We start from the raw sequence: 57,671 nt of genomic DNA on the forward strand, positions 1-57,671 counted from the left end.
CCCCGCGTCTCCCGGACGCCCCGCGCTCGTCGATCGCCCCGCGTCTCCCGGACGCCCCGCGCTCGTCGATCGCCCCGCGTCTCCCGGACGCCCCGTCCTCGCCGATCGCCCCGCACCCGCCGAACAGCCCTCGCCGATCGCCCCGCGCCCACCCGACACCCCCGACTGACGCCCGCCCCACCCCCCTCCCACCCCCGCCATCACCCCCCACCCGGCAGCCGGCGGGCCGGGCGCGGGCAAACCCATGCGCGGGCACCCGTGCTCGCGCCATAGGATTGGGCCCAAACCACACACACTCACCCCAGAGGATCGCTGCATGCCTGGCATCACGCGCGAGGAGGTCGCCCACCTCGCCCGGCTGGCGCGTCTGGAGCTGAAGCCCGAAGAGCTTGACCACTTCGCGGGCCAGCTCGACGACATCATCGGCGCGGTCGCCCGCGTCAGCGAGGTCGCCGACCAAGACGTACCGCCGACCTCCCACCCGCTGCCGCTGACGAATGTCATGCGCGCGGACGAGGTCCGTCCCTCGCTCACCCCCGAGCAGGCGCTGTCCAGCGCCCCTGCCCAGGAGCAGCAGCGTTTCAAGGTGCCGCAGATCCTGGGGGAGGAGTAGCCCGTCATGACGGACAAGAACAGCATCATCCGGCTCACCGCCGCCCAGACCGCGGAGAAGATCGCCTCCGGCGAACTGACCGCCGTCGAGGTCACCGAGGCCCATCTCGCCCGTATCGAGGCCGTGGACGAGAAGGTGCACGCCTTCCTGCACGTCGACCGCGAGGGCGCGCTCGCGCAGGCCCGTGCCGTCGACGAGAAGCGGGAGCGGGGTGAGAAGCTCGGCCCGCTCGCCGGCGTGCCGCTCGCACTCAAGGACATCTTCACCACCAAGGGCGTGCCCACCACCGTAGGGTCCAAGATCCTCGAAGGCTGGATCCCGCCGTACGACGCCACGCTCACCAGGAAGCTGAAGGAAGCCGACGTCGTCATCCTCGGCAAGACCAACATGGACGAGTTCGCCATGGGGTCCAGCACCGAGAACAGCGCCTACGGCCCCACCGGCAACCCCTGGGACCTCACCCGTATCCCGGGCGGCTCCGGCGGCGGGTCGAGCGCCGCGCTCGCCTCCTTCCAGGCCCCGCTCGCCATCGGCACGGACACCGGCGGTTCCATCCGCCAGCCCGCGTCCGTGACCGGCACGGTCGGCGTCAAGCCGACCTACGGCGGTGTCTCCCGCTACGGCATGGTCGCCTTCTCCAGCTCCCTCGACCAGGGCGGCCCCTGCGCCCGTACGGTCCTGGACGCCGCCCTTCTGCACGAGGTCATCGGCGGCCACGACCCGCTCGACTCGACCTCCATCGACGTCCCGGTCCCGCCGGTCGTCGAGGCCGCGCGCAACGGCAGCGTGGCGGGCATGCGCGTCGGTGTCGTCAAGCAGTTCCGCGGCGAGGGCTACCAGGCCGGTGTCGTACAGCGCTTCGACGAGGCCGTCGCCGTCCTCAAGGAGCTGGGCGCCGAGATCGTCGAGCTGGACTGCCCGTCCTTCGACCTGGCGCTGGCCGCCTACTACCTGATCGCCCCGAGCGAGTGCTCCAGCAACCTCGCCCGCTTCGACGGTCTGCGCTACGGCCTGCGCGTCGGCGACGACGGCACGCACTCCGCCGAGGAGGTCACCTCCCTTACCCGTGAGGCGGGCTTCGGTCCCGAGGTCAAGCGCCGCATCATGCTCGGCACGTACGCCCTCAGCTCCGGCTACTACGACGCGTACTACGGCTCCGCCCAGAAGGTCCGCACGCTCATCACCCGCGACTTCGAGAAGTCGTTCGAGCAGGTGGATGTGATCGTCTCGCCGACGACCCCCACCACTGCCTTCCCGATCGGCGAGCGCGCCGACGACCCGATGGCGATGTACCTGGCGGACCTGTGCACCATCCCGGTCAACCTGGCCGGCAACGCCGCCATGTCGCTGCCCTGCGGTCTCGCTCCGGAGGACAACCTTCCGGTCGGACTCCAGATCATCGCCCCGGCGCTGAAGGACGACCGCCTCTACAAGGTCGGCGCCGCCGTCGAGGCCGCCTTCGTGGAAAAGTGGGGGCACCCGCTTCTCGAGGAGGCTCCGTCGCTGTGAGTAAGGCACTGTCCAAGGCCAAGGGCTTCAAGAAGTCCAAGTCCGGTATGTACCTGTCCATGGCCACCACCGCGTTCGGCGCGATCGGTGTCGCGAAGCAGGCCAAGAAGGCCCGCCTCGAGAACGACACGCTGCGCCTGATCGACGCGGCCGTGTCCGCCGCCGCCATCGTCACCGGCCTCGCGATCCTCTACCGCGAGCTGAAGCGGCTGGGCGACGACGACGTCCTGCTGGGCTGAGAGGGAAGTTTCACCGTGACCACCACGACCGACCTGGTGTCGTACGAGGACGCGCTGGCGTCGTACGACCCCGTCATGGGCCTTGAGGTCCATGTCGAACTCGGCACCAAGACCAAGATGTTCTGCGGCTGCTCCACGGCGCTCGGCGCCGAGCCGAACTCGCAGACCTGCCCCACCTGCCTCGGCCTGCCCGGCGCGCTCCCCGTCGTCAACGCGATCGGCGTGGAGTCCGCGATCCGGATCGGTCTCGCGTTGAACTGCGAGATCGCCGAGTGGTGCCGCTTCGCCCGGAAGAACTACTTCTATCCGGACATGCCGAAGAACTTCCAGACCTCCCAGTACGACGAGCCCATCGCCTTCAACGGCTACCTCGACGTGCAGCTGGAGGACGGCGAGACCTTCCGTGTGGAGATCGAGCGCGCCCACATGGAGGAGGACACCGGCAAGTCGATGCACGTCGGCGGGGCCACCGGCCGCATCCACGGCGCCGACCACTCCCTCCTGGACTACAACCGCGCCGGCATCCCGCTGATCGAGATCGTCACCAAGCCGATCGTCGGCGCGGGCGAGCGTGCGCCGGAGGTGGCGAAGGCGTACGTCCGCGAGCTGCGCGAGCTGATCCGGGCGCTCGGCGTCTCCGAGGCCCGGATGGAGATGGGCCAGATGCGCTGTGACGTGAACCTGTCCCTGATGCCGAAGGGGTCCGAGAAGTTCGGCACCCGCTCGGAGACGAAGAACGTCAACTCGCTGCGCTCCGTCGAGCGCGCGGCCCGCTACGAGGTCCAGCGCCACGCCGCCGTGCTCGACAGCGGCGCCAAGGTGGTCCAGGAGACCCGCCACTTCCACGAGGACACCGGCTCGACGACCTCGGGCCGCATCAAGGAGGAGGCGGAGGACTACCGGTACTTCCCCGAGCCGGACCTGGTGCCCGTCGCGCCCTCGCGCGAGTGGGTCGAGGAGCTGCGCGCGACGCTGCCGGAGCTGCCCCTCGTGCGCCGCACCCGGCTGCTTCAGGAGTGGGGGATCTCCGCCACCGACATGCAGGCGATCCTCAACGCGGGCGCCCTGGACCTGATCGTCGCCACCATCGAGGCGGGCGCCGACGCGGCCTCCGCCCGCAAGTGGTGGATGGGCGAGCTCGCCCGTCACGCGAACGAGTCAGGCAAGGCCCTGGACGATCTGTCGATCACGCCGGAGCAGGTCGCCCGGGTCACCGAGCTGGTCACCGCCGGCGACCTGAACGACAAGCTGGCCCGCCAGGTCATCGAGGGCGTTCTCGCGGGCGAGGGCACCCCGGACGAGGTCGTCGAGAAGCGCGGTCTGAAGGTCGTCTCCGACGAGGGCGCGCTGACCGCGGCCGTCGAGGAGGCCATCGCCGGCAACCCCGGTGTCGCGGACAAGATCCGCGGCGGCAAGGTGGCCGCGGCCGGCGCCCTGGTCGGGGCCGTCATGAAGGCCACCCGCGGCCAGGCCGACGCCGCCCGCGTCAAGGAGCTGATCCTTCAGACGCTCGGCGTCAGCGAGGGCTGAGCAGCGGCGCGAAAGCAACTGGAGGGGCGGTATATCGAAGCGATATACCGCCCCTTTTGTTTATTTAAATAAATCTTATTCGAGCGGCAGAGTCGCGGGAATGTCTGTGAATTGGCTCCCAATCTTGTGACTAACCCCACGAAAGCGGCAAACGATCTTTTCTGGCTGCGACAGTGTTGGGCATTGCTCATGCGTTCTTTGCGGGTTGTTCAGCTCCACATGCGGCTGTTCCCGATCAAAGACCGACGAAATCATCTTCAGGGAGCACGTTCGTGGCAGCCCTTGCCCGCTGGTGTGTACGCCACCGCCTCGTCACCGTTCTGCTTTGGCTCATCGCCTTCGCCGGTGTCACGGTCGGCGCCACCGTCGCGGGCTCTGCGTACTCGAACCACTACGACGCTCCCGGCACCGAGGCCGGCCGCGCCACCCAGATGCTCCAGCACGGCTTCCCCGGCCTCGGCGGCGACAGCGACAGCGTCGTATGGCGCAGCACCGGCCCCGGCGGAGTGCGCTCCGCCGACGTCGAGCAGACGATGACCCGCACCCTGGACCGGATCTCGACCCTGCCCGGCATCGCCTCCGTCACCAACCCCTACGAGGGCAGCCACAGCGCCCAGATCAGCGGGGACGGCCGTACCGCGTACGCCACGATCACCTTCGACGAGCCGAGCGAGAACATCGGCAAGGGCCAGGCCAAGGCCGTCGTCGACACCGCCAAGTCCGCCGAGAACACCGGCCTCAAGGTGGAACTGGGCGGCAGCGCCGTCGCACTCAGCCAGCCGAAGAGCGGGCATGTCGCCGAGGCCGTCGGCGTCGGTGTGGCCGCCGTGGTCCTCTTCCTCGCCTTCGGCTCGCTCGCCGCCTCCCTGCTGCCCATCGCCACCGCGCTGATCGGTGTCGGCACCGCCTACTCGGGCATCGGCCTGCTCGGCCACGCCATGACCGTCGCCGACTTCGCGCCGATGCTCGGCCTGCTGATCGGGCTCGGCGTCGGCATCGACTACGCGCTGTTCATCGTCACCCGGCACCGCAAGATGCTGAAGCGCGGCACCCCGGTGGAGGAGGCCGCCGTGGGCGCCGTCTCCACCACCGGACGGGCTGTCGTGTTCGCGGGCGCCACCGTGTGCATCGCGCTGCTCGGCATGCTGATCCTGCGGCTCAGCTTCCTCAACGGTGTCGCGTTCGCCGCGTGTCTGACCGTCCTGCTCACCGTCGCGGCTTCCGTGACCCTGCTGCCCGCCCTGCTGTCCTTCATCGGACCGCGCGCCCTGAGCAGGCGCGAGCGGCGCAGGCTGTACGAGCACGGGCCCGAACCGGAGGTGCCGACCGGGCTGGCCGCCCGCTGGTCCGCGTTTGTCGAGCGCCACCCCAAGAAGCTCGGCGCGCTCGCGCTGGCCGTGATGGCCCTGCTCGCGCTGCCCACGCTCTCCCTCCACCTCGGCACCTCCGACCAGGGCAACGACGCGAAGTCGTCGACCACCCGGCAGGCGTACGACATGCTCGCCGACGGCTTCGGACCGGGCGTCAACGGCCCGCTCACCCTGGTCACCCATGTCGGCGGCGCCGAGGACAAGCTGGCGCTCGACAACCTCGACGGCACCCTCGCGGCCACCAAGGGCGTCGCCTCGGTGACCCCGGTGACGTACAACAGCGGCGGCGACACCGGCTATCTCACCGTCGTGCCGCAGTCCTCCCCGCAGTCCCAGCAGACCAGCGACCTGGTGCACCGGCTGCGCGCGGAGGTGCTGCCGCGCGCCGAGCAGGGCACCACGCTGGATCTGTCCGTGGGCGGTGTGACGGCGGCCTACGACGATTTCGCGGGAGTGATCGTCGGCAAGCTGCCGCTGTTCGTGAGCGTGGTGATCGGCCTGGGCTGTGTGCTGCTGCTGCTCGCCTTCCGGTCCTTCGGCATTCCGCTGAAGGCCGCCGCGATGAACCTCGCCGCCGTCGCCTCCGCTTTCGGCGTGGTCGTCGCGATCTTCCAGTGGGGCTGGGGCAGTGAGCTGCTGGGCCTCGGCCGGGCCGGCCCGATCGAGCCCTTCCTCCCTGTGATCATGGTGTCGGTGCTCTTCGGCCTCTCCATGGACTACCAGGTGTTCCTGGTCAGCCGGATGTACGAGGAGTGGCTGGAGACCCGCGACAACCGACGCGCCGTACGCGTCGGTCTCGCCGAGACCAGCCGGGTGATCAACTCGGCGGCCGTCATCATGATCTCCGTCTTCCTCGCCTTCGTCGCCGCCGGTGACCGGGTGATCGCCATGTTCGGCATCGGACTGGCAGCGGCCGTCGCCCTCGACGCGTTCGTCCTGCGCACCCTTCTCGTCCCCGCCCTGATGCATCTGCTCGGCGGCGCCAACTGGTGGATGCCGTGCTGGCTGAACCGACGGCTGCCGCGCATCTGCATCGAGCCGCCGCACTGCCGTGCGACGATGCCGGGGCAGCGCATCGACGCGGACGCGCTGATGGACGAACTGGTGAAGGAGCGGCAGCCGGATGTACGCGATATCCCTGGGTGACGACGGGGCCGAACTGCGACCGCTGGAGCCGTGGCACGCCGAGGAGTTCCTGGCGCATCTGGACCGCGGGCGCGAGTTCGTCAACCAGTACATCCCGTTCGGGGCGAACGCCACGGACGCCGCGTCCGCCCGGGCCCTCCTGCAGTCGTACGCCGACAAGCGCGCCGCCGACAGCGGCAGCCTGCACGGGCTGTGGCTGGACGGGAAGCTGGTCGGGGGGCTGCTGTTCCGTGTCTTCGACGCGGCCGGCGGCACCTGTGAGGCCGGCTGCTGGCTGGAGCCCGCCGCCACCGGACGGGGGCTCGTCACCCGTGGCATGCGGGTGCTCATCGATTGGGCGATTGACGCACGGGGGATCCACCGTGTGGAGTGGTGCGCGTCGTCCGCCAACACAGCGAGCGTCAAGGTGGCGCGGCGACTGGGCATGAGCAGGGACGGCGTACTGCGCGAGAACTATCTGTATCGCGGTGTGCGCCAGGACACCGAGGTGTGGTCGGTGCTCGCGTCCGAGTGGCGGGCGGCACGGGCCCGCGACGATCATTAAGAGACCTCTCAGACAGCGTCCGTACGGTGCGAGGCATGGGAACGAAGACAGCTGACGAGGCCGGGGCCGAGACCGGCGCCCAGGCGACCAACGACGAGCAGAACGTGCAGGCCATCGAGGGCGAGGAGGCGGCCGGGAAGGCCCGGGAGGAGGACCTGCCCGAGGAGACGGCGTCCGAGGAGACGGCGCCCGAGGGGCCGTCCGGGGTCGGTCAGGGAGCGGGCGCGGTCGTCGCGGCCGGGCTCGGCATCGTCTCTCTCACCGGCAGCTGGGTCTCCACGGTGGCCTCCGCGCGGGAGACCCTGGTGGGCCAGTTGCAGACCTCGTCGCAGGCGAGCGTCTCCAAGCAGATCAAGGAGGTGTACGGCGACGCCTGGCATGCCACCGCGCTGTGGGGCGGCCTGTTCGCGCTGGCCGCGCTGATCGTCGGCGTCGTCGTGCTGGCCCGCCCGGCGTTCGGGGCGCCCGGGAAGCCGCAGGCTCCGTGGGTCAAGTCGGTCGCCTGGGGCGGTGTCGCCCTGGGGATCATCGGGCTGTTCCTGGCCGTCCTCAAGTACACCGACGTCCTGCTCGGACTGCCGTCCGCGAGCTGAGCCGGCGCGACCTGTGCCAGGGGCCCTGGACCTTCCACCGCATCCACGCGGTCGGAAGCCCCGGGGCCCCTTCGCATGTCCGGGACCCCGCCCGGCCGTGAGGGAGGAGGCCGCGGCGCCGGGCGAGGACGCGGGCTCCCGTCTCCTCGGCGGCGGTCTCCTCGCCCAGGGGGTCGCGCCCAGACGGAGCCAAGGGTCATCCTGGACCGCGGGCCGAGCATCCGCCCCGGAGCGCCGGGCACCAGGAGGCACTGTGTTCAACCTGTTCGAGGAACTGTTCGCACCGGGCCGCAAGCACACCCATGACGAGAACCGGCGCCTGGAACTGACCCGGCTGGACGTGACGGACGGCGACCCGGGAAGGGGCCCGATCGACCTGGCGTCGGGCAAGGTGGTCATACGCGTCCCGGAGCCGGCCCCCGCGGACGATCCGGAGGTCCGTCCGGACTGAACGGGGCGCGCCCCCTACTTCACCTCCACCTCCAGAATCCGGTCGTCGGTCTTCGAGGGCTTGCCGCGGCCGTCCGTGTTGCTCGTCGTCAGCCACAGTCGGTTGCCGTCGGCCGCGACCACGGTCCGCAGGCGGCCGTAGGCGGCGGTCAGGAACGCCTGCGGAGGTGCCGACGCCTCGGTTCCGCGAAGCGGCACCCGCCACAGCCGCTGCCCGCGCAGGCCCGCCATCCACAGCGAGCCCTCGGCGTAGGCGAGGCCGCTGGGGGAGGCCATGTCCGTGTGCCACTGGGCGAGCGGGCTGTGGAATCGGGGGTCGGCCGACTTTCCTTCGGTGATCGGCCAGCCGCCGTTGTCGCCCGGTCTGATCGCGTTCACCTCGTCCCAGGTGTCCTGGCCGAACTCCGAGGCGAACAGTCGCTGCTTGTCGTCCCAGGCCAGGCCCTGGACATTGCGGTGGCCCAGGGAGTAGACCGCCGAGTTCCCGAGGGGATTGCCGGGTGCGGGCTCGCCGTCCGGCGTCATGCGCAGGATCTTGCCGCCCAGGGAGGTCCGGTCCTGTGCCAGACCCCGGTCGCCGGATTCGCCCGTCCCCGCGTACAGCATGCCGTCCGGGCCGAACGCGATCCTGCCGCCGTTGTGGATCATGCCCTTCGGGATGCCCTTGAAGACCGTGTCCGGCGCGCCCAGCTGCTCACCGGCCGGCTTGTGCGCGTCGTACAGCATGCGCACGATGCGGTTGTCGGAGTCGGTCGTCAGATAGGCGTAGACCAGATGGTCCGAGGCGTAGCCCGGGGAGAGGGTGATGCCCAGCAGGCCGCCCTCGCCGGCGGCCGAGACCCCCGGCACCGTGCCCAGCTCGGTCTTCTTGCCGGTCTTCTCGTCGATCCGCGTGACCGTCCCGTCGTCCCGGGAGGAGACCAGCAGCGCGCCGCCGGGCAGCGGGGCCAGGCCCCAGGGGGTCTTGAGGTGGTCGGTGACCGTCCGCACCACACGGACCGATCCCTTTGCCGGCGGTGCGTGCTCGCCCGCCTGCCCGGGGGCCGACGCCCCCGGTGCCGTACCGCTCGACGAGGGGGTACGGCCGGACCTGATCCCGGAGCCGGCGGAGCAACCCGCCGCCAGCAGAAGCGCGGCCACGGCCGACACGGCCGTCACAGCTCGACGTCGCACGATCCAGGTCCCTTCGACGCGGGGATTCTTCCCTACCTACGTGGCGCGACCCCTCGGTGTTCCGCCGGCGAGGGAGAATCCACCGATCGGGTCAGACCCACGAGTGCCGCCGGCCGTTTCCACCGCCCGGCCGCTCAGTCCCACGACCTCTGCGCCGCCGGCAGGTCCGCGAGCTCCGCCAGATCCTGCGGGGTCAGCCGCAGAGCTGCCGCGCCCGCGTTCTCCGCGACCCAGCGCTCCCGTTTCGCGCCCGGCACCGGGACCACGAGCCGGCCCTGCGCCAGCACCCAGGCCAGGGCCACCTGGGCGGGCGTGACCTCCTCGCCGTGGCGGCGCGCCACCCGGCGCAGACCGGCCACGATCGGCTGGTTGGCCGCCATCACCTCGGCGGTGAAGCGAGGGTGACGGGCCCTCAGGTCGTCCGGCTCGAAGCCCTCGCCCGGGGTCAGCGTGCCGGTCAGGAAGCCGTTGCCGAGCGGCATCGCCGCGAGAAAGCCGACCCCGCGCGACGCGCACCAGGGCACCAGCGCGTCCAGGGCCTCCGCCGACCACACCGACAGCTCGGCCTCGACCGCGCTCACCGGGAACACCTGCTGCACCCGCTCCAGCTGCCGGATCGTGGCGTCGTGCAGCCGCGCGCCGGTCCGACGTCCGCCCCGCACCCCCACCGCGCACAGCCCGAGCGCCCGTACCTTCCCCGCCCGCACCAGCTCCGCCATGGCGCCCCAGGTCTCCTCGATCGGTATCTCGGGGTCCGAGCGGTGCAGTTGGTACAGGTCGATGACGTCCGTCTGCAGCCGCCGCAACGAGGCGTCGCAGGCCCGTCTCACATAGCCGGGGCGGCCGTTGGCCACGATGTGCTGCTCGCCCACGAGCAGGCCGACCTTGGTCGATACGAACGCCTCGGCACGCCGCTCCTTGAGTACCCGGCCCACGAGCAGCTCATTGGTGAACGGCCCGTACATGTCGGCGGTGTCGAGCAGCGTCACCCCCAGATCGAGTGCCCGGTGCACCGTCCGCAGCGACTCGTCGCCCCGCTGCTGCGAACCCGAGTACGCCCAGCTCATCGGCATGCACCCGAGTCCGACGGCCCCCACATCGAGCGTTGCCGCGCCGATCGTCCTGCACTCCACCTGGCCGTGCCCTCCCTTTCCTGGCACCCCAAACTAACCAATGCGGCGCGGGATCCTTCGCATAGCCTCCTGACATGACTGTCGACGTATGGCTTCCGTTCCGCACCGAGGAGATGGGGGACCTCCCCGAGGGCTTCCGATACCGCTTCTGGGACGGCGGCCAGGAGTTTCCCGCGGACCCCGCCGACTGCGTGTTCTACGTGGTGCCCTACATGAAGGGCAGTGCGGTCGGGGTCCGCCCGATGGCCGCCATGACGTCCGTCCGGGTCGTGCAGACGCTCTCCGCCGGAGTCGATCATGTCGAACCGGGCCTGCCTCTGCTGCCTGCGGGGGTGCAGCTGTGCAACGCGCGCGGGGTGCACGACGCCAGCACCGCCGAACTCGCCCTGACCCTCATCCTCGCCTCGCTGCGCGGCGTCCCCGACTTCGTCCGGGGACAGGACCGCGAGGAGTGGCGCTCCGGCTTCCGTCCCGCGCTCGCCGACAAGTCCGTGCTCATCGTCGGATACGGGTCCGTGGGCGCCGCCATCGAGGACCGGCTCGCTCCGTTCGAGCTCGCGCGGGTGGCGCGCGTCGCGCGCCGAGAGCGCGAGTCGGTGCGCGGCCTTGTGCATCCTCTCTCTCAATTGCCGGAACTTCTTCCCGACGCCGATGTGGTGGTGCTGGTCACGCCGCTCACGGAGGAGACGAAAGGCCTGGTCGACGGAGACTTCCTGGCCCGGATGAAGGACGGGGCACTGCTCGTCAACGTCGCACGCGGCGGCGTCGTCGACACCGGTGCGCTGCTGGCCGAGCTGGAGAAGGGCCGCATCACGGCCGCCCTCGATGTCACGGACCCCGAACCGCTGCCCGCGGGCCACCCCTTGTGGCATGCGCCGGGCGTGCTGATCAGTCCTCATGTGGGAGGCCCCACCTCGGCGTTCTGGCCCCGCGCCAAGCGCCTGCTGACCGCCCAGCTGAACCGTTTCGCGCTGGGGGAACCGATGGCGAACGTGGTACTGACGACCGGTGGCGCACCGGGGGTGCGCCGGAGCTGAGCGAGCGCCCGCGACGGGCGGGGGACCGTCCCGCCGGCGTATGTTTCAGGCCAGTCCCACCGCCCGTGCGCGGGCCTCCCGCCGGGGCGCACCACCGGCGCGCGCGTCGTCCCCCGTTGGCTCCCCGTCCGCTTCCAGTACGCTCCGCAGTCCCTCGTACGCAGTAAGTACGCACATTCTCGCTGGTCGTCACTGAGCGTAGAGAAGCTATGTCCCTGAGTGACGAGACTGGTGTATCGTCCCCGACAGGGGCTGCGCCGCGCACCGTTCGGCGCCGGGGACGGAACTTTCAGACATGCGAGGGGGGCGACGGGCGATGCACGGCCTATGGACGAACGATCCGACGCGGCGGGGTCGCGGGCTGCGACCCTGGCGAGCGGCGACGCGCAGACGCGGCCACTGCGGACACGGTGGTCCCGGCAAGTACTCCGGCCACAGCGGCCAGAGCGGACACGGCGGTCATCATCCCCACCACCGTCGGCCCAGCGTCCGCAAAAGGCATGCGCATCCGGCGCACCGGGACCGGCAGGACCCGGCGGCGCCCCGGACCGGGAGGATCCGGTGAGCTCCCCCGGAGCGCTCCTGGCCCGCTGTCCGGCCCCGGGAGGCCGGACGCGCATGGTCTCGCAACTGGTCCTGGCCCTGGTGTGCGCGGGATACGCCGTCGGTTCCGCGCTCGACTGGGGCTGCCGGAGCGTCGCGCTCGTCATGGGTGACTTCGGACTGAGCGTCGCGGCGGGCACCGCCTCGGTCTCCTGTTTCGTCTACGCGCACCGCAGCCGCAGCCGCTTTCGACCCGCATGGCTGCTGTTCGCGCTCTCCTCGGCCATGGCCGCGCTGGGCAACGGCGTCTGGGGCTGGTACGAGGTCGTCCTCGACCGCCCCGTCCCCTCGCCCAGCTGCGCCGACTTTTTCTTCCTCTGCTTCGCTCCTCCCGCCATCGTAGGACTGCTCGTGCTCGCCAAAAGGCCCGTCACCAAGGCGGGTTGGGTCTGCCTCGCGCTGGACGCGTGGCTCATCGGCGGCTCGCTGCTCACCCTGTCGTGGAGCCTCGCGCTCGCCCAGGCGGCGAAGTTCGACGGCCCGAGCGTCGCGCACACCGCCCTCTCGCTCGCGTACCCCCTGCTGGACATCGCCCTGATCAGCATGGTGGTCGCCCTGCACTTCCGGCGCTCGGCGGTCAACCGCTCGGCGGTCAACACCGCCATCGGCGCGCTCGCCCTGACCGTGATGTGCGACGCCCTGTTCACCTCGCCGCTGCTGCACAACAGCTATCACTCGGGCCAGTTGCTGGACGCCGGCTGGTTCTCCGGCTCGCTGCTCCTCGCGTACGCCCCGTGGGTCGGCGTCCGGCAGGGCCTGCCGCGCGACCATGCTCACGCGCACGCGCGCGTGGTGCACGAACACGTACCCGGCCGGCACCGGCCGGAGCCCGGCCGCAGGGACCGGCAGCAAGGGCCCGCCCCCCTGCTCCCGCGGCAGACGGGTCGCGCGCACACCCGGCCGCCGGGCCAGGACCGGGCACCGGCCGGCGTCCCCCAGGGAGCGGGCCGGAACGGGTACCCGGCCGGCGTCCCCCAGGGATCCGACCGCAACCGCTACCCGGCCACCCGCCCGATCTCCGGATCGCTGGCCGCGCTCACGCCCTACCTGGCCGCCGCCGTCTGCACCCTGGGGATCCTCTACAACGTCCTCAACGGCCACAGCGTCGACCATGTGGTGCTCATCACCGCGGGAGCCGTGGTGCTCGCACTCGTCGTCCGCCAGGGCATCATGCTGCTCGACAACATCACCCTCACCCAGGAACTCGCGCAGAAGGAGAACCACTTCCGCTCCCTGGTGCAGGGCTCCAGCGACGTCATCATGATCGCCGCACCCACCGGCATCCTCAGGTATGTCTCCCCGGCCGCAGCGGGCGTCTACGGCCGCCCCGCCGAAGAGCTGGTCGGAACCGAACTCGCCGCGCTCATCCACCCCGAGGACCTCGGCTGCGTGGTGCACGAGGTGCGCCGCTTCCTCGCCGCCAGCCACCTGGAGGAACCCACCACCCGTATCGAGTGCCGCTTCAGGTCCGGCTGCGGCGGCTGGCTCAACGTCGAGTCCACCGTCAACCGCCACGAGGGCGGCCTGATCTTCAACAGCCGGGACGTGACCGAACGCGTGCGCCTGCAGGCCCAGCTGCAGCACAACGCCGAGCACGACCCGCTCACCGACCTGCCCAACCGCTCCCTGTTCACCAAGCGCGTCCAGCAGGCGCTGTCCGGCCGTCGCGCCTCCGACCGTGGCCCCGCCCTGCGGAACACGGCGGTCCTCTTCATCGACCTCGACGGGTTCAAGGCGGTCAACGACACGATCGGGCACCAGGCCGGGGACGAGCTGCTCGTCCAGGCCGCCCGCAGACTCCAGGACTCCGTACGGCAGGGGGACACTGCCTCCCGCCTCGGCGGTGACGAGTTCGCGGCCCTCATCGTCGGCGACGGCACCCGCGACCGCACCGCCCACGAGAGGCACATCGTGGAGCTCGCCGACCGGCTACGGGTCACCCTCTCGCAGCCGTACGACATCGACGGCAACGATGTCCGGGTGGCCGCGTCCATCGGGGTGGCCTTCGCGGAGCCGGGCCTCGGCGCGGGCGAACTGCTGCGCAACGCCGACCTCGCCATGTACCGCGCCAAGGCCGCCGGCAAGGGCCGCGTCGAGCTGTACGCGCCCCAGATGCAACAGGACGTCGTACGGAAGACCGAGCTGGCCACCCGGCTGCGGGCCGCGCTGCACGACGGCGAGTTCACCCTGCTGCACCAGCCCGTCGTCTCGCTGGAGGACGGCCGGATCGCCTCCGTCAGCGCCCAGGCACGCTGGCGCTCCTCCCAGGGCGTGCTCTTCACCCCCACGGAGTTCCTGAGGGTCTCCGAGGACAGCGACAAGGCCGCCGAGCTGGGCCGCTGGATGCTGGAGGAGGCCGTGGAACAGGCCGCCGAACGCACCGCGACCGGGCTCGCCGTGCCCGTCGTCGTACGGATGAGCGCCCGCCGTCTGCTCGACCGCTCGCTGCCCCTCGGCTCCGTGGAAGCCCTGCTCACCCGGCACGGTCTGGCCTCGGGCGCCCTGGTCATCGAGCTGTCCGACGTCGACCCGAGGGTCGCCCTGGACGAGCTGGAGCGCAGACTCGGCGCGCTGCGCAGGATCGGCGTCCGGGTGGCCCTGGACGGCCTGGGCAGCGGCACCGCGGCCATCGCGGCGCTGCGCCGGCTCCCCGTCGACGTGCTGAAGCTCGACCGGGGCCTGGTCGAGGGGGTCGTGGAGTCCGCGCGACTGCACAAGATCACCAGCGGGCTGCTCCGTATCGCCACGGACCTCGGTCTGCAGTCGGTCGCCGACGGAGTGGATCTGCCCGAACAGGTCGTCGCCCTGCGTGCCATGGGGTGTACGCACGGGCAGGGAATGGCATTCTCGGGACCGCTGGACGAGTACCGGCTGCGCCGGGCGCTCACATCCGGCCACTGTGCCCTGCCGCACGGCACGGTGGAGCCGGCGCCCGCGTTCGCGGTCGGCGGAGCCGCCCTGTTCACCAGCGGTGTGCCTGCGGTTTTCGGTGGTGGAAGCGCCCTACGCTCACATAATGAGACTCCCGTCCCACCCACTTGACAGTGATGGCGTGCCGGGGGGAGGGTCAGTGCCATGCGCACCCGAATTCTCGTACTTGGACAGCGCGTCGGCTGAGCTGGGACCCACCGGAAATGAACCGGAAAACCCAGCGACCACTCCCGGCGCGCTCCCCTCGCTTGCCTACCGGCACGAGGGGTTTTTTGTTGCACACGCACCAGTCGAACAACGCCCGAACCTCGCAAAAACCCTCAGCATCGAGAAGAGAATGCCGATGACCGAGCAGGCCACCGGGGCCCATCACCCGCAGCCGCGGCCCCGATCCGGAGGACACCAGTCCGCGCCCGAGCACGTCACGGGTGCGCAGTCCCTCATCCGCTCTCTCGAGGAGGTCGGCGCCGACACGGTATTCGGCATTCCCGGCGGTGCGATCCTTCCCGCCTACGACCCGCTGATGGACTCCCAGCGGGTGCGGCACGTGCTGGTGCGCCACGAGCAGGGCGCGGGCCACGCGGCCACCGGCTATGCCCAGGCCACCGGCAGGGTCGGCGTCTGCATGGCGACCTCGGGACCCGGCGCCACCAACCTGGTCACCCCCATCGCGGACGCCCATATGGACTCCGTGCCGCTGGTCGCGATCACCGGCCAGGTCGCCTCCAAGGCGATCGGCACCGACGCCTTCCAGGAGGCGGACATCGTCGGCATCACGATGCCGGTCACCAAGCACAACTTCCTCGTGACCAAGGCCGAGGAGATCCCCCGGACGATCGCGGAGGCCTTCCACATCGCCTCCACCGGCCGCCCGGGCCCGGTCCTCGTCGACATCGCCAAGGACGCCCTCCAGGCGCGGACCACCTTCAGCTGGCCGCCCGTCATGGACCTGCCCGGCTACCGCCCGGTGACCAAGCCGCACGCCAAGCAGATCCGCGAGGCCGCCAAGCTGATCACCGCCGCCAAGCGGCCCGTCCTCTACGTCGGCGGCGGCGTCCTGAAGGCGAAGGCCACCGCCGAGCTGAAGGTCCTCGCGGAACTCACCGGAGCGCCCGTCACCACCACCCTGATGGCGCTCGGCGCATTCCCCGACAGCCACCCGCTGCACGTGGGCATGCCGGGCATGCACGGTGCGGTCACCGCCGTCACCGCGCTGCAGAAGGCCGACCTGATCGTCGCCCTCGGAGCCCGCTTCGACGACCGTGTCACCGGCAAGCTGGACAGCTTCGCCCCGTACGCCAAGATCGTCCACGCCGACATCGACCCGGCGGAGATCGGCAAGAACCGCGCCGCCGACGTGCCGATCGTCGGTGACGCCCGGGAGGTCATCGCCGACCTCGTCCAGGCCGTCCAGAACGAGCACAGCGAGGGCCACAAGGGCGACTACACCGCCTGGTGGAAGGACCTCAACCGCTGGCGCGAGACCTACCCGCTCGGCTACGACCTGCCGGAGGACGGCTCGCTGTCCCCGCAGCAGGTCATCGAGCGCATCGGACAGCTCGCGCCCGAGGGCACGATCTTCGCGGCGGGCGTCGGCCAGCACCAGATGTGGGCCGCGCACTTCATCCAGTACGACAACCCCGCCACCTGGCTGAACTCCGGCGGTGCCGGGACGATGGGCTACGCGGTCCCGGCCGCGATGGGCGCGAAGGCCGGCGCCCCGGACCATACGGTCTGGGCGATCGACGGCGACGGCTGCTTCCAGATGACCAACCAGGAACTGACCACCTGCGCCCTGAACAACATCCCGATCAAGGTCGCCATCATCAACAACGGCGCCCTCGGGATGGTCCGCCAGTGGCAGACCCTCTTCTACAACCAGCGGTACTCCAACACGGTGCTGCACTCCGGCCCCGAGGCGGACGGCAAGCAGCCGAGCGCCGGCACCCGCGTCCCCGACTTCGTGAAGCTGTCGGAGGCCATGGGCTGCTACGCGATCCGCTGCGAGTCCCCGGAGGACCTCGACAAGGTCATCGAAGAGGCGAACTCGGTCAACGACCGCCCCGTGGTCGTCGACTTCATCGTCCACGAGGACGCCATGGTGTGGCCGATGGTCGCCGCCGGCACCTCCAACGACGAGATCATGGCCGCCCGGGACGTCCGCCCCGACTTCGGCGACAACGAAGACGACTGAGAGAGAGCTGAGTGAGAACCATGTCCAAGCACACCCTCTCGGTCCTCGTCGAGAACACGCCCGGCATCCTCGCCCGGATCGCCGCCCTGTTCTCCCGCCGCGGCTTCAACATCGACTCGCTCGCGGTCGGTGTCACCGAGCACCCCGACATCTCCCGCATCACCATCGTGGTGAATGTCGAGGACCTGCCGCTCGAACAGGTCACCAAGCAGCTCAACAAGCTCGTCAACGTCCTGAAGATCGTCGAACTGGAGCCGTCCCAGGCCGTTCAGCGTGAACTCGTTCTGGTGAAGGTGCGCGCGGACAACGAGACGCGCTCCCAGATCGTCGAGATCGTGCAGCTGTTCCGCGCCAAGACGGTGGACGTCTCCCCGGAGGCCGTCACCATCGAGGCCACCGGCAGCACCGACAAGCTTTCGGCCATGCTCAAGATGCTGGAACCGTACGGCATCAAGGAGCTGGTCCAGTCCGGCACGATCGCGATCGGCCGCGGCGCCCGTTCGATCACCGACCGGTCGCTGCGCGCCCTCGACCGGTCCGCCTAGGACGTCCGGGATCATTCCCGTACGACCGGAAACGGGCGGCCGGTCCGACAGCCGGCCGCCCGTATACCGAGACCCCGAAACTTCCCTTCTCCCCGCCGTCATACGGTGGGACGTACCACCTGTACTCAAGGAGAGAACCCAAAGTGGCCGAGCTGTTCTACGACGCTGACGCCGACCTGTCCATCATCCAGGGCCGCAAGGTCGCGGTCATCGGCTACGGCAGCCAGGGCCACGCCCACGCGCTGTCGCTGCGCGACTCGGGTGTCGACGTGCGGGTCGGTCTGCACAAGGGCTCCAAGTCCAAGGAGAAGGCCGAGGAGCAGGGCCTGCGCGTGGTGACCCCGGCCGAGGCCGCCGCCGAGGCCGACGTGATCATGATCCTGGTCCCGGACCCGATCCAGTCCCAGGTCTACGAGGAGTCCATCGCCCCGAACCTGAAGGACGGCGACGCGCTGTTCTTCGGCCACGGCTTCAACATCCGCTTCGGCTTCATCAAGCCCCCGGCCGGCGTGGACGTCTGCATGGTCGCCCCGAAGGGCCCGGGACACCTGGTGCGCCGCCAGTACGAGGAGGGCCGCGGCGTTCCCTGCATCGTGGCCGTCGAGCAGGACGCCTCGGGCAACGCGTTCGAGCTGGCCCTGTCCTACTCCAAGGGCATCGGCGGCACCCGCGCCGGCGTCATCAAGACGACCTTCACCGAGGAGACCGAGACCGACCTCTTCGGCGAGCAGGCCGTCCTGTGCGGTGGCACCACCGCCCTGGTGAAGGCCGGTTTCGAGACCCTGGTCGAGGCGGGCTACCAGCCGGAGATCGCCTACTTCGAGTGCCTGCACGAGCTGAAGCTGATCGTCGACCTGATGTACGAGGGCGGCCTGGAGAAGATGCGCTGGTCGGTCTCCGAGACCGCCGAGTGGGGCGACTACGTCACCGGCCCCCGCATCATCACGGACGCCACCAAGGCCGAGATGAAGAAGGTCCTCGCCGAGATCCAGGACGGCACGTTCGCGCGCAACTGGATGGACGAGTACCACGGCGGTCTGAAGAAGTACAACGAGTACAAGAAGCAGGACTCCGAGCACCTGCTGGAGACCACCGGCAAGGAGCTGCGCAAGCTCATGAGCTGGGTGAACGAGGAGGCGTAAGCCTCACGGCCGAAGGGGCCGGAGCAGTCCGCTCCGCCCCCTTCGGCGAACCAGGGGTAACGTCGGGAAGAGAGCCCGTCCACCCTGTCCATCCCGTCCAGCCACGGACGGGTGATCCTTCCGCAGTGGCGCAAAATGACGCACGCGTCGCCACTACACTGCTGCACAACAATCGCGTTCAGGCCCACAGCGTCGTGCGTCTTCCACGCGGCTAGCACCCCTCCACCGCCTGCGGCCGTCGGGACGGCCGTCCGCATTGGACATGTGAGGACTCACGTGAGCTCGTACTCCAGTCGAAAAGCCGCGGTACTCATCGCTGAAGAGCTGTCGCCCGCGACCGTCGACGCACTCGGCCCCGACTTCGAGATCCGCCACTGCAACGGCGCGGACCGCGCGGAGCTGCTGTCGGCGATCGTCGATGTCGACGCCATCCTGATCCGCTCCGCGACGAAGGTCGACGCCGAGGCCGTCGCCGCCGCGCAGAAGCTGAAGGTCGTCGCGCGAGCAGGCGTCGGCCTGGACAACGTGGACGTCTCCGCCGCCACAAAGGCCGGCGTGATGGTCGTCAACGCCCCCACCTCGAACATCGTGACCGCCGCCGAGCTGGCCTGCGGTCTGATCATCTCCACCGCCCGCAACATCCCGCAGGCCAACGCCGCGCTGAAGAACGGCGAGTGGAAGCGCAGCAAGTACACGGGCGTCGAGCTGGCCGAGAAGACCCTCGGTGTGGTCGGCCTCGGCCGGATCGGCGCGCTGGTCGCGCAGCGCATGTCCGCCTTCGGGATGAAGGTCGTCGCCTACGACCCCTACGTCCAGCCCGCCCGCGCCGCGCAGATGGGCGTCAAGGTGCTGTCCCTGGACGAGCTGCTGGAGGTCTCCGACTTCATCACCGTCCACCTGCCGAAGACCCCCGAGACCCTCGGTCTGATCGGCGACGAGGCGCTGCACAAGGTCAAGCCGAGCGTCCGCATCGTCAACGCCGCGCGCGGCGGGATCGTCGACGAGGAGGCGCTGTACTCGGCGCTCAAGGAGGGCCGGGTCGCGGGCGCGGGCCTGGACGTGTACGCGAAGGAGCCGTGCACGGACTCCCCGCTGTTCGAGCTGGACCAGGTCGTGTGCACCCCGCACCTGGGCGCCTCGACGGACGAGGCGCAGGAGAAGGCGGGCATCGCGGTCGCCAAGTCGGTGCGCCTCGCGCTCGCCGGCGAGCTGGTCCCGGACGCGGTGAACGTGCAGGGCGGTGTCATCGCCGAGGACGTCAAGCCGGGTCTGCCGCTCGCCGAGAAGCTCGGCCGTATCTTCACCGCGCTCGCGGGCGAGGTCGCCGTCCGGCTCGATGTCGAGGTCTACGGCGAGATCACCCAGCACGATGTGAAGGTGCTCGAACTGTCCGCGCTCAAGGGCGTGTTCGAGGACGTCGTGGCCGAGACGGTTTCGTACGTCAACGCGCCGCTCTTCGCCCAGGAGCGCGGTGTCGAGGTACGCCTGACCACCAGCTCGGAGGCCAACGACCATCGCAACGTGGTCACCGTGCGCGGCACGCTCGCGGGCGGCGAGGAGGTCTCGGTGTCCGGCACGCTGGCCGGCCCGAAGCACCATCAGAAGATCGTGGCGGTGGGCGACTACGACGTGGACCTGGCGCTCGCGGACCACATGGTGGTGCTGCGCTACACCGACCGCCCGGGTGTGGTCGGCACGCTGGGCCGCATTCTCGGCGAGGCCGGCATCAACATCGCCGGTATGCAGGTCGCCCGTGACATCGCGGGCGGCGAAGCCCTCGCGGTTCTCACGGTCGACGACACGGTGCCGCAGAACGTCCTGACGGAGGTGGCCGAGGAGATCGGCGCGACCTCCGCCCGCTCGGTGAACCTGGTCTGAGGCCGCCGTTCGTGATGCGGTGACCGTCGGTCGAGGTTGCCGTCCCGGTTCCACCGACGCCGGACGGGCCGGCTCAGCCAGCCCGTCCGGCGTTTTCCGTGCTCCGGAGGCACTCAGGCGGAGACCCGCTCCGGCTCTGCGGCCGTGGTCTGCCGTACATGGATCCGGCGCAGTGTCGCCGCCGCCGCGACCGCGGCGCCCGCGAGGACCACCGCCCCTGCGATCGCCGCCCCGTGCATCCCCTTGGTGAACGCCTCCCGGGCGGCGGCCGCCAGGGCGTCGCCCGCGTGGCCGGGGAGCCGTCCGGCCACCGCCAGCGCGCCGCCCAGCGTCTCGTGCGCCGGGGCCGGTGCCGAGGACGGGATCTCATGGCGGTAGACGGCGGTACCGATCGAGCCGAGGACCGCCATACCGAGGGCGCCGCCGAACTCCGAGCCGGTCTCCAGCAGGGAGGACGCGGAGCCCGCCCGCTCGACCGGGGCCGCGCTCAGGGCCAGGTCCGTCATCTGGGAGATGGCGACGACGACCCCGGAGGAGAGGACGCCGCACGCGGCCAGCACCAGCCAGAGTGCATGGGAGCCGACGAGGGCGAGCATCCCGTAGCCGACCACGGCGATCGTGAAGCCCCCGGAGACGACGTAGGCGCGGTTGACGCCCTTCTGGACCAGCTGGGTCGCGATCGGCGCCGCCATGCCGATCGGCACGGACGGCAGCAGCGCCCACAGGGCCGCCTCCATCGCGCTCTTGCCGAGCACCGACTGCAGGTACTGCGTGGTGAAGAACGCCGAGCCCATGATCGCGAAGGAGGAGACCAGGTTCAGTACCACCGCGGGAGCGAAGCCCGGTCCGCGGAACAGGGCCGGGGAGATCATCGGTGAGGCCGTGGTGCGCTGGCGCTGGACGAAGAGTGCCGCGAAGAGCAGGCCCACGGTGATCGAGACGACGTACTGGACGTGCCAGCCCTCGGCCGGGATCTCCTTGAGGCCGTAGATCACCGGGAGCACCGCCGCCATCGACAGCGGGACGCCGAGAAGGTCGAAGCGGCCGGGCGCGGGGTCCTTGGACTCCGGCAGCAGGAAGGGGCCGAGGACCAGCAGCAGGGTCATCGCCGGCAGATTGACCAGGAAGACCGAGCCCCACCAGAAGTACTGGACGAGGACGCCGCTCAGCACCGAGCCGAGCGCGATACCGGCCGTCATCACCCCGGACCACATCCCGATCGCCTTCGCCCGCTGGGCGGGGTCGGTGAACATCGTGCGGATCAGCGCCATCGTGGACGGCATGAGGGTGGCGCCGCCGATGCCGAGGACCGCGCGGGCCGCGATCAGGGTCTCGGCGCTGTTCGCGTAGGCCGCCGTCAGCGAGGCGGCCCCGAAGGCGGCGGCCCCGATCAGCAGCAGCTTGCGGCGGCCGATGCGGTCGCCCAGTGAGCCCATCGTGATCAGCAGCCCGGCGAGGACGAAGGCGTAGATGTCGAAGATCCACAGCTGTTGTGTGCTGCTCGGCTCCAGGTCCGCGCTGATCGCCGGGATCGCGAAGTAGAGGACCGAGACGTCCATCGAGACCAGCAGCAGCGGAAGCATCAGGACGCCGAGGGCGGTCCATTCACGGCGGCCGGCCCGGGTGGCCGAAGTTGCGGTGTCGCTCGTCGAGTTCGTCATGACAGCGAATGTACGGGCGTATTAAACGCTTGTCTAGAACGATTGTATAAGTCAGTTGTCTAGAACGCTCGTGTAAGTCGCACGTCTAGGACGGTTGTATGGATCGGCGCTAGGGTGGACCGCATGGGACACCGTGAGGATCTGCTCGAAGGCGCGAAGCGCTGCCTGCTGGACAAGGGCTTCCTGCGCACGACCGCGCGCGACATCGTCAAGGAGTCGGGGACCAACCTGGCGTCGATCGGCTATCACTACGGATCCAAGGACGCGCTGCTGGTGCAGGCGTACGTCTCCCTCATCGAGGAGATGGGCGACCGCTTCGAGCCGGGCCGGGGGGCGGGCGGGACGGCCCAGGCGCCGCCGGGCACGCTGGAGCGCTTCCAGGAGGTGTGGTCCGGCGTCATCCGGTCGCTGCCACAGTCGCGGGCGGTCTGGCTGCTGAGCTTCGAGCTGATCCTCCAGGGGGACCGGCTGCCGGAGGTGCGCAAGCTGCTGATCGAGGCGCAGGAGCAGGGCCGTTCCGGGCTGATTCCGCTGTTCACCGACGTCCCGGAGGCGGACCTGGACCAGGAGACCGTCGACACCGAGGGCCGCCTCTACCAGACCCTCCTGCAGGGCCTCATGGTGCAGTGGGTGTTCGACCCGGGCTCGGCCACCGGCGCGGACCAGCTCACCGAAGGGCTCCGCCGTGTGCTGAAGGCGGCCGGCAGTCAGACGTCCTAAAGCCGCGCCCCCTTCAGCGCCATATGGAGCAGCAGCCGGTCCTCGCCGTCGTCCAGGTCCAGGCCGGTGAGCTGTTCGACGCGGGAGAGGCGGTAGTAGAGGGTCTGGCGGTGGATGCCCAGTTCCGCCGCCGTGCGCCCGGCCTGGCCCGCGCAGTCCAGGAACACCTCCGCCGTGCGGGCCAGTTCACGGTGGGCGGGGGAGAGCAGGACGCGTACGGCAGGGTCGTGGGCCGCCTCGGGCGGGAGGCCTGTCAGCAGGCGGTACGGCCCGATCGCCGACCACTGCGCGACCGGCCCGAACCGGGGCTCCGCCAGGGCCGCACGGGCCGCCGCCGACGCCTCCAGCCAGGCGATGCCCAGCTCGGCGAGGCCATGGCGGGCGCCGGCCACCCCGGCCGCCGTCCGGCCGCCGCCCCGGCTCCCCTCCGCCTCCCGCAGCAGCCGCGTGGCCGCCGTGAGCGCCGGCGCCGGAACGTCCGCCGAGCGCAGTCGCACCAGCAGGGCCAGGCTCTGGCCGCTCGTGCCCCACGGCACCGTGCACAGTGCGGTCGCGGCCGGGATCGTACGCACCGAGGGGGCGTCGTCCGGATCGGCCGAGGGCCAGGGGGCGACACAGACCACCGTGAGCAGGCCCTCGCCCCGCGCGCCCAGCGCCGTCCGCAGTTCGGCCACCGCCGCCTCCTGGTGCCAGCCGCGCTCGGCGGTCAGCGCCGCGCGCAGCTCGCGGGTCAGGTCCGCGCCCGCCTGTGCCTCGTCGGCGAGCAGTGCGCCGATGCGGGCGGCGACCTCCATCGCGGCGGACAGCTGCGCCTCGGACGGGCCCGGCTCGTCCGCGAGCAGCCACACATAGCCGAGGACGACACCCCGATGGCGTACCGGCAGACAGACACGTCCCCGGTAGACCCCCGCCTCGGGAGTCGGCGGAATGCGGACGGGGCCGGTGGCGCGGGCGATTCCGAAGCCCTCGAACCAGGTGCGCACCGCCGCCGTGGAGCGGCGCGTGAGGATGGAGCGGGTGCGGACCGGGTCGAGGGTCGCCTCGTCGAACTCGTCGTCGCCGCTGTCGTAGGCGGCGAAGGCGATCAGTTCGAAGTCCCGGTTCTCCAGGGTCGCGGGGGCGCCGAGCAGCGCCGAGATCTCGTCGACGAGTTCCTGGTAGTCGCCCCGGCCTGGCTTGAAAACGTCCGCCACACGGGCATTCTCCCGCATTCTCCCACCCCTCTCATACAGATGTCTGAGATCCAGGGCACGGATGCGTGACAGCTGTCGATGGCCGACGATCTGAGCAATCCATAGGTTTCACGGTGGTTCTCCGTGCCGTACCCGAATGGTCGGGATTCGGCCTCCTGTTTCCCTTGTGGAGGTGCCCTGTGCTGGGTCCCGTGATTCTCGCCGCGTCGCGCAGCGACCGGATGCGCCGGCTGATCTCGGCCGCACCGGTGACGAAGCCGGTCGTCGACCGCTTCATTCCCGGCGAGACCGTCGACGAGATCGTCCCGATCATCGAGGACCTCGCCGGCAAGGGTCTGGAGGTCACCATGGACGTCGTCGGCGAGGACATCACGACCCCCGAGCAGGCCACGGCCGCACGGGACGCGTATCTGGCGCTGATCGCCCACCTCAAGGAGCTGGGGCTCGGCCCGAAGGCCGAGATGTCCGTCAAGCTCTCCATGTTCGGCCAGGCCCTCCCGTCGCCCACCACCGCCCTGAACGATGGGCCCTCCGGGCCCGCCCCTCGATTCCAGGGCGGCCACGAGCTGGCCCTCGCCAATGTGCGCCCGGTCGTCGAGGCCGCCGCCGCGATCGGCACCACGGTCACTCTGGACGCCGAGGACCACACCACCCTCGACTCGATGTTCGCCATCCACGAGGAGCTGCGGAAGGACTTCCCGGGCACCGGCTGCGTGATCCAGGCCTATCTCTTCCGCACCGAGGCCGACGCCCGCCGGCTCGCCGCGAGCGGCAGCCGGGTGCGTATCGTGAAGGGGGCGTACAAGGAGCCCGCGTCGGTCGCGTACCAGAACAAGCACGAGATCGACAAGGCGTACGTCCGCATCCTGAAGACCCTCATGGAGGGCGAGGGATACCCGATGATCGGCTCGCACGACCCGAGGATCATCGCCATCGCGCAGGACATCGCCCGGCGCGCCGGGCGCAAGCTCGACGAGTACGAGTTCCAGATGCTGTACGGCATCCGCAGCGAGGAGCATGTGCGGCTGGCCGCCGAGGGCCACCGTATGCGCGTCTACACGGCCTACGGCACCGACTGGTACGGCTACTTCATGCGCCGGCTGGCCGAGAAGCCGGCGAACCTCCGCTTCTTCGCCCGCTCGGTCCTCACCAAGAGCTGACATCCACCCGCTCGCAAAAGGAGTTACGGAACCCATGGACGCTGTGACCCAGGTCCCCACCCCCGTCAACGAGCCGGTGCACGGCTACGCCCCCGGTTCGCCCGAGCGCGCCCGGCTGGAGGCCAAGCTCAAGGAGCTGGCCGACAACCCGATCGACCTGCCGTGCACCATCGGCGGCGAGAAGCGCATGGGCGGCGGCGAGCCGTTCCAGGTCGTGCAGCCGCACAACCACCAGGCGGTCCTCGGCACCCTGCACAACGCCACCCAGCAGGACGCGCAGGACGCCATCGACGCGGCCCTCGCCGCCGCCCCCGCCTGGCGCGCGCTGTCCTTCGACGACCGCGCCGCGATCATCCTGCGCGCCGCCGAGCTGCTGGCCGGCCCCTGGCGCGAGACCATCGCGGCCTCCACCATGCTCGGACAGTCGAAGACCGCCCAGCAGGCGGAGATCGACAGCCCCTGCGAGCTGGTCGACTTCTGGCGCTTCAATGTCCACTACGCCCGCCAGATCCTGGCCGAGCAGCCCCCGGCCAACTCCCCGGGTGTCTGGAACCGCCTCGACCACCGCCCGCTGGAGGGCTTCGTCTACGCGATCACCCCGTTCAACTTCTCGGCGATCGCGGCCAACCTGCCCACCGCCCCCGCCCTCATGGGCAACGTGGTGGTCTGGAAGCCGTCCCCGACCCAGACGCACGCCGCCGTGCTGCTGATGCAGCTGCTGGAGGAGGCGGGTCTGCCCAAGGGCGTCATCAACCTCGTCACCGGTGACGGCATCCAGGTCTCCGAGGTCGCCCTGGCCCACCGCGACCTCGCCGGCATCCACTTCACGGGTTCGACCAAGACCTTCCAGTACCTGTGGAAGACGGTCGGCAGCAACATCGAGAAGTACCGCTCCTACCCGCGTCTGGTCGGCGAGACCGGCGGCAAGGACTTCGTGGTCGCGCACCCGAGCGCCGACCGCGCGGTCCTCAAGACGGCGCTCACCCGCGGTGCCTTCGAGTACCAGGGCCAGAAGTGCTCGGCGACCTCGCGTGCGTACGTCCCGGCCTCCATCTGGAACTCCGGCTTCAAGGAGGAGTTCACGGCCGAGGTCGACCACCTGGCCATGGGTGACGTCACCGACCTGTCGAACTTCATCGGCGCCGTGATCGACGAGCGTGCCTTCGCGAAGAACAAGGCCGCCATCGACCGCGCCCAGGAGGACCCGACCTGCACGATCGTCGCGGGCGGCTCCTACGACGACTCGGTCGGCTACTTCGTCCGCCCGACCGTCATCGAGTGCAGCGACCCGGAGAACGAGGTCTTCACGACCGAGTACTTCGGCCCGATCCTCGCGGTGCACGTCTACGACGACGAGAAGTACGACGAGATGCTGACTCAGATGGAGTCGGTCTCCGACTATGCCCTCACGGGCTCGGTCGTCGCCAACGACCGCGCCGCGGCGGCTTACACCTCCGAGCGGCTGCGCTACGCGGCCGGCAACTTCTACATCAACGACAAGTCGACCGGCGCCGTGGTCGGCCAGCAGCCCTTCGGCGGCGGCCGCTCCTCCGGCACCAACGACAAGGCGGGCGCCCCGCAGAACCTGCTGCGCTGGACCCTGACCCGTGCCATCAAGGAGGCGCTGGTGGCGCCGACCGACTACACCTACCCGCACATGGGCTGAGACCCCCCTGAGCACCGCCCCCCGCCCCGGGTCCTGGACACCCGGGGCGGGGGGCGGTTGTCATGCGCGGTACTCGCAGGTCGTACGGCCCTCGTACCAGCGGCAGGCCAGCGCCGCGAAGCCGCCGTCCGCGCGGACGGGCACCTGGAGCGTGTCCCCGCCGCGCACCGTGTGCGCCGTGCGCACCAGGCCCGCCGGACCGTCCGTCAGGGTCTCCACCAGCCAGCGGCCCGCGCCCAGCCGCATCGGCACGTCCGCCGTCCGAGCCGCGCCCGCGAAGGTGCCGCCGATGAACCAGCGGTGGTCGGGGGAGCGCCGCGCGAGCGCGGCCGAGCGGCCCGGGTCCCCGGTCAGCAGCCGGGTCTCCTCCCAGTGCGCCGGAAGCTGCTCCAGGAAGCGGCGGGCCTCGGGCCGGGCGTCGTAGGACTCCGGGGTTCCGGACAGGTTCTGGATGCCCGACTCGTACAGCACCGTGAGCCCCAGCTCGCCCGCGTCGGAGCCGGCGTCCGGCCGCTCGGCGCGCTGGAAGGCGCCGGGGGTGAAGTCCATGGAGCCGATGACGTTCCGGGTGAACGGCAGGGACGCCAGCTGCTCGGCGGTGTTGGTGCGCTTCTCCTCACCGCCGACGCCCTCCATCGACATGACCTGCGGCCAGGTGCGCTGGATGCCCTTCGGGATCGTCGAGCCGTGGAAGTTCACCATCAGGTGGTGGCGAGCCGTCGACCGCAGGACGTCGTCGTACCAGCGCATCCGCTCCTGCGACTCCGAGTTCATGAAGTCGATCTTCACTCCCTTGACGCCCCACCGCTCCAGTGTGCCGAGCCACTTCTCCCGCTCGGCCGGGTCGGTGAGCAGCGTGTAGTGCAGCCACACATGGATGCCGACGCCCTTCGCCGCGGCGTACCGCACCAGTTCGGGCATCCAGCTGTCCGTCTGCCAGTCGGGGTCGACGACGTCCCAGGCGTCGGGCTCGAAGTACCAGCCGGCGTCCACGACTTCGTACGGCCAGCCCCGTTCGGCCGCGTAGTCCACGTACTTCTCCTGTGCCGTGAGACTCTGCCCGGCCTGCTTGCCCCCGGCCAGCCAGGTCCACAGTGCCGGGCCGGGCCTGATCCAGGAGGTGTCGCGGACCCGGGAGGCTGGGGCGAGGTCGTCCACGAGGGTCGACTCGGTGACGGTCGCCAGGTCGCCGGTGACGACCGCCCGCCAGGGGGTGGTCAGGGCTCCGGCGGTGTGCACCGGGGCGTCGTCGGCGAGGCTCACCCCGTAGGTCGCCGAGCCCGCCGTGTGCGTCAGATGGGCGCCCGCGTAGGTGCCGGTGACATCGGACTCGGCGATCAGCGCCCAGCCGCCGTCCGTGTGGAAGAGGGACTGCATCATGTACGTGCCCGCCGGTGCCGCCGCGGCGGACTCGTAGCGCCGGAAGGGCAGCTCGTTGTCGGAGCGATAGGCGCCCAGGAGGGCGCTCGCGCCCGCCGGGAGCGTGAAGGCGGAGGTCTCGCGCAGGACGTCGCCCTGGTTCCGCGGCAGCACATAGCGGTAGGCGACGCCGTCCGGGGCGACGCGGGTGACCAGGTCGAGGCGGGCGCCCGTCGCCGTACGGAAGCGGAAGCGGGCCTCGGTCATCCGCACGACACGCACCCGGGACTTGCCCGTGGTGCTCGCGTACTGCTCCCGTACCGGCCGCTCGCTCCGGCCGATCAGGCTGAGCCCCTCGGACAGATCGGACCGTTCGGTGACCAGGCCGACCGGTGACGGCTCCAGGACCGTGCGGCCGTCGCGTCGTACGGCGAGCGTGGGGCGGCCGTCGGCGGGGTCGAGCGTGACGGCGGCGGTCGGGGCGTCGCCCGGGCCTCTCACCTCCCAGGTCGTGACCGCTGGCGAGGTGCCCGCCCGGGCCGGGAGCGCCGACGCGGTGGTGGCGAGCAGTGCGGAGCAGAGGGCCAGGGCGATGGTGCGGAGCCGTGGTCGGGCGGTCATAGGGAACCTCTCCCTGTCGCAGTCATCCGATGACTGTGAGAGTGCTGTCGCTATATGTGCCATGTCAAGGCGGGGGGCGGCGTAATACATCGGATTAGCAGTCAGACACGTGTGGATCGGTCACGTACGAGAACCCCGGGGAAGGCCATACTGGGCCGGTGGCCATCAGTCTGCGCACCGTTCACACCGCCTACCTCGATCCCGCCGAACTCCGCGCCGCCCGCGCCCTGTTGGACGAAGCGTTCGGCGGCGACTACGACGACGAGGAGTGGGAGCACGGGCTCGGCGGGCTGCACGTCCTGGTGAGCGACGACCGAGGGCTCGCCGCCCATGGGTCCGTCGTCATGCGGCGCGCCCGCTACCGCAAGCACTGGCTGCGCGTCGGGTACGTCGAGGGCGTGGGGGTGCGTCCGGACGTCAGGCGCCAGGGGTTCGGCGGGCGGGTCATGGCCGAGATCGAGCGGATCGTCGAGGGCGCCTACGACTTCGGGGCGCTCTCGGCTAGCGACCAGGGCATCGCGCTGTACCGCGCCCGGGGCTGGCAGTTGTGGTCCGGCCGACTGTGCGCCCTCGGCCCCCACGGCGAGGTCCGACTGCGTGGCGAGGAGGACTGCACCTTTGTGCGTCCGGCGGCCGCGGGCCCGCTCGACCCCAAGCACAAGCTGGTCTTCGACTGGCGGGACGGCGACGTGCTCTGACGGCCCGGGGCGCCATGAGAGCAGGTCACGGCCGGGCGGTCCGGTCCACCGTCTCAGATAGTAGGAAGTCCGAGTAATCGTGGAGACAGACGCCCGGTCCTCGCTTAGTTTTGTAGGAGCCGAACGTCTCGCTCGATCCAGCGAATGGCGGTCGTGAGCCGGGCCCGATGCAGGTCACCCCTGCGGCACCGCTCCCCGCCCTCCGGCGTCTCGTATCCCCTTTCCGCACTCCCGGATCTCGAAGGAGTCGATTTCCCATGGCCGAGACGACCGCCCGCCGCCGAGTCCGTCACGTTTCCCGTACGAGTGAGTCCGACCGCAAGAACGCCGCCGCCGCGCTCCAGCGCGCCCTCGACCGCCGGGACAACGGCGGCGCGACGGGCCACTGAGCCGCCGTAGAGCGGCACGTTCCGAGCCGGGAGCCGCGCCCGTGGGGTGCGGCGCGGTCGCACGCACCGCGCCGCACCCCGAACCGAGCCGTACGGGTGGACCGGGGAGGACACGGCGGCACGCCATGTCCGTATCCCGGACAACCCGTGTCATCCCATGGGACAAGGAGTACGGTGCCGTCATGTCTCGCAGCATCAATCTCGCAGTGATTCCCGGTGACGGCATCGGCCAGGAGGTCGTGGCCCAGGGGCTGAAGGTCCTCTCCGCCGTCCTCCCGGAGGATGTGAAGCTGGAGACCAAGGAGTACGACTTCGGCGCCCGGCGCTACCACGCCACCGGTGAGACCCTCACCGACGCCGACCTGGAGCAGCTCAAGCGGCACGACGCGATCCTGCTCGGCGCGATCGGCGACCCGTCGGTCCCGTCCGGCGTCCTGGAGCGCGGCTTCCTGCTCAAGCTCCGCTTCGCCTTCGACCACCACGTCAACCTGCGGCCCTCCAAGCTGCTCCCGGGCGTCGAGACCCCGCTCGCGGGCCAGCCCGAGATCGACTTCGTCGTGGTCCGCGAGGGCACCGAGGGCCCGTACACGGGTAACGGCGGCACCATCCGCACCGGGACCCCGCACGCGGTCGCCACCGAGGTCTCCCTGAACACCGCGTTCGGCATCGAGCGTGTCGTGCGCGACGCGTACGCCCGCGCACAGGCCCGCCCCCGCAAGAAGCTGGCCCTCGTCCACAAGAACAACGTGCTCGTGCACGCCGGTCATCTGTGGACGGACATCTTCAACAAGGTGGGCGAGGAGTTCCCCGAGGTCACCACCGAGTACATGCACGTCGACGCGGCGACGATCTACCTGGTCACCCAGCCCGAGCGCTTCGACGTGATCGTCACCGACAACCTCTTCGGCGACATCATCACCGACCTTGCCGCCGCCATCTCCGGCGGCATCGGGGTCGCCGCCTCCGGCAACATCAACCCGTCCGGCGCGTTCCCGTCGATGTTCGAGCCCGTGCACGGCTCGGCGCCCGACATCGCGGGCCAGGGCAAGGCCGACCCGTCGGCCACCGTCCTGTCGGTCGCCCTCCTGCTGCGCCACCTCGGCCACGAGACCGAGGCCGCCCGTATCGAGGACGCCGTCTCCGCCGACCTCGCCGAGCGCGTGGGCGGGCCCGCCCGCACCACCGACGAGATCGGCGACGCGCTCGCCGTACGAGTAGCCGGCTGACCCGCCCGCCGCTCACATCCTGAGAAAGGCCGCCGGGTCGCGACGCGCCCGGCGGCTTTGCCATGCCGTCGCCGGGTGTCACCATCGACCCACTCCTGGGCCACTTCCTGGGCCGCGTTCACCCCGTTCCGTCCATGGCTTTCGGCTCCGCTCCGGCAGGGGGGACTCCCTTCGGGTCCTCGCTTGCGATAATCGAACGAGGAGCCGCGGTATGAGGGAATGCTCGGACGTCCTCACACCTGCCGCTGGAGGCGCGGGCGTGAGCGCGGCCCGTCAACACAACCGGTGAAGGACAACCACACATGACGACGCCCACGATCGAGTTGAAGCCCTCCGCCAGCCCGCTCTCCGACGCGGAGCGGAAGGCCATCCTGACCAACCCCGGGTTCGGCCGCCACTTCACCGATCACATGGTGACCATCCGGTGGACCGAGGGCCGCGGCTGGCACGACGGCCAGCTGGTCCCGTACGCCCCGATCTCCCTCGACCCCGCCACCAACGTTCTGCACTACGCGCAGGAGATCTTCGAGGGCCTCAAGGCGTACCGCCGGCCCGACGGCTCGGTGGCCACCTTCCGCCCCGAGATGAACGCCCAGCGCTTCCAGCGCTCGGCCCGGCGCCTGGCCATGCCCGAGCTGCCGGTCGAGACCTTCATCGAGGCCTGTGACGTGCTCGTCCAGCAGGACAAGGCGTGGGTGCCGGCGCACGGCGGCGAGGAGTCCCTGTATCTGCGCCCGTTCATGATCGCCACCGAGGTCGGTCTGGGCGTCAAGCCCGCCAACGAGTACCTGTTCATCGTCATCGCCTCCCCGGCCGGCGCCTACTTCGCGGGCGGCGTCAAGCCGGTCTCCATCTGGGTCTCGGAGGACCGGGTCCGTGCCGTCCCCGGCGGCATGGGCGACGCCAAGACCGGCGGCAACTACGCGGCCTCCCTGCTCGCCCAGGCCGAGGCGGCCGCCAAGGGCTGCGACCAGGTCTGCTACCTCGACGCCGTGGAGCACACCTGGGTCGAGGAGCTGGGCGGCATGAACCTGTACTTCGTGTACGGCAACAAGATCGTCACCCCGACGCTGACCGGCTCGATCCTGGAAGGCGTCACCCGTGACTCCCTTCTGACCGTCGCCCGCGACCTCGGCTACGAGGCGGAGGAGCGCCGCGTCTCCGTCGACGAGTGGCAGGCCGACTCCGAGAACGGCACGCTGACCGAGGTCTTCGCCTGCGGCACCGCGGCGGTCATCACCCCGGTCGGCACGGTCAAGCGCACGGGCGCCGAGTGGAAGCAGTCGGGCGGCGAGCCGGGCGAGGTGACCGTGAAGCTCCGCGAGGCCCTGCTGGACCTCCAGCGCGGCACCCGCGAGGACACCCACGGCTGGATGCACCCCCTCGGCTGATCCCAGGCACCGAACAGGGCCGCCCCGGACCCCGCGTCCGAGGCGGCCCTTTCGTATGACCGCCGGGAGGTTAGAGCTTTACTCAATGTGACATGACCGATGTCCCTGGCACATGGTTCCCTTCCTGCAATCTGGCGTTTAGAGTGCTGCTCTAAAGTTCGGATGCAAGGAGGTGCCGCCGCATGAGACTCACCCCCACGGAACGCGACCGGCTGCTGCTCTTCGGGGCCGCCGAACTGGCCCGCGCCCGCCGGGCCCGGGGACTGAGGCTGAACGTGCCGGAGGCCACCGCGCTGATCGCGGACACCGTCTGCGAGGCCGCCCGCGACGGCAGGCGCCTCGCCGAGGCCATCGAGGCGGCCCGGTCCGTGCTCGGCCCGGACGATGTGCTGCCGGGCGTCGCGGACGTCGTCACCGAGGTGCATGTCGAGGCCGTCTTCGAGGACGGGTCACGGCTCGCCGTGGTCTCCGACCCGATCGGGGGCGGGCTGGGCGGCGAGGCCCCGGGCGCCCTGCTGCCGGGCCCGGAGCACACCGATCCGGAAGCGGTCGTCCGGCTCGCGGTCACCAACACCGCGACCGTGCCCGTCTCCGTCACCTCCCACTTCCACTTCTTCGAGGCCAACCCCCGGCTCGACTTCGACCGCGAGAAGTCCTACGGCATGCGGCTCGCCGTGCCCGCCGGGTCGTCGGTGCGGTTCGGGCCCGGCGAGCGCGTCGAGGTCGGACTCGTACCGATCGGCGGCGAACGGATCGCGATCGGCTTCGCGGGACTCGTCGACGGGCCGCTGGACGTGCCGGGGGCGAAGGAGGAGGCCCTGCGCCGGGCCGCCGCCTGCGGATATCTGGGAGCTTCGGGGACCGGGCGTGAAGGAGACGCACGATGAATCCGTACGAGTACGCCGCCGCCCACGGCCCCCGCGCGGGCGACCGCGTCCGCCTCGGTGACTCGGGCCTGGTGATCCGCGTCGAGTCCGACGCGCAGAAGTACGGCGACGAGTTCCTCGCCGGCTTCGGCAAGACCGCCCGCGACGGCCTGCACCTCAAGGCGGCGGCCGTGCGCGAGACCTGCGACGTCGTCATCAGCAACGTGGTCGTGATCGACGCGGCCCTCGGCATCCGCAAGGTGTCCATCGGTATCCGCGAGGGGCGCATCTGCGCGATCGGGCGCGCCGGCAACCCCGACACCCTCGACGGCGTCGACGTCGTGGTCGGCACGGGTACGTCGATCGTCTCCGGTGAGGGGCTGATCGCCACCGCCGGGGCCGTCGACACCCATGTCCATCTGCTGTCGCCGCGCATCATGGAGGCCTCGCTGGCCTCCGGCGTGACCACGATCATCGGGCAGGAGTTCGGCCCGGTGTGGGGCGTCGGCGTCAACTCGCCGTGGGCGCTGCGGCACGCGTTCAACGCGTTCGACGCCTGGCCCGTCAACATCGGCTTCCTGGGCCGCGGTTCGTCGTCCGACCCCGCGCCCCTGACCGAGGCGCTGGCCGAGGGCGGCGCCTCCGGCTTCAAGGTGCACGAGGACATGGGCGCCCACACGCGCGCCCTCGACACCGCCCTGCGCGTCGCCGAGGAGCACGACGTCCAGGTCGCCCTGCACAGCGACGGCCTGAACGAGTGCCTGTCCGTCGAGGACACGCTGCGGGTCCTCGACGGCCGCACCATCCACGCCTTCCACATCGAGGGCTGCGGCGGCGGCCATGTGCCGAACGTCCTGAAGATGGCGGGCGTGCCGAACGTCATCGGCTCCTCCACCAACCCGACGCTGCCCTTCGGCCGGGACGCCGTCGCCGAGCACTACGGCATGATCGTCTCGGTCCACGACCTGAAGACGGACCTGCCCGGCGACGCCGCGATGGCCCGCGACCGCATCCGCGCCGGAACCATGGGCGCCGAGGACGTGCTGCACGATCTGGGCGCCATCGGCATCACCTCCTCGGACGCGCAGGGCATGGGGCGCGCGGGGGAGACCGTGCGCCGCACCTTCGCCATGGCCGGCAAGATGAAGGCGGAGCTGGGGCCCCTGGAGGGCGACGGCCCGGACGACGACAACGCCCGCGTCCTGCGCTACATCGCCAAGCTGACCGTCAACCCGGCCATCGCCCACGGCCTCGCCCACGAGGTGGGCTCCCTGGAGGTCGGCAAGCTGGCCGACATCGTGCTGTGGCGGCCGGAGTACTTCGGCGCCAAGCCGCAGCTCGTGCTCAAGGCCGGCTTCCCGGCGTACGGCGTGGTCGGCGACCCCAATGCGGCCACCGACACCTGCGAACCCCTCGTGCTCGGCCCGCAGTTCGGCGCGCACGGCGCGACCGCCGCCGACCTCTCCGTCGCCTTCGTCGCCCAAGCGGCCCTGGACCAGGGCTCCGACCGGATGCCCACCCGGCGCAGAAGGGTCGCGGTCCGCGGCACCCGTGGCATCGGCCCCGCCGATCTGCGCCTCAACTCCCGTACGGGAGCCGTCGACGTCGACCAGCGCACCGGGCTGGTCACCCTCGACGGCGCGCCGGTCCGCTCCGAACCCGCCGACTCGGTGTCCCTCAACCGCCTGTACTTCCTGTGAACCCGTGAGGACTCCCGCCATGAGCACCCCCGCCGCCGACGGCTTCAGCATGCCCGCCGAGTGGGCGCCGCACGAGCGCACCTGGATGGCCTGGCCGGGCCCCAATCCGACCTTCGGCGACCCCGGTGACCTCGCCGCCGCCCGCGCGGCCTGGGCCTCGGTCGCCCGCGCCGTCCGCCGCTTCGAACCGGTCACCGTGGTCTGCGGCCCCGGCCGTTCGGCCGATGCGCGCGCCCTGCTGGGCGACGGCATCGACCTCGTCGAGCGCGATCTCGACGATGCGTGGATGCGCGACATCGGCCCCACTTTCCTGACCGACGGGCGTGAACTGGCCGCCGTGGACTGGACGTTCAACGGCTGGGGCGCCCAGAGCTGGGCCCGCTGGGAGCACGACGCGAAGATCGCCGGGTATGTCGCGGACCTCGCGGGCGCGCGGCCGTACGTCTCGAAGCTGGTCAACGAGGGCGGCGCGATCCACGTCGACGGCGAGGGGACCGTCCTGCTCACGGAGACCGTACAGCTCGGCCCTGAACGCAACCCGCACTGGACGAGGGAGCAGGTCGAGGCGGAGATCCACGCCCACCTCGGCACCCGCAAGGCGATCTGGCTGCCGCGCGGCCTGACCGCCGACTACCCCCCGCACGGCTTCGGCACCCTCGGCCATGTCGACATCGTCGCGTCCTTCGCCCGCCCGGGCGTGGTCCTCGCCCACCACCAGCCGGACCCCGCGCACCCCGACCACGAGGTCACCCAGGAGGTCATCGGGATCCTGAGGTCCGCCACCGACGCCCAAGGCCGCGCTCTGGAGGTCGTCGAGGTGCTGGCGCCGACCGTCCTGGAGACCGACGGCCACTGGGCCGACTACTCGTACATCAACCACTACCTGTGCAACGGCGGCGTCGTGCTGTGTGCCTTCGACGACCCCCGCGACGAGACGGCCGCCGATCTCTTCCGCCGGCTGTTCCCGGAGCGGACGGTGACGCTCGTGGACGCCCGGACGATCTTCGCGGGCGGGGGCGGCATCCACTGCATCACTCAGCAGCAGCCGAGGGTCCTCGGGTAGAACGTACGGGTGAAGGTGATGTTCTGTGCCACCTGCGGAAGACGGCTGACCGAGCCGGTTCGGCGGCTCGACGGGATGCCCGGGAGGTGGATGGCCGACGAGCGAGGGTTCCTGGTCTCCGACGGCCCGCGCGGCACGTACGTCCTGCACCCGCTGGGCGTCGTCGGCCTCGAACTCCACCCCGACGTCTCCCGCCGCGGCGGCTGCTGCGGTGCGAGCCCCGATCACGGGGTCGACCGCGTGTGTTCCTGCGCGGCCGGGGTCGCCGTCGAGGCCTCCGACTGCTCGGGCGGACATGAGACCCGGCTCGTCCCGGACGCCGTCCGCGTGGACGCGGTGCGGGACGTGGAGGCGGCCGGATGACCCGCAGCCGTCAGGCCGCCCCGCCCCGTGAGGACGTCCTCGCCGCTGCCATGGGCATGATCGCCGAGCGCGGTCTGGAGCAGCTCACCATGGCGGCGCTCGGCCGCGAGGTCGGGATGAGCAGCGGCCATCTGCTCTACTACTTCCGCTCCAAGGACGAGCTGCTTCTGCAGGCCCTGGAGTGGAGCGAGGGCAGACTCGGCGCCGAGCGCGCGCGGCTGCTCAGCCGGCGGGCCCCGGCCCGGGAACGGCTCGACGCGTATGTCGACCTGTACGTCCCCGACGGCCACCGCGACCCGCACTGGACCCTGTGGCTGGAGGTCTGGAACCGCTCGCAGAACGCCGACGACGACGCCCGCGACCGGCAGGCCGCCATCGAGGGCGCCTGGCACCGCGACCTGGTGGCGCTGCTCGCCGAGGGGGTGTCGAGGGGCGAGTTCCGGCCGGTCGACCCGGACCGCTTCGCCGCCCGGCTGCGCGCCCTTCTGGACGGCTTCTCCATCCATGTCGCGATCGGCCTGCGCGGCACCGGCCGGGAGCAGGTTCTTCGCCATGTACGGGAGTTCCTGGACCACTCGCTCGCGCTCACGGACGGCTGATCAGCCGCGCTGGTCGTACGTCGTCGGGCGCATTGGCCCGGGGCGGGCACCTCCCCTGTCGAGCGGATCCGCCGAAGGCGTCGGCGTCGCCGACCTGGTCGCCGGGGACACCGACGACGCGGCCGACCTCTTCGTCCGCCGGCGAGGTGACCCCGCCCCGCGCCATGAACGCAATGAACGAAAAGCGAGGCGCTCTTGTCGCACTCGCGAACGCCCGGCACGTTACGGTCCATGGGACGAGAGCACTGGAAGAGAATCTGGGTCGGCTCGGCCGGCAACATGGTGGAGTGGTACGACTGGTTCGTCTACGCGAGCTTCGCCACCTACTTCGCGGGGGCCTTCTTCCCCGACGGGAACCCCACGGCCCAGCTCATGAACACCGCGGGCATCTTCGCGGTCGGCTTCTTCATGCGCCCGGTCGGCGGCTGGCTGCTCGGCCGGGTCGGTGACCGCAAGGGCCGCAAGGCCGCACTGACCCTCACGGTCACGCTGATGTCCGCGTCCGCGATCCTCATCGCGATCGCGCCGACCTACGCCGTCGCCGGGTACGGCGGCGCGTTCGTCCTGCTGGTCGCCCGTCTGTTGCAGGGCCTCTCGGTGGGCGGCGAGTACGCGGCCAGCGCGACCTATCTCACCGAGGCGTCCGACCCGAAGAGACGCGGCTTCGCCTCCAGTTTCCAGTACGTGTCGATGACCGTCGGCCAGATCGTGGGCCTCGGTCTCCAGATCGTCCTGCAGCGCACGATGTCCGACGACGCGCTGCACAGCTACGGCTGGCGCATCCCGTTCGTGGTGGGCGCCCTCGGCGCGGCAGTGATCTTCTATCTGCGGCGCGCCATGCTGGAGACGGAGGTCTACGAGGCCGACGAGACCGGCGGCGAGGAGCGCGGCACGCTGCGCGCGCTGTGGCGGCACAAGCGCGAGGCCTTCCTGGTGATCGCCCTGACGATGGGCGGCACGGTCGCGTACTACACGTACACCACGTATCTCACCAAGTACCTGTCGAACTCGGCGGGCCTGTCCAAGCAGACCGCGACCCTGGTCTCCTTCACCGCGCTGATCGTCTTCGCCTGTCTCCAGCCGCTGGCCGGCCGGCTCTCGGACCGGATCGGCCGCCGTCCGCTGCTGATCACCTTCGCGGTCGGCTCCACGTTCCTGACCGTGCCGATCATGACGCTGCTGAAGCACGCGGGGAGCTTCTGGCCGGCTCTCGGGCTGTCGCTCCTGGCCCTGGTCGTGGTCACCGGATACACGTCGATCAACGCGTGCGTGAAGGCGGAGCTGTTCCCGACGGGGATCCGCGCCCTCGGCGTCGCCCTTCCGTACGCCCTGGCCAACGCGCTGTTCGGCGGCACGGCGGAATATGTCGCCCTGTGGTTCAAGAACGCGGGTATCGAGTCCGGTTTCTTCTGGTACGTAGCGGGTTGTGCGGCCGTGTCGCTGGTGGTCTACGTCACCATGCGGGAGACCCGGGATCTGGACCTGGCTCGGATGGACGCCACCGAGCCGTCCACGCTGACGACCGCATCCTGAGACAGCGGTGAGCGCCGGGGGCGGAATGTGCCAGACTGCCCCCGTGCTTACGTTCGCCATGATGATTGGCAGCAGGCGCGCCGGTCCGCAGTGACCGCCTCGTACGACCAGGTACGGGCGGCCATCGTCGTCCTCGACCCGCGCGCAGACCTCTCGCACCCGCGAGAGGTTTTTCGTTTTCCTGGCCCACCATCAGCCGGGAGCGGAGGCGCGAGGGACCATGGAAGGACGGTGGAGCCGGTCATTCCGGTAGACCGAGATCCCATACAGGAGCCTTGAGACCATGACGGCAACCAGCGAACTCGACGATTCGTTCCACGTCTTCGACACCACGCTGCGCGACGGCGCGCAGCGCGAGGGCATCAACCTCACCGTCGCGGACAAGCTGGCCATCGCACGGCACCTGGACGACTTCGGCGTGGGCTTCATCGAGGGCGGCTGGCCCGGCGCGAACCCGCGGGACACCGAGTTCTTCGCCCGCGCCCAGCAGGAGATCGACTTCCGGCACGCCCAGCTCGTCGCGTTCGGCGCCACCCGCCGGGCGGGCGGCAAGGCGTCGGAGGACCCGCAGGTCAGGGCGTTGCTGGAGTCGGGCGCGCCGGTGATCACCCTGGTCGCGAAGTCCCATGACCGCCATGTCGAGCTGGCCCTGCGCACCACGCTCGACGAGAACCTGGAGATGATCCGCGACACCGTCTCGCATCTGCGGGCCGAGGGCCGCAGGGTCTTCGTCGACTGCGAGCACTTCTTCGACGGCTACCGGGCGAACCCGCAGTACGCCAAGGCGGTGGTCGGCGCGGCGCGGGAGGCGGGCGCGGACGTCGTCATCCTCTGCGACACCAACGGCGGCATGCTGCCCGCGCAGGTCCATGCGGTGGTCGCCACGGTCCTCGCGGACACGGGCGCCCGGCTCGGCATCCATGCGCAGGACGACACGGGGTGCGCCGTGGCGAACACCCTCGCGGCGGTGGACGCGGGCGCCACACATGTGCAGTGCACGGCGAACGGCTACGGCGAGCGGGTGGGCAACGCCAACCTCTTCCCGGTCGTGGCGGCCCTGGAACTGAAGTACGGCAAGAAGGTGCTGCCCGAGGGCAGGCTCCGCGAGACGACACGCATCTCCCACGCGATCGCCGAGGTCGTCAATCTGACGCCTTCCACGCATCAGCCGTACGTGGGTGTCTCGGCCTTCGCGCACAAGGCGGGTCTGCACGCGTCCGCGATCAAGGTGGACCCGGACCTGTACCAGCACATCGACCCCGAGCTGGTCGGCAACACCATGCGGATGCTGGTCTCCGACATGGCGGGCCGGGCCTCGGTGGAGCTCAAGGGCAAGGAGCTGGGCGTCGACCTGGGCGGCGACCGGGAGCTGGTCGGCCGGGTCGTGGACCGGGTCAAGGAGCGCGAGCTCAAGGGATACACCTACGAGGCCGCGGACGCGAGCTTCGAACTCCTGCTGCGCGAGGAGGTGGCGGGGAAGCCGTTGCGCTACTTCCGCACCGAGTCCTGGCGGGCCATCGTCGAGGACCGCCCCGACGGCACCCACGCCAACGAGGCGACGGTGAAGCTCTGGGCGAAGAGCGAGCGCATCGTCGCGACCGCGGAGGGCAACGGCCCGGTCAACGCCCTGGACCGGGCGCTGCGGGTCGCCCTGGAGAAGATCTACCCCCAGCTCGCCGCGTTCGAGCTGGTCGACTACAAGGTCCGCATCCTGGAGGGCAAGCACGGCACGCAGTCCACGACCCGCGTGCTCATCTCCACCTCCGACGGCCTGGGCGAGTGGTCCACGGTCGGCGTGGCGGAGAACGTGATCGCGGCGTCCTGGCAGGCGCTGGAGGACGCGTACACCTACGGCCTGCTGCGGGCCGGGGTGGAGCCCGCGGAGTAACGCCCCGGGGCGGCGGGCCTCAGCAGGATTCCGCGGCGAGCTTCTCGAAGTCGCCGCGGCTCATGGCACGGCCGTCGGCCCGGACCTGGCCGGGGCGCAACGCGGCGAAGTCCTCCGCCGAGAAGGTGAGGACGCCGTTGTAGGAGTCGCCGGTGACGTAGTGGCCGAAGGACAGCGTGTAGGTGTGGTGCGGCAGCAGCCGCCGGGCTCCCCGGTGGCGGGCGTGCCAGCGGGCCGGGGGTGTGAACAGCGGGAACGCGGCGTCTCCGGTGTGCTCGCCCCGTGTGTCCCAGCCGGTGGTGACCAGGCCCCCGGCGTCGGAGCCGGCCCGGCCGTCGAGGGCCGGGCCCCGGTACGCGTCGTCGCCGCACGGCCGGATCAGTGCGTTCGGCGCGCCGTCCGCGCCCGGCCCCACGGCCACCAGCGGCAGATCGACCGCCGCGCAGCCGCCCAGCAGGGCCGTCGCCCCGACCGTGCCGGCCACCGCCAGGACCGTCCGACGCATGGGCGCCGCCCCCTCCCGTCGAGAGGGCGGCGCCCGCCGTCACCTCTCGGCTACTGAAGTCGCCACTTCTGGTTCGCCGCACCCGTGCACGACCAGATCTGCGCCCGTGCCCCGTTCGCCGACGAGTTGTCCGTCACGTCGAGGCACTTGTTCGCCGCAGGGTTGACCACATCACCTGTCGAAGCGTTGTACGACCACTGTTGTGCACCGGTCCCGTTGCAGTCGTACAACTGGACCTTGGCTCCGTCCGCGGTCGAACCACCCGACACATCCAGGCACTTGCCGAGCGCCTGAAGGGAGCCGTCGCTCTTCACCGTCCACTGCTGGGCGCTCGACCCGTTGCAGTCGTAGAGCTGCACCGCGGTGCCGTTGGCGTTCGACGCCCCCGCCACGTCCAGGCACTTGCCCGCGAGGCCCAGGAACGCCCCCGACCGGTCACCGCCGCCCGACTGCGTCCCCGACCAGGTGAACGTCGCCGACGTCTTGCCGGGCAGCGAGTAGGTCGCGTGCTGGCCGCCCCAGTCGATGGTCACGGTCTTCGCCGACGACGCGTCGTTGTACGCGATCAGGGCCTTGGAGCCGTCCGGGTTCCGCCAGGCCACGTTCGGCACCGCCGAGCTGGCCGTCGACGCGATGCGCTGCGCGCCCGGCCGTACGAACTTCGTCAGATGGCCCATCGTGTAGTACTCGATCGTGTAGTCGACCGTCCCGCTCGCCCCGTCCCCGTTGTGGACCGTGATCAGGCCGGTGCAGGTGCCGCAGCCGCCGTTGTGCGGGCCCATGTTCTGGTCGACCGCGAGCGACCACTTCGTCACCGACTTCGCCCAGTTCCGGGTGTAGTCGACGATGTTGAGCATGTCCTCGCGCTGCTGGTTCGCGATCCAGGTGCCGCCCGAGTGCTCCGTGCCGAACGCGTCCAGCTGCGGGTACTGGTTGTGGACGCTGGTCTGCTTGGTCACGTCGCCGCCGTACCCGTGCCAGGCGATCCCGCCGAAGTTGGGGTGCGAACGGACCGCCGCGTCGTCCACCGTCTGGGCGGCGTAGTTGTCGTAGGTGTCCCAGTTCCAGTCGTGCGCCAGCACCTTGGTCGACAGACCCGCCGCCTGAAGCTTCGGCAGCAGTTCGGTCTTGGTGAAGTAGGCGAGCCCGGACGCGTTCCAGCTCATCGACGGATAGCCGGAACAGCACGTCGGCTCGTTCTGGGCGGTCACATAGGAGACGGGGACGCCCTGGTCCTTGTAGGCCTGGAGGTACTTCACGAAGTACGACGCGTAGGCCCCGTAGTCCTCCGATTTCAGCCAGCCCCCGTTGAGCTGCCCGCTGTCCTTCATCCAGGCGGGTGCCGTCCACGGGGTGGCCATCACGGTCAGCGAGGGGTTGAGCTGGAGCGCCTGCCGGGTCAGCGGCACCACGTCGGCCAGGTCGTGCGCGATGGAGAACTTCGCCAGACCGGGGTCCGTCTGCCCGGCCGGCACGTCGTCGTACGTGTAGCCGTAGCGGGCCAGGTCCGAGGCGCCCATCGGGTTGCGCAGGAACGACAGCCCGATCCCGTCGGTCGGCGAGAACAGCTTCCGCATGGTCGCGTCCCGCGTCGTCTGCGACAGCGCCCCGCTGCTGTTCATCAGCCAGGCCGCGGTGTCCGTGAACGACGCGCCGCCGCCGGTGAAGGTCTGGTAGCGGGTGTTCTCGTCGACGGTGATGTTCTCGCCGTCGCCGCCGGTGCCCGACTGGAACGCGAACGGCGTCTGTGCCTGGAGTCCGCGGACCACATGCCGTCCGCCGCTGTCGTCGGTCGTGGTCAGCCAGGCCGTGACCTGCTCGCCGGCCGCGTGGGCGGGCAGGGTGCCCGCCGCGGTGAGTCCGGCACAGGTCAGCAGCCCGGCGAGGAGCACGCGCGCCGCGCGCAGAGGTCGTCTCATGGAGCGCCGCCCTTCTGGGGTGGGGGATGGGAGGCGTGCGAGGCGTGAGTAAATGACGACGCCGGGGCCGCGTCAAGGGGGTGTGCGTTCAGTTCCCGAAGGAACAACACACCTTCTTCCGCAGGGACTTGGGTCTGTACCTGTTCTGACGTGAAGTCTTGACGGTGGCGCGGTGCGCCAGTTAACTCACGGCGTGATCTAAGTCGTAAGCCCACTATGGGGACTACGAGAGCCCAAGGGAAGGTCCATGCGAAGAACCGCCCTGATCGCCTCCGCCGCCCTGCTCACCGGCCTGATCCCGCTCACCGTCGCCGGCACCGCGTCCGGCGCCGACGACCCCGCCCCCGTCCCGGTGGACCGCTTCGAGGGCGAGGTGCCCTTCGCGAGCCAGCCCGCCGAGGGCATCTTCACCTGGGGTGGCGACGCCGACGATCCGCCCGCGCTGCAACTCGCCGACCGGACGGACGCCCCCGAGGGCGCCAAGGTCCTCAGCGGCACTTACGACATCAGCGGCTACGGCGGCTTCACCCATGACTTCGCCGCAGGCCGGCCTGCCCACGACTGGTCCGCCCACCAGGGCATCCGCTTCTGGTGGGACGGCCAGGACAACGGCAAGAAGATCGCCTTCGAGATCAAGGACGGCGGCGCGAACGGCGAGGCCTCCGAGCTGTGGACGACCTCCTTCACCGACGACTTCAGTGGCTGGAAACAGATCCAGATTCCGTTCAGCGACTTCGTTTATCGCACGGACTACCAGCCCGTCGGCGGTATCGACCATGTCCTCGGCCTCACCGAGATGTGGGGGTACGCGGTCACCCTCCCGCCCGGCGTCAAGGGCCGCTTCGCCATGGACGACGTCGAGCTGTACGGCAAGGCCGACCAGTCCCGGCGGGCCTCCGTCACCACGGACTCCGCCGTCTACCCGGTCAGGGAGGGCGGCACGGCACGGGTGAAGGTCACCGTCGCCACCACCGGCTCCGCGCCCCTCGACGAACCCGTCACCGTCGCCTACGACACGGCCGGCGGCACCGCCGGGTCCGGCACCGACTACACCCCGGTCAGCGGCACCCTCACCTTCCCGGCCGGGACCGTCTCCGGCAGCACGCGAACTATCGAGGTGCGCACCCTCAAGGGCAAGGCCGCCGAGGCCGCCGAGGCGATCCCCCTCCAGCTGACCGTCACCGGCGCCAAGGCCCCCGCCGAGACCCCGCAGGTGGTCATCGACGCCCATGGACTGCCGTACCTGGACAGCAGGCTGCCCGTGCAGAAGCGGGTCGCGGACCTGCTCTCCCGGATGTCCCTGGAGGAGAAGGCCGGCCAGATGACCCAGGCCGAGCGCGCCGGCCTCACCTCCCAGGGCGACATCGCGGCCTACGACCTGGGCTCGCTGCTGTCCGGCGGCGGCTCGACCCCGACGCCCAACACTCCCGAGGCGTGGGCGGAGATGATCGACTCCTTCCAGCTGCGGGCGCAGGCGACCCGGTTCCAGATCCCCCTGATCTACGGCATCGACGCCGTCCACGGCGACAACAACCTCGCCGGCGCCACGATCATGCCGCACAACATCGGCATCGGGGCCACCCGCGATCCCCAACTCGCCCAGCAGACCGGCGCAGTGACGGCAAGTGAGGTAAGGGCCACCGGCATCCCCTGGGACTTCGCGCCCTGTCTGTGCGTCTCGCGTGACGAGCGCTGGGGCCGCTCCTACGAGTCCTTCGGTGAGGACCCGGCGCTGGTGAAGTCCATGGAGACGATCATCCAGGGTCTCCAGGGACGCGCGGACGGCCGGGACCTGAGCCGGAACGACAAGGTCCTTGCCACCGCCAAGCACTTCGTCGGCGACGGCGGCACCGAGTACGGCTCGTCGACCACGGGCTCGTACAAGATCGACCAGGGCGTCACCAAGGTCACCCGGCAGCAGCTGGAGGCCGTCCACCTGGCCCCGTTCCAGACGGCCGTCGACCGCGGCATCGGCTCGGTCATGCCGTCGTACTCCTCGCTCGACATCATCGGCGACGGCCAGGGCCCGGTGAAGATGCACGCCCGCGCCGACATGATCAACGGCGTGCTGAAGGACCGGATGGGCTTCGACGGGTTCGTCATCAGCGACTGGAACGCCATCGACCAGCTCCCCGGCGACTACGCGTCCCACGTCCGCACGTCGGTCAACGCCGGCGTCGACATGATGATGGTGCCGTACACGTACAAGGACTTCCGTACGACGCTGATCGACGAGGTGAAGGCGGGCCGCGTCAGCGAGAAGCGGATCGACGACGCCGTCTCGCGCATCCTCACGCAGAAGTTCCGGCTGGGGCTCTTCGAGCACCCGTACGCCGACACGAGCGGTGCCGCCGACATCGGCTCCGCCGCGCACCGGGCCGTCGCCCGGCAGGCGGCCGCCGAGTCCCAGGTGCTGCTGAAGAACGCGGGCGGCGTGCTGCCGCTCAAGAAGAGCCAGAAGGTCTACGTCGCCGGATCCAACGCCGACGACCTCGGCAACCAGACCGGCGGCTGGACCATCACCTGGCAGGGCGCCTCCGGCACCCACACCCAGGGCACGACCATCCTCCAGGCGATGCGCAAGGCCGGGGGAGACATCACCTACTCCAAGGACGCCTCGGCACCGCTGAACGGCTACGACGTCGGGGTGGTCGTCGTCGGCGAGACCCCGTACGCCGAGGGGGTCGGCGATGTAGGCAACGGACACTCCTTGCAGCTGTCCGCCGCCGACCAGGCCGCCGTGGACAAGGTGTGCGGCGCCATGAAGTGCGCGGTGCTGATCGTCTCCGGACGTCCGCAGCTGATCGGCGACCGGCTCGGCAGGATCGACGCCCTGGTGGCGTCCTGGCTGCCGGGCACCGAGGGCGACGGCGTGGCGGACGTGCTCTACGGCCGACGCCCGTTCACCGGGCAGCTCCCGGTGACCTGGCCGAAGTCGGAGGCCCAGCTGCCGATCAACGTCGGTGACGCGTCGTACGACCCGCAGTTCCCGTACGGCTGGGGACTGACCACGCTCACCAAGGTCCCGGCAGGGGGCGCGGCGACCCTGAAGGCACTGTCGCTCGCGGCCGCGCTGGCCGAGCGGTCGGGCTCCGCGAGCGCGGGCCGTGAGATCGTCACCAAGGCCCGGCTGCTCGTCCAGCAGAAGGCGGGATCCGCGCTCACGGCGGCGGTCGCGGGACCGTTCGCGGACGCGGACCATCTGCTGCTGACGGGGAAGTACACGGCGGCGGTGGCCAAGCTGACGGAGGCGTACCGGGCGGTGGCCTGACATCTCCGTAGATCCGTAGATCCGTAGATCCGTAGATCTGTGGATTTATGGATCCGTGGACCCCTGGAAGGGGGCGGTGCACATCGGGCACCGCCCCCTTCCTGCCGCCCCGTTCCGATCGCCTTCGGGTAGCGTCGAGGTATGAAGGCCGTACTGGTCAAAGGACTCGCCGTACCGCTGGTCGCGCTGCTCATGGCGGCCCTGACAGTGCTGTACGCGGGCGCCCCGCGCGCCCAGGCCGCGACGGACGTCTCGGCCGTCGCCACGGCGCTGCGCAAGAGCCCCGTCTACGTCGATCCGGCGGCCTCCGCGCAACTGTCCGCCCCGGACGCGGACGCCCTCGCGAAGAAGATCGAGGACGCCGGCAAACCGGTCTTCGTGGCCGTCCTGCCCGCCGGCTATCCCACCCAGAACCTGTTCTCCGACCTCCGCACGGCCACCGGCATCACCGGTGTGTACGCGATCCGCCTCGGCGACCGCTTCGACGCCCGGGCCGACTCCTCGGTGCTGCCCCGCACCGCCGTGCGGAACCTGGTCACCAGCGTGCAGGGCGAGTCCCCCAAGGCCCAGCTCAACGACTTCACCGACCGTGCGCTCGCCAACGTCCGGGGCCACGCCCCGTCGACCTGGAGCGGCTCGGGCGGCAACGGCGGGGTCTCCTCCACCGCGTTGATCGCGGTCGCCGCGGTGCTGGTGGCCGGCGGCGCGGGCGCCTACGCGCTCGTCCGGCGCGGGCGGCGCCGGCGGGAGGAGGAGCAGCAGGCCGCGCTGCAGAAGCTGCAGGTCGTGGTCGACGAGGACATCACCGCCTTCGGCGAGGAGCTGGACCGCCTCGATTTCCACCCCGGGGAGGCGGGCGCGGACGACGCGATGCGCGCGGACTACGAACGGGCTCTGAACGCCTACGACCAGGCGAAGTCGGCCATGGCCGCGGCGCAGCGCCCGGAGGACGTGAAGGCCGTCACCCAGGCCTTGGAGGACGGGCGCTTCTCGCTCGCGGTGCTCGCCGCCCGTCGGGAGGGGCGCCCCCTGCCCGAGCGCCGGCCGCCGTGCTTCTTCGACCCGCGCCACGGACCGTCCGTCGCCGACGCGGTCTGGACACCCCCCGGCGGCGCCTCGCGCGAGGTGCCCGTCTGCGCGGCGGACCGGGCCCGGCTGGCCGACGGCCTCGACCCCGCGGTGCGTGAGGTCGACACGGACCACGGCCGCCGCCCGTACTGGGACGCCGGCCCGGCCTACGGCCCCTGGGCGGGCGGCTACTTCGGCGGTGGCATCCTGCCCGGCCTGCTGGTCGGCACCCTGCTCGGCGGCATGATGTCCACCCCGTCGTACGCGGCGGACTACGGCGCGGGCTACGGCGACTTCGGCGGCTACGACGGCGGAGACATGTCCGGCGCGGACTTCGACCCCGGGGACTTCGGCGGCGGATTCGGCGACGGCGGGGGAGGCGACTTCGGCGGGGGCGGCGGAGGGGACTTCGGCGGGGGGTTCTGACGCCGGCCGACCCGGCTGACCCGGCTGCCGTCCGGCCCGGCTGCCGTCCGGCCCGGCTGCCGTCCGGCGCGTCTGGCGCCCTCGTGGGGCGTGTCGGTGGTCGCGAGCCGCTCCGTCAACGCGGCCGCCGGCGCCAGCACCCCGCGTTCCGTGTCGCCGAGCGAGGCGAGCCCGGCGGACAGCCAGGCGTCCCGCTCGGCCATGTCCCGCGCCAGCCTCCGGTGCGCGTCCTCGGTGAGCCGCAGCACGGACTGACGCCGGTCCACGGGGTCCGGCTCCCGCGCCATCAGCCCCTCCGTCTCCAGTTCGGCGAAGACTCGGGTGAGCGACTGCGGCCGCTGCCGCTCGGCCCCGCGATCTCGCCGGGCGTCGCGGGGACAGGTGCAGATGGCCGAGCTGTCCCTGCTGCTCGGCTGTTCCGGCCAGAACGCCCAGAACCTGCTGCCGACCCGTCTGGAGGCCACTCGCGGTCGGTGCGGTCCTGCCCGTGGTGGCGGCATGGTGGCTTCTGCCGGTGCGGGGGCGGCCCAGGGCGCGTTCCCGGGGGCGGTGCCGCCGATCCGAGAGCCTTCCGGCGGCCGTCACCGGGGACACCGGCCACTGATGCCGAGAGCCCGCTCTCCGTAGGGGAATCGGAGGACGGGCTCTCTCGGGCAGACCGCGGGGCGCCGGGGCTACGCGGTGTTCGTCGCGGGGGCGGGTCAGGCCTGCTTGATCGCCGAGATGTCGAAGACCAGCTTGATCTTGTCCGAGACCAGCACACCGCCGGTCTCCAGGGCCGCGTTCCAGGTCAGGCCCCACTCCGAGCGCAGGATCTCCGTCTTGCCCTCGAAGCCGACGCGCTCGTTGCCGAACGGGTCCTTGGCCGCGCCGTTGAACTCCAGGTCGATGCTGACCGACTTGGTGGTCCCGAGGATCGTGAGGTCGCCGGTGATCCGGTAGTCGTCGCCGCCCAGCGCCTGCGCCCCGGTGGAGCGGAACGTCATCGTCGGGTGGTCGTCGGTCTTGAAGAAGTCGGCGCTCTTGAGGTGGCCGTCGCGGTCGGCCGAACCCGTGTCGATGCTGTCCATCTTCACGTCGATCGTGGCGCGGGACCGGGAGGGGTCCGAGCCGTCGAGGTGCAGCGTGCCCTCGAAGTCCTGGAAGCCGCCCTTGACGTTCGTCACCATGGCGTGGCGGGCCACGAAACCGATCGTGGTGTGGGAGGGGTCCACGACGTAGTCACCGGTCAGCGCGGCGAGGCCGGGGTTCACCACGGCGGTGGCGGTGGCGGTGCTGGTCTTGCGGCCGAAGATGCCCATGATCTTGCTCCTTGGGGGGACGGTTCCCGGCTTCCGGACGGAAGACCGAGGGACTGAAGAAGCGGTTGAATCTTCAATGAGTACCGATGTGAACGACGGTAGCCGCATCCCGTTCAACTTTCAACCTTGTTGCGGGCGGGTACGGTGGAGGACCGCCGTTCGAGGTCCCCTGTCACTCCGGGGATGGCATGTGCGGCGCCGAATCCGTCGTGGTGTCCGGGTGACCGCTTTGTGTGAGCCCTACAACGCTCGGCCCCCTGGAGCAGTCGGATCGGCTGCATCGGGGCATGGTTCTGTTCAGGGGTACCAGGAAAACGGGCCGGAGACTGTACGGAGTCAACGGGCCGCTTTGCTTGGTGGACTTCGTAAGGTCGCTACATGACCGTTTTGGACGAGGCTGTAGGTTCCGGGAGCGAGCCCACCGACGCGCGCGGGCGCGTCGCCGAACTGCACGAGATTCGTGCACGGGCCCTCGCGGGCCCCAGCGAGAAGGCGACCGAGGCGCAGCACGCGAAGGGCAAGCTCACCGCCCGGGAGCGCATCGAGCTGCTCCTGGACCCGGGGTCCTTCCAGGAGGTCGAGCAGCTGCGTCGGCATCGGGCGACCGGGTTCGGCCTGGAGGCCAAGAAGCCGTACACCGACGGTGTGATCACCGGTTGGGGCACGGTGGAGGGCCGCACGGTCTTCGTCTACGCCCATGACTTCCGCATCTTCGGCGGCGCCCTCGGCGAGGCCCATGCCACCAAGATCCACAAGATCATGGACATGGCCATCGCGGCCGGCGCGCCGCTGGTCTCCCTGAACGACGGCGCCGGTGCCCGTATCCAGGAGGGCGTCAGCGCGCTCGCGGGCTACGGCGGCATCTTCCAGCGCAACACCAAGGCCTCCGGCGTCATCCCGCAGATCAGCGTGATGCTCGGCCCGTGCGCGGGCGGCGCGGCCTACAGCCCCGCCCTCACGGACTTCGTGTTCATGGTCCGCGAGACGTCCCAGATGTTCATCACGGGCCCGGACGTGGTCAAGGCCGTCACCGGCGAGGAGATCACCCAGAACGGCCTGGGCGGCGCCGACGTGCACGCCGAGACCTCCGGCGTCTGCCACTTCGCGTACGACGACGAGGAGACGTGCATCGCCGAGGTGCGCTACCTGCTGTCGTTGCTCCCGCAGAACAACCGCGAGAACCCGCCGCGGGTCGAGCCCACGGACTCCGTGGAGCGCCGCGGCGACGTCCTGCTGGACCTGGTCCCGGCCGACGGCAACCGCCCGTACGACATGGCCAAGGTCATCGAGGAGATCGTCGACGACGGCGACTACCTGGAGGTCCACGAGCGCTGGGCGCGCAACATCATCTGCGCGCTGGCCCGGCTGGACGGCCAGGTGGTGGGCATCATCGCCAACCAGCCGCAGACTCTCGCCGGTGTCCTCGACATCGAGGCCTCGGAAAAAGCTGCGCGCTTTGTCCAGATGTGTGACGCTTTTAACATTCCGCTGGTGACGCTCCTGGACGTTCCCGGGTTCCTGCCCGGGGTCGACCAGGAGCACGGCGGAATCATCCGTCACGGCGCGAAGCTGCTGTACGCCTACTGCAACGCGACCGTGCCGCGGATCTCGCTGATCCTGCGCAAGGCGTACGGAGGCGCGTACATCGTCATGGACAGCCAGTCCATCGGCGCGGACCTCACCTACGCCTGGCCGACCAACGAGATCGCCGTGATGGGCGCGGAAGGTGCCGCCAACGTCATCTTCCGCCGTCAGATCGCGGGCGCGGAGGACCCGGACGCCATGCGGGCCCGGATGGTCAAGGAGTACAAGTCCGAGCTGATGCATCCGTACTACGCGGCGGAGCGGGGCCTGGTGGACGACGTCATCGACCCGGCCCAGACGCGCGAGGTGCTGATCAAGTCCCTGGCGATGCTGCAGGCGAAGCACGCGGACCTGCCCGCCCGTAAGCACGGCAACCCCCCGCAGTAACCGAGCGGATCCATCGCGGCAACCCCGCGGACCCCTCTCTTACGGAGACTGACACCCATGAACACTCCCGACATCCGCGTCGAGAAGGGCCACGCCGAGCCCGAGGAGGTCGCCGCCATCACGGCCGTCCTCCTGGCCCGTGCGGCCGCCCGGCCCGCCGTCTCCCCGTCCCACCGTCGCCGCGCCAAGGCCGGCTGGCGCCGCCTGGACCGCGAGCCTGGCTTCCGGGCGCCCCACAGCTGGCACAGCTAGTCTCACGCCGCTCCAGCGGTGCGCGAAGGGCCCCTCCACTGCGGAGGGGCCCTTTTCGATGTCCGGACGCACTCCGCTGTCCGGGCGCCGCCGGACTCGGACGTCCAGGCGCACACAACGAAAATCCCCGCGCCACCGAGGGACGCGGGGATTACCCGATGACTGGTGTCCGCCTAGCGCAGGCGGGCCATCAACGCGTGCTCGACCAGGGTGATCAGGGCACTCTTGGCGTCCGCGCGGTGGCGGGCGTCCGTGGTGATGATCGGGGTGTCCGGTCCGATCTGCAGGGCCTCGCGGACCTCGTCGGGGTTGTACGGCTGGTTGCCGTCGAAGCCGTTGAGGGCGATGACGAAGGGCAGGCCCGAGTTCTCGAAGTAGTCGACCGCCGGGAAGCAGTCGGCCAGACGGCGGGTGTCGACCAGGACGATGGCGCCGATGGCGCCGCGGACCAGGTCGTCCCACATGAACCAGAAGCGGTCCTGGCCGGGGGTGCCGAACAGGTACAGGATCAGGTCCTGGTCCAGGGTGATACGGCCGAAGTCCATGGCCACCGTGGTGGTGGTCTTGTCCCCGGTGTGGGTGAGGTCGTCGATGCCCGCCGAAGCAGACGTCATGACGGCCTCCGTGCGCAGCGGGTTGATCTCCGAGACAGCGCCGACGAACGTGGTCTTGCCCACGCCGAAGCCGCCCGCCACCACAATCTTCGCGGAGGTGGTGGAGCGGGAAGGACCGCCGCTAGAGCTTGCGAAGTCCACTGAGCACCCTTTCGAGCAGTGTCACGTCTGGCTGGCCGCCGGCGTTCTCGTCGCCGCCGGGCTGATGGATGGCGACCAGACCCGCCTCCGCCAAGTCGGCGACGAGGATTCTGGCCACGCCGAGAGGAATCGTGAGCAGTGCCGAGATCTCGGCGACCGACTTGATCTCCCGGCAGAGGTTGCAGATCCGCTGATGCTCGGGCAGCTGGCCCTGCATCTGGTGCGGCTGCGCGGTGGTGTGCACCAGCGCCTCGATGGCGAGCTGGTAGCGCGGCCTGGTACGGCCGCCCGTCATGGCGTACGGACGCACCAGAGGGTTGTTCGACGCCCCAGCGGGCGCCGGCTCGGGGGACCGGCGCTGCGGCTGTACGGGCTGGATGCGCGGCGCCGGCGGCTGGTCGTACGGCGACGGGCCGGGACCCTGGGGCGCGTACGGCTGACGCCGCTGGCTCGGTGCGGAGGGGAAGTTGTACCGGTTCTGTTCACCCTGGCCCTGGCCGGGGCCATAGGACCAATTACCCGCGGGCGAACCGCCTGGGGGTGTTGCCACGTTCTCTCCTCCTCCGACTGCGCTGGGCACCCATCCTCGTGGAAGCCGCGTCCCGAAACCTTACGGTGCCGGGACGCCAATACACACCGTTCGTCTGCTAGTTGAGAAGGCTTCCCTGGAGCTCCGCACGAAGGTCCGGAGTAAGGACCGTACCCGCACGGTCCACCAGGAGGGCCATTTCGTACCCGATGAGGCCGATGTCCGCCTCCGGGTGCGCGAGGACCGCGAGCGACGAACCGTCGGAGATGGACATGATGAAGAGGAATCCCCGCTCCATCTCCACAACGGTCTGGTTCACGCTGCCGCCCTCGAAGATGCGGGAGGCACCCGCGGTCAGCGAGGTCAGACCGGACGCGACGGCCGCCAGCTGGTCGGCGCGATCACGCGGGAAGCCTTCGGACATCGCCAGAAGGAGTCCGTCGGCGGAGACCACCACCGTGTGGGACACACCGGGGGTGTTGTCCACGAAGTTGGTGATCAACCAGTTCAGGTTCTGTGCCGCCTGGCTCATCGGGCTCACACTAACGCTCCTGGTCGTAGGTGCTGTCAGGACCGAAGCCCTGGCCGTTCGTTTCACTGCCTGCGCTGCGTCCGCGTTGGACACCTCGACGCAGGTTGCTCAGCCTGCCCCGGACATCCTCCGGGGCACGGGAGACCTGTGGGCCTCCCTGCGGGGTCGTTTCCGCGGCGCCCTCCATCAGGTTCGCCTTGGGCACGCGCCGCGGCAGACCGGAAGAGGTGACCCCGCCCGCCTTGGGCTTCCGGAGCTGCGACGCCTGCTGCCACCGCTGGTCGTTGGCGGAGCGCCAGTCGTCGTTCGTCTCCGTGGCCGCCGGCGGCTCCTGCGTCACGGGCTGCGGTCGGCCGCCCGTGCCGTTCGCGGTGGAGCCGCGGCGGGGCAGTCCGGCGTCGGTCATCGTGTGACCAGCGGAGGGGGTCGGTCCCGGACGGTCGAAGCCTACGCGGTCCTGCTCACTTGCGTCAGCGGCCTGCGTGGATTCCGTTTCCGGAGCGTAATCGGCCCGGTAGCCGTTCTGGAAATCGTCCCGCTTCGGCCAGTCGCCCTGATAGGACGACTCGTCGAAGGCCGCGAACGAATCCGAGGCGGTGGCCCGGCCCGCGGAGTGGTTCTGCTGGAGCGGCTCCGTATAGCCGGGCTCCGGGTAGCCGCCGCCGGAGGGGAAGCCGTCACTCTGCGGCAGGGAGCCGTTCTGCGAGAAGTACTGGTCCTCGTACGCCGGCTGCTGGGGCTCCTCGTACGCCGTCTGCTGATCGTACGCGGCCTGCTGGTCGCCGTAGGCGTGCTGGCCGTTGTCGTACGTCTGCCGGCCGTTGTCGTAGGTCTGCTGCGCGTTGTCGAACCCGGACTGGGGCGCCTGGAAGTTCTCCTGGTACCCCGGAGCGGGCTCCAGCTCCTCCTGCGGCCTGGCGTGACCCTGTGTCTGGGCCTCCAGGGCCGCACGGCGCCCCTCGCGCATCAGCGAGCGGCCGACGGGGTCCAGCCCGCGGAGGTCGTCCGGGACCTCGGAGTACTGGCTGTCGTCGAAGCCCAGCTCCGCGGCCGTGCGCAGCGGCTGCGGCGACCCGAAGTCCTCGCCCTGGAACTGCTGCTCGGGGATGATCTGCGAGACCGTGAACTCGTCGCGCTCCAGGGGCTGTTCGCCGCCACCGCCGTGGGTGATGGCGTCCGGGAGCATGACCAGCGAGGTGGTGCCGGCCTGCTCGCCGGAGGGGCGCAGCTGGACGCGGATGCCGTGCCGGTCGGACAGCCGGCCGACCACGAACAGACCCATGCGCTGGGAGATCGCGGCGTCCACGGTCGGCGGGTTGGCCAGCTTGTGGTTGATGTCCGCGAAGTCCTCGGCCGTCAGGCCGATGCCCTTGTCGTGGATCTCGACCATGACGCGGCCGTCGGGCAGACGGGTCGCGGTCACCCGGACCTTGGTCTGCGGCGAGGAGAACGTGGTGGCGTTCTCCAGCAGCTCGGCGAGCAGGTGCACGAGGTCGGTCACGGCGCGGCCGTGAATCTCGGCCTCCGGGACGCCGGAGAGCTCGATGCGCTCGTACTGCTCCACCTCGGAGGAGGCGGCGCGCAGCACGTCGACCAGCGGGACCGGCTGGTCCCAGCGGCGGCCGGGCTCCTCGCCGGCGAGGACGAGGAGGTTCTCGCCGTTGCGGCGCATACGGGTCGCGAGGTGGTCCAGGCGGAAGAGGTTCTCCAGCTGGTCCGGGTCGGCCTCGTTGTTCTCCAGGTCGGTGATCAGGGTCAGCTGGCCCTCGATCAGCGACTGGTTACGGCGCGAGAGGTTGGTGAAGATCGCGTTGATGTTGCCCCGCAGCAGGGCCTGCTCGGCGGCGAGCCGGACGGCCTCGCGGTGGACCTGGTCGAAGGCGCGGGCGACTTCGCCGATCTCGTCCGTCGTGGCGATCGGGATGGGCGCGACACGGGTGTCGACACGGCCGGGGTCGGTCCGGGAGAGCTGGTCGACCAGCATCGGCAGCCGCTGCTCGGCGACGCCGAAGGCGGCGTTGCGCAGCTGGCGCATCGAGCGGCTCATCTGGCGGGCCATGAGGCCGGCGATGATGAACGCGGCGAGCAGGGCGACGATGACGATGGCACCGGTGATGAACGCGGACTGCTGGGCGTTGTCGGCGATGGTCGAGGCGTCCGACACGGCCTTGTCGGCCAGGTTGAACTCGAGCTGGCGGTAGGCGTTGTACTTGAGGGTGTTGACCGCCCACCAGTTCTGGGGGGTGACGCCTTCCTGGGCCAGCGCGGCGCGGGCCGTGTCACTGGTGGACTGCGTCGTGGCGAGGGCCTGCACCATGTCCTGGTCGGACTTCGGCGGTACGTAGGTCTGGCCCTTGGCCCTGGCCTCCGCGGCGGCCTGCTCTGCCTGGGTCTTGCCGTCCGCCTTCACCTGCTCAGTGGCCTGGTCCAGCTTCCTGGCGTCGGACGCGGTACCGCCACCGATGTACTCCTCGACGGCGATGCCCTCGAGGTAGGCGTACGAGGACAGGGCGACGCGCTGGCGGGCCAGGTCGTCGGCGGCGGGGTTGTGCTCGACCAGCATGTGCATGCCGATCGAGCGCTCCAGGGACAGCGCGGCCTTGGTGAGCGAGATGGCGTAGACGGTGCGGCCGTAGCTGGTGATGTTGCCGGTGCCGAGTCCGAGTTCGTTGGCGAACTCCATCAGCGGGTGCGCGACCCCGACATAGCCCTCCTCGGTCCCCACACCCTTGACCTTGGGGGAGTTGGAGTACGCGAGCTTCCGCAGCGCCGGCAGCTTGGTCTCGGCCTTGCGGAAGATGGACAGGCGCCGCTCCAGACCCGACGTGTGCGGCATGTTCTTCGCGGCCTCGTCGAAGGCCTGGGCGGCCTTGTCGGTGGCGGCCTGCACCTGGACGACGGTCGGGTTCTTCTGGCCGCCGCTGCCGGGGGTCAGAAGGGGGGCGGCGGAGGCGTCGCGCTCCTCGTAGAGCCGGTCGGCGTAGGCCAGGGAGGCCTGCACGAGACGGGCGGTGTTCTCCGCGTCGCGCGCCTGCTGCCAGGTGTCGATCGAGCTCTTCACCTGGAAGCCGCCCATGACCAGGCCGACCAGCACGGGTATGAGCAGGATCGCGTTCAGCCTGGTCGGCACGCGCCAGTTGCGCGGGGAGAAGCGGCTGCCACTGGGCGGCGTGGCCGTCGGCTCCGGACCGGGCACTTGTGCGGGTGCCGCTCCGCGCGGCGGCGGGGTGAAGTTGCCCCGTGCCGACGGCTCGGGACTTTTCTTGCTTCGCCTCACTCGACCAACAACCTCTCGGCGACGGCACCTACGTCGTGCCGCGGTGTCTCCAGAGCCCTGTCTGAGACTGGTACGTCCTTGACTACTGGGCAGTTCAGGCATTCCAGCACGTCAACCTGCGCGATTCCAAACACTCGGAAGTGAGGGTTCCGCCCGTTGTAAGCGCCAGATAAAACGGTCATAAAGAGCGAGCCCCGCCAAAAGGCGGGGCATTTGTGAGCGCAGCGACACCGACCGACCGCGACGCGTGGCGATACCACCGGATTTCTCTGTCGAAACGTTATGAACAGCGGGGCCGACCGTGTCAAACGCCACAGTCGGCTCCCGCATATCTACGACAACTGCCGTATGGCGGCGACGACTTGATCTACCGCAGACGGGCCATGAGGGCATGCTCGACCAGCGTGATCAGGGCACTCTTGGCGTCCGCGCGGTGGCGGGCGTCCGTAGTGATGATCGGGGTGTCCGGTCCGATCTGCAGGGCCTCGCGGACCTCGTCGGGGTTGTACGGCTGGTGCCCCTCGAAGCCGTTGAGGGCCACGACGAAGGGCAGGCCCGAGTTCTCGAAGTAGTCGACCGCCGGGAAGCAGTCGGCCAGACGGCGGGTGTCGACCAGGACGATGGCGCCGATGGCGCCGCGGACCAGGTCGTCCCACATGAACCAGAAGCGGTCCTGGCCGGGGGTGCCGAACAGGTACAGGATCAGGTCCTGGTCCAGGGTGATACGGCCGAAGTCCATGGCCACCGTGGTGGTGGTCTTGTCCCCGGTGTGGGTGAGGTCGTCGATGCCCGCCGAAGCAGACGTCATGACGGCCTCCGTGCGCAGCGGGTTGATCTCCGAGACAGCGCCGACGAACGTGGTCTTGCCCACGCCGAAGCCGCCCGCCACCACAATCTTCGCGGAGGTGGTCGCCCGCCCGCCGTCAGAGCTTGCGAAGTCCACTGAGCACCCTTTCGAGCAGTGTCACGTCCGGCGCGCCGCCGTTGTTCTCGTCGCCACCTGGCTGGTGGATCGCGACGAGACCGGCTTCCGCGAGGTCCGCGACGAGGATCCGTGCCACACCGAGCGGCATGGCGAGCAGCGCCGACACCTCGGCCACCGACTTCACCTCGCGGCACAGGTGGCAGATCCGCTGGTG

At 70.4% G+C, this 57,671-nt stretch carries 46 protein-coding genes (1 of these 46 only partly in view); 32 read left to right on the forward strand and 14 right to left on the reverse strand.

What is annotated here, in order from left to right; genetic code table 11:
* Positions 1-316: 316 nt before the first annotated feature.
* The 8 genes from gatC to AB0L95_RS18390 all read left to right on the forward strand — a co-directional run bounded on the left by gatC (position 317) and on the right by AB0L95_RS18390 (position 7,995).
* Positions 317-613, forward strand: a complete 297-nt coding sequence (gene gatC, locus AB0L95_RS18355; RefSeq protein WP_365162718.1) for an Asp-tRNA(Asn)/Glu-tRNA(Gln) amidotransferase subunit GatC — start codon at positions 317-319, stop codon at positions 611-613.
* Positions 614-619: 6 nt separating this feature from the next.
* Positions 620-2,122 carry an Asp-tRNA(Asn)/Glu-tRNA(Gln) amidotransferase subunit GatA gene (gene gatA, locus AB0L95_RS18360; protein ID WP_365162719.1) on the forward strand — a complete coding sequence of 501 codons (1,503 nt, stop codon included), beginning with the start codon at positions 620-622 and terminating at the stop codon, positions 2,120-2,122.
* Positions 2,119-2,361 (forward strand): hypothetical protein, encoded by a 243-nt coding sequence (locus tag AB0L95_RS18365; RefSeq protein WP_365162720.1) that lies wholly within the window; start codon positions 2,119-2,121, stop codon positions 2,359-2,361. The genes gatA and AB0L95_RS18365 overlap by 4 nt, the downstream gene beginning before the upstream one ends.
* A 15-nt stretch (positions 2,362-2,376) precedes the next feature.
* Positions 2,377-3,891 (forward strand): Asp-tRNA(Asn)/Glu-tRNA(Gln) amidotransferase subunit GatB, encoded by a 1,515-nt coding sequence (gene gatB / locus AB0L95_RS18370; protein WP_365162721.1) that lies wholly within the window; start codon positions 2,377-2,379, stop codon positions 3,889-3,891.
* Positions 3,892-4,163: 272 nt separating this feature from the next.
* On the forward strand, positions 4,164-6,407 hold the full coding sequence (locus AB0L95_RS18375; protein ID WP_365162722.1) for an MMPL family transporter: 2,244 nt from the start codon (positions 4,164-4,166) through the stop codon (positions 6,405-6,407).
* A complete protein-coding gene (locus AB0L95_RS18380) occupies positions 6,385-6,951 on the forward strand; it encodes a GNAT family protein (protein WP_365162723.1) in 567 nt (188 codons plus the stop codon). Before AB0L95_RS18375 ends, AB0L95_RS18380 begins: the two co-directional genes overlap by 23 nt.
* A gap of 35 nt (positions 6,952-6,986) precedes the next feature.
* On the forward strand, positions 6,987-7,544 hold the full coding sequence (locus AB0L95_RS18385) for a hypothetical protein (RefSeq protein WP_365162724.1): 558 nt from the start codon (positions 6,987-6,989) through the stop codon (positions 7,542-7,544).
* A 253-nt stretch (positions 7,545-7,797) separates the two neighbouring features.
* Complete coding sequence (locus AB0L95_RS18390) at positions 7,798-7,995, forward strand: DUF6191 domain-containing protein (protein ID WP_365162725.1); 198 nt, start codon at positions 7,798-7,800, stop codon at positions 7,993-7,995.
* 14 nt (positions 7,996-8,009) lie between these two features.
* Here AB0L95_RS18390 and AB0L95_RS18395 read toward each other — a convergent pair whose 3' ends face one another.
* Positions 8,010-9,167: a PQQ-dependent sugar dehydrogenase gene (locus tag AB0L95_RS18395; protein ID WP_365162726.1), complete on the reverse strand. Its 1,158-nt coding sequence runs from the start codon at positions 9,165-9,167 to the stop codon at positions 8,010-8,012.
* 134 nt (positions 9,168-9,301) lie between these two features.
* A complete protein-coding gene (locus AB0L95_RS18400; RefSeq protein WP_365162727.1) occupies positions 9,302-10,300 on the reverse strand; it encodes an aldo/keto reductase in 999 nt (332 codons plus the stop codon).
* A gap of 74 nt (positions 10,301-10,374) precedes the next feature.
* Between AB0L95_RS18400 and AB0L95_RS18405 the strand changes: the two genes are divergently transcribed.
* The 6 genes from AB0L95_RS18405 to serA all read left to right on the forward strand — a co-directional run bounded on the left by AB0L95_RS18405 (position 10,375) and on the right by serA (position 20,630).
* Positions 10,375-11,337, forward strand: a complete 963-nt coding sequence (locus AB0L95_RS18405; RefSeq protein WP_365162728.1) for a 2-hydroxyacid dehydrogenase — start codon at positions 10,375-10,377, stop codon at positions 11,335-11,337.
* A 618-nt stretch (positions 11,338-11,955) separates the two neighbouring features.
* A complete protein-coding gene (locus tag AB0L95_RS18410) occupies positions 11,956-14,982 on the forward strand; it encodes an EAL domain-containing protein (protein ID WP_365162729.1) in 3,027 nt (1,008 codons plus the stop codon).
* Positions 14,983-15,208: 226 nt separating this feature from the next.
* Positions 15,209-17,065, forward strand: coding sequence for an acetolactate synthase large subunit (locus AB0L95_RS18415; RefSeq protein WP_365162730.1), 1,857 nt, complete (start codon positions 15,209-15,211; stop codon positions 17,063-17,065).
* 20 nt (positions 17,066-17,085) lie between these two features.
* Positions 17,086-17,610 (forward strand): acetolactate synthase small subunit, encoded by a 525-nt coding sequence (ilvN, locus tag AB0L95_RS18420; protein ID WP_311695055.1) that lies wholly within the window; start codon positions 17,086-17,088, stop codon positions 17,608-17,610.
* 143 nt (positions 17,611-17,753) lie between these two features.
* Complete coding sequence (ilvC, locus tag AB0L95_RS18425) at positions 17,754-18,752, forward strand: ketol-acid reductoisomerase (protein ID WP_365162731.1); 999 nt, start codon at positions 17,754-17,756, stop codon at positions 18,750-18,752.
* A 276-nt stretch (positions 18,753-19,028) separates the two neighbouring features.
* Complete coding sequence (gene serA / locus AB0L95_RS18430) at positions 19,029-20,630, forward strand: phosphoglycerate dehydrogenase (RefSeq protein WP_365162732.1); 1,602 nt, start codon at positions 19,029-19,031, stop codon at positions 20,628-20,630.
* A 113-nt stretch (positions 20,631-20,743) separates the two neighbouring features.
* Here the strand turns inward: serA and AB0L95_RS18435 are convergent, their stop codons facing one another.
* Complete coding sequence (locus AB0L95_RS18435) at positions 20,744-22,291, reverse strand: MFS transporter (protein WP_365162733.1); 1,548 nt, start codon at positions 22,289-22,291, stop codon at positions 20,744-20,746.
* 123 nt (positions 22,292-22,414) lie between these two features.
* Here AB0L95_RS18435 and AB0L95_RS18440 point away from each other — a divergent pair, with 123 nt between their 5' ends.
* Complete coding sequence (locus tag AB0L95_RS18440; protein WP_365162734.1) at positions 22,415-23,011, forward strand: TetR/AcrR family transcriptional regulator; 597 nt, start codon at positions 22,415-22,417, stop codon at positions 23,009-23,011.
* On the opposite strand, the gene AB0L95_RS18445 is transcribed toward AB0L95_RS18440, so the two are convergent.
* The gene (locus tag AB0L95_RS18445) at positions 23,008-24,222 is read right to left on the reverse strand and encodes a helix-turn-helix domain-containing protein (RefSeq protein ID WP_365162735.1); all 1,215 of its coding nucleotides are present in this window, start codon (positions 24,220-24,222) and stop codon (positions 23,008-23,010) included. The genes AB0L95_RS18440 and AB0L95_RS18445 overlap by 4 nt on opposite strands.
* A 161-nt stretch (positions 24,223-24,383) precedes the next feature.
* Between AB0L95_RS18445 and AB0L95_RS18450 the strand changes: the two genes are divergently transcribed.
* Entirely contained in the window at positions 24,384-25,364 is a 981-nt protein-coding gene (locus AB0L95_RS18450) for a proline dehydrogenase family protein (protein WP_365162736.1), read from the forward strand.
* 34 nt (positions 25,365-25,398) lie between these two features.
* Positions 25,399-27,030, forward strand: coding sequence for an L-glutamate gamma-semialdehyde dehydrogenase (gene pruA, locus AB0L95_RS18455; RefSeq protein WP_365162737.1), 1,632 nt, complete (start codon positions 25,399-25,401; stop codon positions 27,028-27,030).
* Between the two features lie 60 nt (positions 27,031-27,090).
* On the opposite strand, the gene AB0L95_RS18460 is transcribed toward pruA, so the two are convergent.
* Positions 27,091-29,010, reverse strand: a complete 1,920-nt coding sequence (locus AB0L95_RS18460; protein WP_365162738.1) for a glycoside hydrolase family 97 catalytic domain-containing protein — start codon at positions 29,008-29,010, stop codon at positions 27,091-27,093.
* Between the two features lie 158 nt (positions 29,011-29,168).
* Between AB0L95_RS18460 and AB0L95_RS18465 the strand changes: the two genes are divergently transcribed.
* From AB0L95_RS18465 to cimA, 11 genes are all read left to right on the forward strand, one after another.
* Complete coding sequence (locus AB0L95_RS18465; protein ID WP_365162739.1) at positions 29,169-29,708, forward strand: GNAT family N-acetyltransferase; 540 nt, start codon at positions 29,169-29,171, stop codon at positions 29,706-29,708.
* Between the two features lie 257 nt (positions 29,709-29,965).
* Complete coding sequence (locus AB0L95_RS18470) at positions 29,966-30,097, forward strand: hypothetical protein (protein ID WP_103838047.1); 132 nt, start codon at positions 29,966-29,968, stop codon at positions 30,095-30,097.
* Between the two features lie 182 nt (positions 30,098-30,279).
* A complete protein-coding gene (locus AB0L95_RS18475) occupies positions 30,280-31,323 on the forward strand; it encodes a 3-isopropylmalate dehydrogenase (protein WP_365162740.1) in 1,044 nt (347 codons plus the stop codon).
* A gap of 302 nt (positions 31,324-31,625) precedes the next feature.
* A complete protein-coding gene (locus AB0L95_RS18480) occupies positions 31,626-32,714 on the forward strand; it encodes a branched-chain amino acid aminotransferase (RefSeq protein WP_365162741.1) in 1,089 nt (362 codons plus the stop codon).
* 182 nt (positions 32,715-32,896) lie between these two features.
* Positions 32,897-33,601, forward strand: a complete 705-nt coding sequence (ureA, locus tag AB0L95_RS18485) for an urease subunit gamma (RefSeq protein ID WP_365162742.1) — start codon at positions 32,897-32,899, stop codon at positions 33,599-33,601.
* Positions 33,598-35,280: an urease subunit alpha gene (locus AB0L95_RS18490; protein WP_365162743.1), complete on the forward strand. Its 1,683-nt coding sequence runs from the start codon at positions 33,598-33,600 to the stop codon at positions 35,278-35,280. The genes ureA and AB0L95_RS18490 overlap by 4 nt, the downstream gene beginning before the upstream one ends.
* Positions 35,281-35,299: 19 nt before the next feature.
* Complete coding sequence (locus AB0L95_RS18495) at positions 35,300-36,343, forward strand: agmatine deiminase family protein (protein ID WP_365162744.1); 1,044 nt, start codon at positions 35,300-35,302, stop codon at positions 36,341-36,343.
* A gap of 90 nt (positions 36,344-36,433) precedes the next feature.
* A complete protein-coding gene (locus tag AB0L95_RS18500) occupies positions 36,434-36,706 on the forward strand; it encodes a hypothetical protein (RefSeq protein WP_365162745.1) in 273 nt (90 codons plus the stop codon).
* A complete protein-coding gene (locus tag AB0L95_RS18505) occupies positions 36,703-37,305 on the forward strand; it encodes a TetR/AcrR family transcriptional regulator (protein WP_365162746.1) in 603 nt (200 codons plus the stop codon). The genes AB0L95_RS18500 and AB0L95_RS18505 overlap by 4 nt, the downstream gene beginning before the upstream one ends.
* Positions 37,306-37,536: 231 nt before the next feature.
* The gene (locus tag AB0L95_RS18510; RefSeq protein ID WP_365162747.1) at positions 37,537-38,838 is read left to right on the forward strand and encodes an MFS transporter; all 1,302 of its coding nucleotides are present in this window, start codon (positions 37,537-37,539) and stop codon (positions 38,836-38,838) included.
* A 283-nt stretch (positions 38,839-39,121) separates the two neighbouring features.
* Positions 39,122-40,726 (forward strand): citramalate synthase, encoded by a 1,605-nt coding sequence (gene cimA / locus AB0L95_RS18515; RefSeq protein ID WP_365162748.1) that lies wholly within the window; start codon positions 39,122-39,124, stop codon positions 40,724-40,726.
* A 19-nt stretch (positions 40,727-40,745) separates the two neighbouring features.
* Here cimA and AB0L95_RS18520 read toward each other — a convergent pair whose 3' ends face one another.
* Positions 40,746-41,231 (reverse strand): hypothetical protein, encoded by a 486-nt coding sequence (locus AB0L95_RS18520; protein WP_365162749.1) that lies wholly within the window; start codon positions 41,229-41,231, stop codon positions 40,746-40,748.
* 50 nt (positions 41,232-41,281) lie between these two features.
* Positions 41,282-43,150 (reverse strand): ricin-type beta-trefoil lectin domain protein, encoded by a 1,869-nt coding sequence (locus tag AB0L95_RS18525; protein ID WP_365162750.1) that lies wholly within the window; start codon positions 43,148-43,150, stop codon positions 41,282-41,284.
* A gap of 247 nt (positions 43,151-43,397) precedes the next feature.
* On the opposite strand from AB0L95_RS18525, the gene AB0L95_RS18530 reads away from it, so the two are divergent.
* The gene (locus AB0L95_RS18530; protein ID WP_365162751.1) at positions 43,398-46,421 is read left to right on the forward strand and encodes a glycoside hydrolase family 3 N-terminal domain-containing protein; all 3,024 of its coding nucleotides are present in this window, start codon (positions 43,398-43,400) and stop codon (positions 46,419-46,421) included.
* Between the two features lie 141 nt (positions 46,422-46,562).
* Positions 46,563-47,915: a hypothetical protein gene (locus AB0L95_RS18535; protein ID WP_365162752.1), complete on the forward strand. Its 1,353-nt coding sequence runs from the start codon at positions 46,563-46,565 to the stop codon at positions 47,913-47,915.
* A gap of 701 nt (positions 47,916-48,616) precedes the next feature.
* On the opposite strand, the gene AB0L95_RS18540 is transcribed toward AB0L95_RS18535, so the two are convergent.
* Positions 48,617-49,216 (reverse strand): YceI family protein, encoded by a 600-nt coding sequence (locus tag AB0L95_RS18540; RefSeq protein ID WP_365162753.1) that lies wholly within the window; start codon positions 49,214-49,216, stop codon positions 48,617-48,619.
* A 378-nt stretch (positions 49,217-49,594) separates the two neighbouring features.
* On the opposite strand from AB0L95_RS18540, the gene AB0L95_RS18545 reads away from it, so the two are divergent.
* Entirely contained in the window at positions 49,595-51,187 is a 1,593-nt protein-coding gene (locus AB0L95_RS18545; protein WP_365162754.1) for an acyl-CoA carboxylase subunit beta, read from the forward strand.
* A gap of 57 nt (positions 51,188-51,244) precedes the next feature.
* A complete protein-coding gene (locus AB0L95_RS18550; protein ID WP_365162755.1) occupies positions 51,245-51,439 on the forward strand; it encodes an acyl-CoA carboxylase subunit epsilon in 195 nt (64 codons plus the stop codon).
* A 173-nt stretch (positions 51,440-51,612) separates the two neighbouring features.
* Here the strand turns inward: AB0L95_RS18550 and AB0L95_RS18555 are convergent, their stop codons facing one another.
* The 6 genes from AB0L95_RS18555 to AB0L95_RS18580 all read right to left on the reverse strand — a co-directional run.
* Entirely contained in the window at positions 51,613-52,194 is a 582-nt protein-coding gene (locus tag AB0L95_RS18555) for an ATP/GTP-binding protein (RefSeq protein ID WP_026248371.1), read from the reverse strand.
* The gene (locus AB0L95_RS18560; protein WP_365162756.1) at positions 52,175-52,744 is read right to left on the reverse strand and encodes a DUF742 domain-containing protein; all 570 of its coding nucleotides are present in this window, start codon (positions 52,742-52,744) and stop codon (positions 52,175-52,177) included. The genes AB0L95_RS18555 and AB0L95_RS18560 overlap by 20 nt, the downstream gene beginning before the upstream one ends.
* Before the next feature lie 97 nt (positions 52,745-52,841).
* Entirely contained in the window at positions 52,842-53,255 is a 414-nt protein-coding gene (locus AB0L95_RS18565) for a roadblock/LC7 domain-containing protein (protein ID WP_004983065.1), read from the reverse strand.
* Between the two features lie 10 nt (positions 53,256-53,265).
* Positions 53,266-56,532 carry a nitrate- and nitrite sensing domain-containing protein gene (locus AB0L95_RS18570; protein WP_365162757.1) on the reverse strand — a complete coding sequence of 1,089 codons (3,267 nt, stop codon included), beginning with the start codon at positions 56,530-56,532 and terminating at the stop codon, positions 53,266-53,268.
* 367 nt (positions 56,533-56,899) lie between these two features.
* Entirely contained in the window at positions 56,900-57,475 is a 576-nt protein-coding gene (locus AB0L95_RS18575; protein ID WP_365162758.1) for an ATP/GTP-binding protein, read from the reverse strand.
* On the reverse strand, positions 57,456-57,671 hold the 3' portion of the coding sequence (locus AB0L95_RS18580; RefSeq protein WP_055493544.1) for a DUF742 domain-containing protein. Its footprint extends 183 nt past the window's final position; 216 of the gene's 399 nt are visible here — the last part of the coding sequence; its start codon lies beyond the right edge, outside the window; the stop codon is at positions 57,456-57,458. The genes AB0L95_RS18575 and AB0L95_RS18580 overlap by 20 nt, the downstream gene beginning before the upstream one ends.

It is taken from the genome of Streptomyces sp. NPDC052036 (assembly GCF_040680495.1).
Taxonomy (GTDB): domain Bacteria; phylum Actinomycetota; class Actinomycetes; order Streptomycetales; family Streptomycetaceae; genus Streptomyces.

Excerpts from the sequence above, each read along its gene's own strand:
- pruA (WP_365162737.1), top strand. The coding sequence starts at position 25,399 with ATGGACGCTGTGACCCAGGTCCCCACCCCCGTCAACGAGCCGGTGCAC.
- AB0L95_RS18505 (WP_365162746.1), top strand. The coding sequence starts at position 36,703 with ATGACCCGCAGCCGTCAGGCCGCCCCGCCCCGTGAGGACGTCCTCGCC.
- AB0L95_RS18565 (WP_004983065.1), bottom strand. The coding sequence starts at position 53,255 with ATGAGCCAGGCGGCACAGAACCTGAACTGGTTGATCACCAACTTCGTG.
- AB0L95_RS18510 (WP_365162747.1), top strand. The coding sequence starts at position 37,537 with ATGGGACGAGAGCACTGGAAGAGAATCTGGGTCGGCTCGGCCGGCAAC.
- ureA (WP_365162742.1), top strand. The coding sequence starts at position 32,897 with ATGAGACTCACCCCCACGGAACGCGACCGGCTGCTGCTCTTCGGGGCC.
- AB0L95_RS18435 (WP_365162733.1), bottom strand. The coding sequence starts at position 22,291 with ATGACGAACTCGACGAGCGACACCGCAACTTCGGCCACCCGGGCCGGC.
- AB0L95_RS18490 (WP_365162743.1), top strand. The coding sequence starts at position 33,598 with ATGAATCCGTACGAGTACGCCGCCGCCCACGGCCCCCGCGCGGGCGAC.
- AB0L95_RS18445 (WP_365162735.1), bottom strand. The coding sequence starts at position 24,222 with ATGCGGGAGAATGCCCGTGTGGCGGACGTTTTCAAGCCAGGCCGGGGC.
- AB0L95_RS18380 (WP_365162723.1), top strand. The coding sequence starts at position 6,385 with ATGTACGCGATATCCCTGGGTGACGACGGGGCCGAACTGCGACCGCTG.
- AB0L95_RS18475 (WP_365162740.1), top strand. The coding sequence starts at position 30,280 with ATGTCTCGCAGCATCAATCTCGCAGTGATTCCCGGTGACGGCATCGGC.
- AB0L95_RS18530 (WP_365162751.1), top strand. The coding sequence starts at position 43,398 with ATGCGAAGAACCGCCCTGATCGCCTCCGCCGCCCTGCTCACCGGCCTG.
- AB0L95_RS18470 (WP_103838047.1), top strand. The coding sequence starts at position 29,966 with ATGGCCGAGACGACCGCCCGCCGCCGAGTCCGTCACGTTTCCCGTACG.
- AB0L95_RS18545 (WP_365162754.1), top strand. The coding sequence starts at position 49,595 with ATGACCGTTTTGGACGAGGCTGTAGGTTCCGGGAGCGAGCCCACCGAC.
- AB0L95_RS18495 (WP_365162744.1), top strand. The coding sequence starts at position 35,300 with ATGAGCACCCCCGCCGCCGACGGCTTCAGCATGCCCGCCGAGTGGGCG.
- AB0L95_RS18535 (WP_365162752.1), top strand. The coding sequence starts at position 46,563 with ATGAAGGCCGTACTGGTCAAAGGACTCGCCGTACCGCTGGTCGCGCTG.
- cimA (WP_365162748.1), top strand. The coding sequence starts at position 39,122 with ATGACGGCAACCAGCGAACTCGACGATTCGTTCCACGTCTTCGACACC.
- AB0L95_RS18480 (WP_365162741.1), top strand. The coding sequence starts at position 31,626 with ATGACGACGCCCACGATCGAGTTGAAGCCCTCCGCCAGCCCGCTCTCC.
- AB0L95_RS18440 (WP_365162734.1), top strand. The coding sequence starts at position 22,415 with ATGGGACACCGTGAGGATCTGCTCGAAGGCGCGAAGCGCTGCCTGCTG.
- AB0L95_RS18550 (WP_365162755.1), top strand. The coding sequence starts at position 51,245 with ATGAACACTCCCGACATCCGCGTCGAGAAGGGCCACGCCGAGCCCGAG.
- AB0L95_RS18385 (WP_365162724.1), top strand. The coding sequence starts at position 6,987 with ATGGGAACGAAGACAGCTGACGAGGCCGGGGCCGAGACCGGCGCCCAG.
- AB0L95_RS18410 (WP_365162729.1), top strand. The coding sequence starts at position 11,956 with ATGGTCTCGCAACTGGTCCTGGCCCTGGTGTGCGCGGGATACGCCGTC.
- gatA (WP_365162719.1), top strand. The coding sequence starts at position 620 with ATGACGGACAAGAACAGCATCATCCGGCTCACCGCCGCCCAGACCGCG.
- AB0L95_RS18405 (WP_365162728.1), top strand. The coding sequence starts at position 10,375 with ATGACTGTCGACGTATGGCTTCCGTTCCGCACCGAGGAGATGGGGGAC.
- AB0L95_RS18500 (WP_365162745.1), top strand. The coding sequence starts at position 36,434 with ATGGCCGACGAGCGAGGGTTCCTGGTCTCCGACGGCCCGCGCGGCACG.
- AB0L95_RS18525 (WP_365162750.1), bottom strand. The coding sequence starts at position 43,150 with ATGAGACGACCTCTGCGCGCGGCGCGCGTGCTCCTCGCCGGGCTGCTG.
- AB0L95_RS18415 (WP_365162730.1), top strand. The coding sequence starts at position 15,209 with ATGCCGATGACCGAGCAGGCCACCGGGGCCCATCACCCGCAGCCGCGG.
- AB0L95_RS18520 (WP_365162749.1), bottom strand. The coding sequence starts at position 41,231 with ATGCGTCGGACGGTCCTGGCGGTGGCCGGCACGGTCGGGGCGACGGCC.
- gatC (WP_365162718.1), top strand. The coding sequence starts at position 317 with ATGCCTGGCATCACGCGCGAGGAGGTCGCCCACCTCGCCCGGCTGGCG.
- AB0L95_RS18460 (WP_365162738.1), bottom strand. The coding sequence starts at position 29,010 with ATGACCGCCCGACCACGGCTCCGCACCATCGCCCTGGCCCTCTGCTCC.
- AB0L95_RS18540 (WP_365162753.1), bottom strand. The coding sequence starts at position 49,216 with ATGGGCATCTTCGGCCGCAAGACCAGCACCGCCACCGCCACCGCCGTG.
- ilvN (WP_311695055.1), top strand. The coding sequence starts at position 17,086 with ATGTCCAAGCACACCCTCTCGGTCCTCGTCGAGAACACGCCCGGCATC.